At 65.8% G+C, this 57671-nt stretch carries 50 protein-coding genes (2 of these 50 cut by a window edge); 32 read left to right on the plus strand and 18 right to left on the minus strand.

All coding sequences use genetic code 11. The features are described from left to right. A protein-coding gene (locus tag U5768_RS08385; RefSeq protein WP_322029901.1) for a hypothetical protein crosses the window boundary here: on the minus strand, window positions 1-33 show its 5' end (the start). It extends 651 nt beyond the left edge of the window; the window shows 33 of its 684 coding nt (coding positions 1-33); the start codon lies at window positions 31-33; its stop codon lies beyond the left edge, outside the window. Between the two features lie 597 nt (window positions 34-630). On the opposite strand from U5768_RS08385, the gene U5768_RS08390 reads away from it, so the two are divergent. Then, complete coding sequence (locus U5768_RS08390; RefSeq protein WP_322029902.1) at window positions 631-3183, plus strand: penicillin-binding protein 1A; 2553 nt, start codon at window positions 631-633, stop codon at window positions 3181-3183. Between the two features lie 272 nt (window positions 3184-3455). Here the strand turns inward: U5768_RS08390 and U5768_RS08395 are convergent, their stop codons facing one another. From U5768_RS08395 to U5768_RS08415, 5 genes are all read right to left on the minus strand, one after another. Beyond that, complete coding sequence (locus U5768_RS08395; protein WP_322029903.1) at window positions 3456-3878, minus strand: hypothetical protein; 423 nt, start codon at window positions 3876-3878, stop codon at window positions 3456-3458. Between the two features lie 236 nt (window positions 3879-4114). Next, window positions 4115-4735: a 2-hydroxychromene-2-carboxylate isomerase gene (locus U5768_RS08400; RefSeq protein ID WP_322029904.1), complete on the minus strand. Its 621-nt coding sequence runs from the start codon at window positions 4733-4735 to the stop codon at window positions 4115-4117. A gap of 86 nt (window positions 4736-4821) precedes the next feature. Then, a complete protein-coding gene (locus tag U5768_RS08405) occupies window positions 4822-6417 on the minus strand; it encodes an efflux transporter outer membrane subunit (RefSeq protein WP_322029905.1) in 1596 nt (531 codons plus the stop codon). After that, a complete protein-coding gene (locus U5768_RS08410) occupies window positions 6414-9551 on the minus strand; it encodes an efflux RND transporter permease subunit (protein ID WP_322030070.1) in 3138 nt (1045 codons plus the stop codon). The genes U5768_RS08405 and U5768_RS08410 overlap by 4 nt, the downstream gene beginning before the upstream one ends. A 5-nt stretch (window positions 9552-9556) precedes the next feature. Next, window positions 9557-10702, minus strand: coding sequence for an efflux RND transporter periplasmic adaptor subunit (locus tag U5768_RS08415; RefSeq protein WP_322029906.1), 1146 nt, complete (start codon window positions 10700-10702; stop codon window positions 9557-9559). 274 nt (window positions 10703-10976) lie between these two features. On the opposite strand from U5768_RS08415, the gene U5768_RS08420 reads away from it, so the two are divergent. Continuing rightward, window positions 10977-11594, plus strand: coding sequence for a TetR/AcrR family transcriptional regulator (locus U5768_RS08420; RefSeq protein ID WP_322029907.1), 618 nt, complete (start codon window positions 10977-10979; stop codon window positions 11592-11594). A 34-nt stretch (window positions 11595-11628) separates the two neighbouring features. Here the strand turns inward: U5768_RS08420 and U5768_RS08425 are convergent, their stop codons facing one another. From U5768_RS08425 to U5768_RS08450, 6 genes are all read right to left on the minus strand, one after another. Next, on the minus strand, window positions 11629-11859 hold the full coding sequence (locus U5768_RS08425; protein WP_322029908.1) for a DUF2795 domain-containing protein: 231 nt from the start codon (window positions 11857-11859) through the stop codon (window positions 11629-11631). A 233-nt stretch (window positions 11860-12092) separates the two neighbouring features. Beyond that, on the minus strand, window positions 12093-12365 hold the full coding sequence (locus tag U5768_RS08430) for a hypothetical protein (RefSeq protein WP_322029909.1): 273 nt from the start codon (window positions 12363-12365) through the stop codon (window positions 12093-12095). A 247-nt stretch (window positions 12366-12612) separates the two neighbouring features. Then, window positions 12613-13968 (minus strand): C45 family peptidase, encoded by a 1356-nt coding sequence (locus tag U5768_RS08435; protein WP_322029910.1) that lies wholly within the window; start codon window positions 13966-13968, stop codon window positions 12613-12615. A 139-nt stretch (window positions 13969-14107) separates the two neighbouring features. Then, the gene (locus U5768_RS08440) at window positions 14108-15853 is read right to left on the minus strand and encodes a ClcB-like voltage-gated chloride channel protein (RefSeq protein WP_322029911.1); all 1746 of its coding nucleotides are present in this window, start codon (window positions 15851-15853) and stop codon (window positions 14108-14110) included. 140 nt (window positions 15854-15993) lie between these two features. Continuing rightward, on the minus strand, window positions 15994-16728 hold the full coding sequence (locus U5768_RS08445) for a glutathione S-transferase (RefSeq protein WP_322029912.1): 735 nt from the start codon (window positions 16726-16728) through the stop codon (window positions 15994-15996). 255 nt (window positions 16729-16983) lie between these two features. Beyond that, window positions 16984-18060: a YeiH family protein gene (locus tag U5768_RS08450; RefSeq protein ID WP_322029913.1), complete on the minus strand. Its 1077-nt coding sequence runs from the start codon at window positions 18058-18060 to the stop codon at window positions 16984-16986. Between the two features lie 156 nt (window positions 18061-18216). Between U5768_RS08450 and U5768_RS08455 the strand changes: the two genes are divergently transcribed. The 8 genes from U5768_RS08455 (at window position 18217) to U5768_RS08490 (ending at window position 25885) form a co-directional block, all read left to right on the plus strand. Further along, window positions 18217-19149 (plus strand): LysR family transcriptional regulator, encoded by a 933-nt coding sequence (locus U5768_RS08455; RefSeq protein ID WP_322029914.1) that lies wholly within the window; start codon window positions 18217-18219, stop codon window positions 19147-19149. Between the two features lie 156 nt (window positions 19150-19305). Continuing rightward, window positions 19306-20103 (plus strand): TIM barrel protein, encoded by a 798-nt coding sequence (locus U5768_RS08460; RefSeq protein WP_322029915.1) that lies wholly within the window; start codon window positions 19306-19308, stop codon window positions 20101-20103. 31 nt (window positions 20104-20134) lie between these two features. Then, window positions 20135-21103 carry a sugar kinase gene (locus U5768_RS08465; protein ID WP_322029916.1) on the plus strand — a complete coding sequence of 323 codons (969 nt, stop codon included), beginning with the start codon at window positions 20135-20137 and terminating at the stop codon, window positions 21101-21103. 124 nt (window positions 21104-21227) lie between these two features. Then, window positions 21228-22511, plus strand: coding sequence for an MFS transporter (locus U5768_RS08470; protein WP_322029917.1), 1284 nt, complete (start codon window positions 21228-21230; stop codon window positions 22509-22511). 21 nt (window positions 22512-22532) lie between these two features. Beyond that, on the plus strand, window positions 22533-23498 hold the full coding sequence (locus U5768_RS08475; protein WP_322029918.1) for a D-glycerate dehydrogenase: 966 nt from the start codon (window positions 22533-22535) through the stop codon (window positions 23496-23498). Then, complete coding sequence (locus tag U5768_RS08480) at window positions 23495-24577, plus strand: substrate-binding domain-containing protein (RefSeq protein WP_322029919.1); 1083 nt, start codon at window positions 23495-23497, stop codon at window positions 24575-24577. The genes U5768_RS08475 and U5768_RS08480 overlap by 4 nt, the downstream gene beginning before the upstream one ends. A gap of 99 nt (window positions 24578-24676) precedes the next feature. Then, the gene (locus U5768_RS08485) at window positions 24677-25486 is read left to right on the plus strand and encodes a YhfC family intramembrane metalloprotease (protein ID WP_322029920.1); all 810 of its coding nucleotides are present in this window, start codon (window positions 24677-24679) and stop codon (window positions 25484-25486) included. Window positions 25487-25519: 33 nt separating this feature from the next. Further along, the gene (locus tag U5768_RS08490; RefSeq protein ID WP_322029921.1) at window positions 25520-25885 is read left to right on the plus strand and encodes a DUF3022 domain-containing protein; all 366 of its coding nucleotides are present in this window, start codon (window positions 25520-25522) and stop codon (window positions 25883-25885) included. Window positions 25886-25901: 16 nt separating this feature from the next. Here U5768_RS08490 and U5768_RS08495 read toward each other — a convergent pair whose 3' ends face one another. Both U5768_RS08495 and U5768_RS08500 read right to left on the minus strand, forming a co-directional pair. Further along, the gene (locus U5768_RS08495) at window positions 25902-26336 is read right to left on the minus strand and encodes a PGDYG domain-containing protein (RefSeq protein ID WP_322029922.1); all 435 of its coding nucleotides are present in this window, start codon (window positions 26334-26336) and stop codon (window positions 25902-25904) included. 160 nt (window positions 26337-26496) lie between these two features. Further along, entirely contained in the window at window positions 26497-27039 is a 543-nt protein-coding gene (locus tag U5768_RS08500; protein ID WP_322029923.1) for a Spy/CpxP family protein refolding chaperone, read from the minus strand. Window positions 27040-27264: 225 nt separating this feature from the next. Between U5768_RS08500 and U5768_RS08505 the strand changes: the two genes are divergently transcribed. Both U5768_RS08505 and U5768_RS08510 read left to right on the plus strand, forming a co-directional pair. Next, window positions 27265-27729, plus strand: coding sequence for an Lrp/AsnC family transcriptional regulator (locus U5768_RS08505; RefSeq protein ID WP_322029924.1), 465 nt, complete (start codon window positions 27265-27267; stop codon window positions 27727-27729). 184 nt (window positions 27730-27913) lie between these two features. Continuing rightward, on the plus strand, window positions 27914-29017 hold the full coding sequence (locus U5768_RS08510) for a saccharopine dehydrogenase family protein (protein ID WP_322029925.1): 1104 nt from the start codon (window positions 27914-27916) through the stop codon (window positions 29015-29017). Window positions 29018-29043: 26 nt separating this feature from the next. Here the strand turns inward: U5768_RS08510 and U5768_RS08515 are convergent, their stop codons facing one another. Beyond that, complete coding sequence (locus tag U5768_RS08515; protein ID WP_322029926.1) at window positions 29044-29637, minus strand: ATP-binding protein; 594 nt, start codon at window positions 29635-29637, stop codon at window positions 29044-29046. After that, window positions 29634-29813, minus strand: a complete 180-nt coding sequence (gene cydX / locus U5768_RS08520) for a cytochrome bd-I oxidase subunit CydX (protein ID WP_322029927.1) — start codon at window positions 29811-29813, stop codon at window positions 29634-29636. The genes U5768_RS08515 and cydX overlap by 4 nt, the downstream gene beginning before the upstream one ends. 164 nt (window positions 29814-29977) lie before the next feature. Between cydX and U5768_RS08525 the strand changes: the two genes are divergently transcribed. The 20 genes from U5768_RS08525 (at window position 29978) to U5768_RS08620 (ending at window position 56690) form a co-directional block, all read left to right on the plus strand. After that, a complete protein-coding gene (locus U5768_RS08525) occupies window positions 29978-30448 on the plus strand; it encodes a hypothetical protein (protein WP_322029928.1) in 471 nt (156 codons plus the stop codon). A 212-nt stretch (window positions 30449-30660) separates the two neighbouring features. Further along, window positions 30661-31638 (plus strand): magnesium/cobalt transporter CorA, encoded by a 978-nt coding sequence (corA, locus tag U5768_RS08530; RefSeq protein ID WP_322029929.1) that lies wholly within the window; start codon window positions 30661-30663, stop codon window positions 31636-31638. Window positions 31639-31809: 171 nt separating this feature from the next. After that, the gene (locus U5768_RS08535; protein ID WP_322029930.1) at window positions 31810-32772 is read left to right on the plus strand and encodes a sugar ABC transporter substrate-binding protein; all 963 of its coding nucleotides are present in this window, start codon (window positions 31810-31812) and stop codon (window positions 32770-32772) included. A 278-nt stretch (window positions 32773-33050) separates the two neighbouring features. Beyond that, complete coding sequence (locus U5768_RS08540; RefSeq protein WP_322029931.1) at window positions 33051-34772, plus strand: sugar ABC transporter ATP-binding protein; 1722 nt, start codon at window positions 33051-33053, stop codon at window positions 34770-34772. Next, window positions 34769-35869 carry an ABC transporter permease gene (locus tag U5768_RS08545; protein ID WP_322029932.1) on the plus strand — a complete coding sequence of 367 codons (1101 nt, stop codon included), beginning with the start codon at window positions 34769-34771 and terminating at the stop codon, window positions 35867-35869. The genes U5768_RS08540 and U5768_RS08545 overlap by 4 nt, the downstream gene beginning before the upstream one ends. Before the next feature lie 137 nt (window positions 35870-36006). Then, window positions 36007-37044, plus strand: a complete 1038-nt coding sequence (locus tag U5768_RS08550; RefSeq protein ID WP_322029933.1) for a LacI family DNA-binding transcriptional regulator — start codon at window positions 36007-36009, stop codon at window positions 37042-37044. Between the two features lie 52 nt (window positions 37045-37096). Next, window positions 37097-38038, plus strand: coding sequence for a ribokinase (gene rbsK, locus U5768_RS08555; protein WP_322029934.1), 942 nt, complete (start codon window positions 37097-37099; stop codon window positions 38036-38038). A gap of 194 nt (window positions 38039-38232) precedes the next feature. Continuing rightward, window positions 38233-39972 carry a methyl-accepting chemotaxis protein gene (locus tag U5768_RS08560; RefSeq protein ID WP_322030071.1) on the plus strand — a complete coding sequence of 580 codons (1740 nt, stop codon included), beginning with the start codon at window positions 38233-38235 and terminating at the stop codon, window positions 39970-39972. A 404-nt stretch (window positions 39973-40376) separates the two neighbouring features. Next, window positions 40377-41138, plus strand: coding sequence for a hydratase (locus U5768_RS08565; protein WP_322029935.1), 762 nt, complete (start codon window positions 40377-40379; stop codon window positions 41136-41138). A 715-nt stretch (window positions 41139-41853) separates the two neighbouring features. Next, complete coding sequence (locus tag U5768_RS08570) at window positions 41854-43776, plus strand: PrkA family serine protein kinase (protein ID WP_069265701.1); 1923 nt, start codon at window positions 41854-41856, stop codon at window positions 43774-43776. Between the two features lie 175 nt (window positions 43777-43951). Beyond that, window positions 43952-45220, plus strand: coding sequence for a YeaH/YhbH family protein (locus U5768_RS08575; protein WP_322029936.1), 1269 nt, complete (start codon window positions 43952-43954; stop codon window positions 45218-45220). Next, the gene (locus tag U5768_RS08580; protein WP_322029937.1) at window positions 45217-46941 is read left to right on the plus strand and encodes a SpoVR family protein; all 1725 of its coding nucleotides are present in this window, start codon (window positions 45217-45219) and stop codon (window positions 46939-46941) included. Before U5768_RS08575 ends, U5768_RS08580 begins: the two co-directional genes overlap by 4 nt. Window positions 46942-47137: 196 nt before the next feature. Further along, window positions 47138-48814, plus strand: a complete 1677-nt coding sequence (locus U5768_RS08585) for a SulP family inorganic anion transporter (protein ID WP_322029938.1) — start codon at window positions 47138-47140, stop codon at window positions 48812-48814. 208 nt (window positions 48815-49022) lie between these two features. After that, the gene (locus U5768_RS08590) at window positions 49023-50426 is read left to right on the plus strand and encodes a GH1 family beta-glucosidase (protein ID WP_322029939.1); all 1404 of its coding nucleotides are present in this window, start codon (window positions 49023-49025) and stop codon (window positions 50424-50426) included. Window positions 50427-50572: 146 nt separating this feature from the next. After that, window positions 50573-51811 (plus strand): ABC transporter substrate-binding protein, encoded by a 1239-nt coding sequence (locus U5768_RS08595; RefSeq protein WP_322029940.1) that lies wholly within the window; start codon window positions 50573-50575, stop codon window positions 51809-51811. A gap of 8 nt (window positions 51812-51819) precedes the next feature. Then, window positions 51820-52764, plus strand: coding sequence for a sugar ABC transporter permease (locus tag U5768_RS08600; protein WP_322029941.1), 945 nt, complete (start codon window positions 51820-51822; stop codon window positions 52762-52764). Continuing rightward, a complete protein-coding gene (locus U5768_RS08605; RefSeq protein WP_322029942.1) occupies window positions 52761-53690 on the plus strand; it encodes a carbohydrate ABC transporter permease in 930 nt (309 codons plus the stop codon). Before U5768_RS08600 ends, U5768_RS08605 begins: the two co-directional genes overlap by 4 nt. Window positions 53691-53699: 9 nt before the next feature. Then, window positions 53700-54797: an ABC transporter ATP-binding protein gene (locus tag U5768_RS08610; RefSeq protein ID WP_322029943.1), complete on the plus strand. Its 1098-nt coding sequence runs from the start codon at window positions 53700-53702 to the stop codon at window positions 54795-54797. A gap of 35 nt (window positions 54798-54832) precedes the next feature. After that, the gene (locus U5768_RS08615; protein WP_322029944.1) at window positions 54833-55840 is read left to right on the plus strand and encodes a substrate-binding domain-containing protein; all 1008 of its coding nucleotides are present in this window, start codon (window positions 54833-54835) and stop codon (window positions 55838-55840) included. 94 nt (window positions 55841-55934) lie between these two features. Beyond that, complete coding sequence (locus U5768_RS08620; RefSeq protein WP_322029945.1) at window positions 55935-56690, plus strand: IclR family transcriptional regulator; 756 nt, start codon at window positions 55935-55937, stop codon at window positions 56688-56690. A gap of 15 nt (window positions 56691-56705) precedes the next feature. Here the strand turns inward: U5768_RS08620 and U5768_RS08625 are convergent, their stop codons facing one another. Together U5768_RS08625 and U5768_RS08630 are read right to left on the minus strand one after the other, a co-directional pair. Further along, window positions 56706-57542, minus strand: a complete 837-nt coding sequence (locus U5768_RS08625; RefSeq protein ID WP_322029946.1) for a citryl-CoA lyase — start codon at window positions 57540-57542, stop codon at window positions 56706-56708. 3 nt (window positions 57543-57545) lie between these two features. Continuing rightward, window positions 57546-57671, minus strand: the end of a protein-coding gene (locus tag U5768_RS08630) for a CoA transferase (protein WP_322029947.1). 1071 nt of this gene lie beyond the right edge of the window; the window shows 126 of its 1197 coding nt (coding positions 1072-1197); its start codon lies off the right edge, out of view; its stop codon occupies window positions 57546-57548.

Consider the following 57671-nt stretch of genomic DNA (forward strand, 5'->3'; position numbering starts at 1 on the left):
GAAGACGACGATGCGTTCGCTGGGCTTGTTCATGATCGACGGGCCGCTGGGCCGGCTTCGTATAACGTCGGTTTTCCCGCTGCGCCACAGCTATTTGTAAGAATGAAGGCGAGCTTGCGTAGGCGCAATCAGGGGCGTGTAGCAGATCATTCATCATAAGACGAGTGCGCCGATGCGCAATCGAAAGGTGCGCGAATAGGCGGCGCTCGCTTTGCAACATTTCTTTCCTTACTGCGAATTCAATAATTTTTCCGCGTGAATTAAGGCTCGAAGGCGAAACTTTTCGCGCATAAAGCTGTGATCCGCGCAAGGGCGCGTCTGTCGCATAAAAAATCGGGCAGGAAGCGTTTCCCAAGAAACTCTTACAAAAAAAGCGCGACCCGGCGCCCGCGATTTCTTTAGAATGCGCTGTTACATTTCGCGAATGGCGCCCGAACGGGCGTTTATTTGTGTGTGGCGTGCGGTAGTGCGCGCCGCGCGGCCGGACGGGGGCGTTGCCGGTCGCGCCGCGTCGCCGGGTTTGAGCCGGCGACGTCGTATGCCGCATTGGCGCCATGACGCCGTGGTCGAGATCCATGCGCGCGAGTTGCGCGCAGTTGGCGCGCGCGAGACGCGCCCATCATTCCAGTCATGCCTATCATCAAACGACCGCCTTCACCGCAGTACCCGAACGAAGATCGGGAACCCTCCTTCAACAGCGGGCGCCAGCCGCCTCGCCGCCCTGAATCGGGCGGCGGCTCGGGTCGTGGATCCGGCGGCGGCTCCGGCAACAACGGGCCGCGCGACGGCAGCCCGAAGCGGCGCTCCATCGGCACGACGCTCGCGTTCTGGTTCGTCGGGCTCGTCGGTGCGCTCTGCGTGGTCGGCGCGCTAGTCGTGGGCTACGCGCTCGTCGTGATGGAACCGCAACTGCCTTCGCTCGACGCGCTCACCCACTATCAGCCCAAGGTGCCGCTGCGCATCTATACCGCCGATCACGTGCTGATCGGCGAGTTCGGCGAAGAGCGTCGTCAGCTCGTGCGCTTCCAGGATATTCCTGACATCCAGAAGAAGGCCGTGCTCGCCATCGAGGACTACCGGTTCTACGAGCACGGCGGCGTGGATTTCGTCGGCATCCTGCGCGCGGGCGTGGCGGACATCATGCACGGCGGCGCGTCGCAGGGCGCGAGCACGATCACGATGCAGGTCGCGCGCAACTTCTTCCTGTCGAGCGAGAAGACCTACACGCGCAAGATCTACGAGATGCTGCTCGCCTACAAGATCGAGCGCGCGCTCACCAAGGACCAGATTCTCGAGCTGTACATGAACCAGATTTATCTGGGGCAGCGCGCCTATGGCTTTTCGGCGGCGGCGCGCGTGTACTTCGGCAAGGATCTGAAGGACATCACGCTCGCGCAGGCCGCGATGCTCGCAGGCCTGCCGAAGGCGCCGTCGGCGTATAACCCGATCGTCAACCCGCACCGCGCGAAGATCCGCCAGGAGTACATCCTCAAGCGCATGCTCGACCTCGGCTACATCACGCAGGCGCAGTACGACGAAGCGCTCAAGGAGCCGCCGCAGACGAAGACGGCCGGCACCGAGTACAGCGTGCATGCCGAATACGTCGCGGAAATGGTGCGCCAGATGATGTATGCGCAGTACAAGGACGAGACCTACACGCGCGGCCTCACGGTCACGACGACGATCGACTCCGCCGACCAGGACGCCGCCTACGCGGCCGTGCGCAAGGGCGTGATGGACTACGAGCGCCGCCACGGCTATCGCGGACCGGAAGGCTTCGTGCAACTGCCCGCCGACGGCGACGACCGCGAGCAGGCCATCGAAGACGCACTTACCGATCACCCCGACAACGGCGACCTCGTCTCGGCGGTCGTGACCGACGCGGGTCCGAAGTCGGTGACGGCGCAACAGCTCGACGGGACGTCGGTGACGGTGACGGGCGAGGGCCTGCGCTTCGTGGCGGCGGCGCTTTCGCCGCGCGCGTCGCAGGCGCTGCACATTCGCGTGGGTTCCATCGTGCGCCTGATGCAGGACGCCAAGGGCAACTGGCAGATCACGCAGTTGCCGCAGGTGGAAGGCGCGCTCGTTTCGCTCACGCCGCAGGACGGCGCGATCCGCGCGCTGATCGGCGGCTTCGACTTCAACAAGAACAAGTTCAACCACATCACGCAGGCGTGGCGCCAGCCGGGTTCGAGCTTCAAGCCGTTCATCTATTCGGCTTCGCTCGAAAAGGGCCTCGGGCCGGCGACGATCATCAACGACGCGCCGTTGTACTTCCCGCCCAGCACGCCCGGCGGTGATGCGTGGGAGCCCAAGGACGACGACCAGCCTGAAGGTCCGATGTCGATGCGCCTCGCGCTGCAGAAGTCGAAGAACCTCGTGTCGATCCGCATCCTCTCGTACATCGGCACGAAGTACGCGCAGGACTACGTGACGCAGCGCTTCGGCTTCGATCCGGACAAGACGCCGCCGTACCTGCCGATGGCGCTCGGTGCGGGCCTCGTCACGCCGTTGCAGTCGGCGGGCGCGTACAGCGTGTTCGCGAACGGCGGTTATCGCATCAACCCGTATCTGATCGCCGAAGTCGACGACGCGCGCGGCCAGCCGATCCTGCGCGCGCAGCCGCTCGTGGCGGGCCAGAATGCGCCGCAAACGCTCTCGCCGCGCAACGCATTCGTGATGAACAGCCTGCTGCACTCGGTGGCGACGGCGGGAACGGGCGCGGGCACCAACGTGCTCCATCGCAATGACCTGCAGGGCAAGACCGGCACGACCAACGACGCCAAGGACGGCTGGTTCGCGGGTTATCAGCGCACGCTGGTCGCCGTGGCGTGGATGGGTTACGACCAGCCGAAGAGCCTCGGCAGCCGCGAATTCGGCGCGCAGCTTGCACTGCCGATCTGGGTGGAGTACATGCAGCGTGCGCTGCGCGGCGTGCCGCAGGAAGAGCCGGCGATGCCCGCGGGCCTCACGACGATCAACGACGAACTGTTCTTCTCGGACATGACGCCGGGCAACGGCTTCGTGGCGAGCATCGGTCTGGATTCGGCGAATCCCGCTGGTGCCGCGAGCGATGCGAGCGGCGCGACCGGCAGCATGGGTCCGGGCGGAATGACGCCGCCGAGCGTCACCACGACGGAGAAGAAGCAGATCATGGATCTGTTCGAATCGAACAAGCCTTGAGTCTGGGTTGTTGAGTTCTGCAGGATAAACACGGCGCGTCGGCAACGGCGCGCCGTGTTTTGTTTGGTGAGCAGAATTTCCTTGTGGGCCAAGGAGTTGGTCGAGCTTTCCAGGGCTTTTCCACAGGGCTACCCACTAAATCTGTGGGTAACTCCCGCGCTGACTTTTCCACAGTTTTTGTTGAAGCCCCTGTTCATAACCCTGGGATATCGAAGCTAACTGCCTGATGCCAAAGCCTTTGTGCGCTGGCAACCCGCGTGAGGCATCGTGCATCAAAACACGTTGTCGTAACGCAGTCCGAACGTTTGGCTGTGCGAACCGCGCGAATACGTGACGGCCCAGTGCGCGAGCCACGCGCCGGTGAGTGCGCCGAGTGCGTCGGCGAAGAGATCCTTGTAGGAGAACCCATCGGTTCGGCAGGTGCCGTCGAGCGTTTCCTTAAGAAGTCCCGGCACCGTGCCGATCAGCGTGCCATACACGACGGGGTGGTCCGTGTCGCGTGTGAGCCAGCCGCCGAGCGCGCCGAACGGCGCCGACACCGCGAAGTGCTCGAGCTTGTCGGTGCCGGTCCAGCTATCGCCGGTTTGCAGGCGAAAGCCGCCGCGCGAACCCTCGCAGTCCAGGCCAGCATGGGCGGCGGTACTGGAAATAATTAATAGTGCGAAGCAAATGCCTCGTTTTACTGGATGCCCCATGGTCGTGATCTCTCAGGTTGTCGTGCGTCGCGCCTTCGTCACGGCCCGCTTGCTGTTCGAATGACGCTGCTCCCTCTCCGATGAGGTTGCACTTCCAGATATGTAGGAATGCGAATGATTGTGTGGAAGTGCAGTCAGAAAATCCTGACTCGCATTACGGCGCAGTGTATCAGCTCTGTCTCGAAAATCAGGGTCAGAAATTCCTGACAGAATGACGGTGCGAACGGGGGAGAAGGCTAGGTGAGGTGCTGGTTCTCAGGCACGCCGAGCGCCGCTTCGATGGCGTCTTCGAGCCGGTCGTTACCCCAGAACATCTCGGCTCCGGCAAAAAACGTCGGCGCGCCGAAGATGCCGAGATCGCGAGCCGCCTGGGTCCGCTCGCGCACCCGCAACCGGTTCGCATCGCTAGCGCATTCGTCGATGAGCCTCTGCGCCGGCAGCCCCAGCGCAGTGAGCATCTCTGTGACCGCCGCGGGCGAATCGACCTCGCGGTCGTCGCCATAGTTGCGTGCCATGACGGCGCGGCACCAGGCGGGTAGCCAGGGCTCATCGGCGGCCAGCACGGCGATGCGTGTCGCGAGTACGGCGCGGCGGGGAAACTCGGTGGGCTGCTGCCACGGCAGCGCGTATTTGCGGCACTGCCGGCGCATGTCCTGCCATACGTAAGCGCCTTTTTCCTTCTGCACGACGAAGGGCGGACCTTCCCAGCCGAGTGCGTCGAGAATGGGGCCGAGGAGGAAGGGTCGCCACTGCACGTCCACGCCTTTCCGCGCTGCGAGCGCTTCGATGCGCATCACGCTCAGATAGCTGTAGTTGCTGGCGAGGTCGAACCAGAAGTCGAGCGAAGGGCGGGGCATGGTGTCGTCTCCCTGAAGCGGCTGCGCCGTCTCGTATGGCGCACCGCCGATTATGCTACTCCCGCGCCCGCGGAAAGCCGCGAACGCTACTCGCCCTGCGTGCCTGCGCCCGTGTTAGTTGCGGGCGCAACGACAGCGGCGGTGCTCGCGGCGTGCCCGTTGCCGAGCGTGGCCGGATTGACCGGCGGATTGCCCATCGCCTGGAAGAGGGCGGCCGTATCGGCGAGCCGCGTGCCGCGATAGCGGATTTCGTCGAGCCGCGCGTTGCGCCATTGCTGCTCGCTTTGGCGCACCGCGTACCACGGCACGGCGCCCAGCCGGTAACGCGCGTTGGTGTCATCAAAGACGCCCTGCGCGGTGCGCGCCGAGGTGCTTGCCGCATCGAGGGCCTGGGCGTCGTGTTCGAGCGCCGCGAGACGATCGGCGACATCCTGGAACGCCGTGAGCACCGTTTGCCTGTACGTGTCGTTGGCCGCCGCGTACGACTGCAGTGCGGCGCGCCGCTGCGCGAGGAGCGCGCCGCCGTGGAAGATCGGCTGCGAAAGCGATGCGCCGATCGCCCACAGCGCGCCCGCGCCCGACGTGACGACGGGCCAGCTAAAGCCGCCCTGGCCGAGCGCGGCCGACAGCGTGATGCTCGGGTACATCTGCGCGGTCGCGGCGCCGACACCGGCTGCGGCGGCCTTGAGCGTAGCTTCGGCGGCTTCGATGTCGGGACGGGTTCTCAGGAGTTCTGAAGGAATGACCACCGGCACCTGGGCGGGAAGCGTCAGGCTGACGAGATCGAGGTCGGGCGGCGCCTGGTCGGGCGTGCGGCCAACCAGCACGGCGAGCGCATGGCGCTGCGCGGCCCATTGCTGGCGCAGCCCCGGCAGATTCGCCGCGAGCGACGCCGCGCTCTGCTGTGCGCTGAGCAGATCGGTGCGCGAGGCGGAGCCGAGCGCGTAGCGCTTTTGCACGTCGTCGGCTTGGGCGTTGGCGAGCGCAATCAGCTGCTCGGTCGTGTCGATCTGCGCATGCAGCGTCGCCGCGCCGAGCGCGCTCGCCACGATATTCGCCGCGAGTGCGCGCTGCGCGGCCTCGAACTGAAATGCCTGCACGTTCACACGCGAGGCGAGCGCCGCGTTGTTCAGGCGCGTGGCGCCGAACACGTCGAAGGTATAGCGAACGTCGATCAAGCCCGCAAATAGCGCGTATTGCAACTGGTCGATGCCGAACTGCGGAATCGCCGGCGTCTGCTGGCGTTGGGCGATGCCAAGGGCATCCACGGTCGGCAGGAGCGAACTGCCGATCTGGCCGCGCAACTGCTCGCGCGCCGCTTGCAGGTTATGGTCGGCGGCGGCGAGATTCGGACTGTTGGCGAGACCCTCGTTCACGAGCGCATCGAGTGCGTCGGAGCCGTAGAGCGTCCACCATTGCGGCACCGGTTCCGCGCCCGTCACGAACTGCTGCGCGACGCCCTGGGCGGGGACGGTCTGCGCCGGTTGCTCCTGCGCGCCGTAGTGCTCGGGCTGCGGCATGACGGGCGGCTCGCCCGTCGGTCCCATCGCGCAGCCTGCGAGCGCGAATGCGAATGCGACGGATGCGACGGCGAGCGTCCGGAGCGCAAGCGGTGAGCGTATTGCGCGAAAACGCGCCGCTTTGCGCGCGCCCGACGCCGAAGTCAAGGAAACGATCTTCATGATGCCTGCTCCGGCTTGTTGCCCGTCTCGTCAGTCTCGCTGCTGCGCACGCGGAACGCGGCGGCGTAGGCCGCGGGCAGGAAGAACAGCGTGAGCACGGTCGCAATCGTAATGCCGCCCATGAGCGCCGTGGCCATCGGCCCGAAGAAGTTCGAGCGCAAAAGCGGAATGAGTGCGAGCACGGCGGCCGCGGCGGTCAGCATGATCGGCCGGAAGCGGCGTACCGTTGCGCCCACCACGGCGTCGAAACGCTTGTGTCCCGCACGAATGTCCGTTTCGATCTGATCCACAAGAATCACCGAGTTGCGCATGATGATCCCGAACATCGCGATCACGCCGAGCATGGCCACGAAGCCGAACGGCTGCCGGAACAGGAGCAGGGCGATCACCACGCCGATCAGCCCGAGCGGAGCGGTCAGCACCACCATCAGCACGCGCGTGAGGCTTTGCAACTGGATCATGAGCAGCGTGAGCACGGCAATGGCGAGCACCGGCAACTGCGCGAAGATCGACGCCTGACCCTTCGCGCTTTCCTCCACGGAGCCGCCCACTTCGATGTGGTAGCCGGGCGGCAGCGCGCGCTTGATCGACTCCAGCTTGCGGTCGAGCGCGTGGGTGACGTCGATGCCTTGCGCGCCCGCGCGCACGTCGGACTGCACGGTGATGGTGGGCTGCCGGTCGCGCGACCAGATAACGCCGTACTCCAGATCGTTGGCCAGATGCCCGAGCGCGCCGAGCGGCACCGCGCCGTTGGGCGTGGGCATCGCGAGCGTGAGCAGGCGGGCGGGATCGACACGTTCGGCGGCGGGCGAGCGCAGATCGACGCTGATGAGCTTGTCGCGCTCGCGAAACTGCGTGACGGTGTAGCCCGAGTAGGTCATCTGCAGGAAGTTGGCGATGTCCTGCGACGAAACATTGAGTGCGCGCGCCTTTTGCTGGTCGATCTGGAAATGCAGCGAGCGTCCCGCGGGCTCGTCCCAGTCGAAATTGACGTTGTCGGTGCGCGGATCGTCGCGCATGGTCGCCGCGACCTTGTTGGCGATGTCGCGCACGGTCGGGATGTCGTCGCCGCTCACGCGGAACTGCACGGGATAACCGACGGGCGGTCCGTTTTCGAGGCGCGAGAGGCGCGTGCGAATAGCCGGGAACTGGTCGCGTAGCATCGGTTCGAGCCAGCTTGCGAGTTTCTCGCGATCCTCGACCGACTTCGTCGTGATCACGAACTGCGCGAAGTTGGGCTGCTGCAACTGCTGGTCGAGCGGCAGATAGAAACGCGGCGCGCCGGTGCCGACGAAATCGATGAAATGATCGATCTCGGGGCGGCCCTTGATCGCCGCCTCGAGGCGCTTCGTCTGGCGCAGCGTCGCATCGATCGAGGCGCTTTCGGGCAGCCGCACGTCCACGAGCAGTTCGGGCCGGTCGGAACTCGGAAAGAACTGCTGCGGCACGAGACTGAAGCACGCGAGCGCGGCCACGAAAAGCGCGATGGTCAGGACGAGCACGACGGCATGGCGTTCGATGCACCAGCCGATCCAGCCGCGCAGGCGCCGATAGAAACGCGTGTCGTAAATCTCGTGTTCGTGGTCCTCGCCATGGGCCGCATCCGGATCGGGCTTGCGCTCCGGCAGCAGCCGGTAGCCGAGCAACGGAATCAGCACGACGGCTGCGAACCACGAGGCGATCAGCGCGATCGCGGACACCTGAAAGATCGAGCGCGTGTACTCGCCGGTGCTCGACCTCGCGAGCACGATCGGCAGGAAGCCCGACACGGTGACGAGCGTGCCGGTGAGCATCGGGAACGCGGTGCTGGTGTATGCGAACGCGGCGGCGCGCGTGCGGTTCCAGCCCTGCGCGAGCTTCACGGCCATCATCTCGACGGAAATGATGGCGTCGTCCACGAGCAGGCCGAGCGCGAGCACCAGCGTGCCGAGCGAGACCTTGTGCAGACCGATGCCGAAGAGATACATCGCAAGCGAGGTGACGGCGAGCACGATCGGAATGGTGATGACCACCACCATGCCCGTGCGCACGCCGAGCGAGACGAGGCTCACGAGCAGCACGATGCCCACGGCCTCGGCCACGGCTTCGACGAAGTCGTCCACCGAGCGCGCGACGGCGTCGGGCATGCTCGACACTTCCACGAGCTTCAGCCCGGCAGGAAGTTGCGCGCGCAACTGTTCGACGCGCGCATCGAGCGCCTTGCCAAGGCGAATCACGTCGCCGCCCGGCTGCATCGTGAGGCCGATGCCAAGGACTGCCTGGTTCTGGAAGCGCATCTGCGTGGCGAGCGGCTCGTCGTAGCCGCGCCGGATCGTCGCGATGTCGCCCAGACGAAACGTGCGGTCGTTCACGCGAATCAGCGTATCGGCGAGCGCCTTGAGGTCCTCGAACTGGCCGCTCGGGCGCACGAACACACGGTCGTCGGCGGTCGTGAGCGTGCCCGCCGCCGAGACGCTGTTCTGCGCGCCGATCACCTGGCCTAGCTGCGTGGGCGAAATGCCGAGGCGCGTGAGCTGCGTGTTCGGAATCTCGATGTAGATGCGCTGCTGCGGATCGCCGAAATAATCGACCTTGCCGACGTCGGGCACGCGCAGCAGTTGCTCGCGCAACTTGTCCGCGTAGTCGTGCAGTTGCGCGGGCGAAAAGCCGTCGCCTTCCAGCGCGTAGATGTTGGTGTAGACGTCGCCGAATTCGTCGTTGAAGAACGGCCCCTGTACGCCCTGGGGCAGCGTGTACGCAATGTCGCCGACCTTCTTGCGAACCTGATACCAGGTCTCGCGCACTTCGCTCACGGGCGCGGAATCCTTCATCGTGAAGAACACAAGCGATTCGCCTGGCCGCGAGTAGCTGCGCAGAAAGTCGATATAAGGCGTTTCCTGCAGCTTGCGGCCGATGCGGGTGGTCACCTGGTCCTCCACCTCGCGCGCGCTGGCGCCAGGCCAGAAGGTCTGGATGACCATCACGCGGAACGTGAACGGCGGGTCTTCCGACTGCGCGAGCCGCGTATAGGCGAGCGCGCCGAAGATCGTTGCCAGCGCGACGAGAAAGGTGACGAGCGCGCGATGCCGAAGCGCCCACGCCGAAAGATTGAAGCGGCCCTCTTCGTGATCGGCGCCCGGACCCGGGCCGGTCATCTGGGTCATGACGCGAAGTCCTCGGGATGCAGCGGCGCGACCGGGCGCACCTGCTCGCCCGCGTGGACCGTATGCACGCCTTGCAGCACGATGCGCTCGCCGTCCTGCAGACCGCCCGCCACGGTGATGGTGCGCGCGTCGTAGCGCGCGACGCTCACGCGGCGCAGTTGCAGCACGTTGTCGGGCGCGTGCACGACCCAGATCGCGGGCGCCTCGCCGTCGTGGAAGAGCGCGGTGGCCGGCACGGTGAAAGCGGGCGGCGCGTTCGCCTGGTTCGGGGCCGCGAACGCCACGGTGGCGGTCATGCCCAGGCGCACGTTGGCATCGGGATGTTCGAGCGTGAGCCTCGCGCGCCACGTACGGCTTTGCGGGTCGGCAGCGGCGGCGAGTTCGCGCAGACGCGCCGTGTAGTGGCGGCCGGGCAGGGCGCCGAGCGTGACCTGCGCGGTGTCGCCGGTGCGCAGCGCGGCCACGGCGCCCTCGGGCAGGTCGCACACCACGTCGATCTCGCCGGTCCACGCGAGCTGGTAGACGGCCTGGCCGGCCTGCACGTTCTGGCCGGTATCGGCGTTTTCGGCGGTGATGACGCCCGCGTGATCGGCGACGATCTGCGTATAGCGCAACTGGTTCCTGGCCAGCGCGAGCTGCTGCTGCGCCTGCGCCTGCTGGGCCGCGGCCGATGCGTAGGCATCCTGCGTCTGTTCGAGTTGGGCGCGGGCGATGAGATTGGCCGCCGACTGGGCCGTATCGCGGTCGAGTTGCTGCTTCGCGAACACGAGACGATGCTGCGCGGCGTCGAACTGCGCCTGCGCGCTCGCCGCGTTCTTTTCGAAATCAGCCGGATCGAGCCGCGCAAGCGTCTGGCCGGGCTTGACGTTGTCGCCAAGTCGCACGTTGCGCTCGATGATCTTGCCGTTCACGCGAAACGAAAGCGGCGTGGCGTTGCGAGCCTCGATCTCGCCAGGATAGGCGGCGCTCACGCCGCCGCCGTCGGGATGCACAGTCATCGAAACGACGGGGCGCGGTGGCGGCGCCGCTTCCTTCTGCTTGCCGCACGCACCCAGCGCCGCAAGCGCCGCAACGCCGAGTGCGAGCACGACCTTCGCGGCGCGCCGGCCTGGCGCCCTGGATTTTCCGATACCACTGCGCATCCTGCTCGATGCGCCACGACCGCAACGATTCACTTGGACCTCGCTTGGACCTCGACATGCCTTTCGCGCACGCAGACCGCAAATACCGCCTGACTGGTTGCGCCGCCATTTGAGTCGCGGGGAGTCGCGGGCGCAAGCGCGAGCCGCGCACCCGTCCCGGACCCGGGATGATGAGCCGGATTCTAATACAACCTTGTATCTGGATGCGAAACTGAATCCGAGGAATGATTCAGTGCTAGACTCGCTTTCATCCACGACACATAACGACGTCCCCATGAAGCGCATTCGACTCACCCGCGAGCAAAGCCGCGATCAGACGCGCGAGCGCCTGCTCGACGCCGCGCAGGCCCTGTTCATGAAAAAGGGGTTCGTGGGGGCGAGCGTGGAGGATATCGCGCACATGGCCGGGTACACGCGCGGCGCGTTCTACTCGAATTTTTCCGGCAAGTCGGACCTGCTGGTGGAATTGCTGCGGCGCGATCACGAAGCCATGCAGACCGACTTGCGCGCCATCTTCGCAACCGAAGTGTCCCGCGAGCAGATGGAGGCGCGCGTGCTCACCTATTACAGCCGCATGCCGCAAGACAACAAGGTTTTCCTGCTGTGGGTGGAAGCCAAACTGCTGGCCGCGCGCGACGCGCGCTTTCGCACGCGCTTTAACGCCTTCATGACGGAGAAGCGCCAGAGTCTCGCCGTGTATATCGAGGAATTCGCGGCGCGCGTGGGCACCCCCATGCCGCTCGATCCCGAATTGCTCGCGGTCGGGCTGATGGGGTTGTGCGACGGGATGCAATTTCTCTCCACGGCCGATCCGCAGCATGTCACGCCGCCCGTCGTCGAAACCGTGTTGGGAACCTTTTTCGCGCGAGTCGTGTTCGGCCGCGCCGCCTGAGTGCGGCGCGCACGAGGCCCACGGCCGGCGCGCTTCAGGCGCCGAGGCCAGGGCCGTAGTTACTGCCGATCAGCCGCGTAACGGACGCGACGTCCTGATAGTCCTGCTCCGGCAGGCCGTCGAGAATGGCCAGCACTTCGTTGCTGGCCCCGGCCTCGCGCGCGGCATCGACGAGTTCGTCCTTGTTGGCGGGCCAGGGCACGTCGCGCAGGACATCGGCGAATTGCAGGTCGATGGGTTCGTCGGGAATGCGAGAGGCTGACATGCTTGGCGTCCTTTGCGCGAGCGGCCGGCATGGGGGGCCCGCGTCGTCGTCTCGTTCGTTATGCGGAATTTGCGGAATTTGTTCAGATTTTGCCCGCGCTTCGGATCCATCTGCATGGCATCGCAGCGCTAGCGTCGCGCCTCAAGCATACACAATCCGCCACGCGCGCCTTCGCGGCGTGCGCACGCGCTACTCATTCGCCGCATGTTCGCCACCCGTGCCGGTTAGCCTCGTCAGGTCTGTTCGTGCAGGTCGGGGCTTAATGTCTTGTCGATGCGATGCGACCTGGGCAACGTCAGGTACTCCCAGCGCTGCCGGCCGTTCGCCGTCACAGGCACATCGGGGGCGGGCGGCGCTACAGGGGCGTCGTAGGCGTGGGACTGTGCACTTGCGAGCGGAATGTGCGCGCTGGCCTGGGCGAGCGGCGAGTCTTGCGCGGTGCGTACCGGAGCGGCGAAGCAGGATGCCGACAACAGCACGGTGGTCATCAGTGTCGAGGTTTTCATCGCTCGACCTCCTTTCTCATGCGGCCCAAAGGTCGCAGCAAGCGCCGTACCGCGTTCGCCATGTGGGGTGGCGAAGCAGGCAGCCGCGCCAGCCGGGGCGGCCAGGCGCGCCGCTACGCAAGGGCGCAACGAGCCGCCGGAACGGCCCATGTGCGCGACGCGCATACGGAAATACCATGATGGCAGGAAATACGCCGGCGCGTCTCGAACACGCGTGCTTTTTTTGGGGCGATGCCGCTATGCGTGACTATCGGGACGCCCGGCGCAGCGCCTCCAGGCGTACCCACGGCCAAGATGGACGGTCGCGCATATAGCCGTTGAGCCAGTTCCATTGCGGGTGGCGCTGCATGAACGCCTGCGCGTCGAACGGGCGGCCGCACGGATGACCCCAGCGCGCCCAGAACGACAGATCGCGCGCCATGTCGCTGTCGACCACCTTGCCGTCGTTCGCGCCCCACGGGTTGAACGGCCCATGGTCCGCGCCGCCGAAGCGCGCGTCGTCGAGTTCGAGATGGCCGCAGATCGTGCGCGAGCAAGGGTTGTCGCTACGTTCGAGGTAGACGTCGTGATGGTCCGCGATCATCGCCTTGGCGAGTTCGGCGTCGATCGCGCCGCGATGCTCCTGCGCGAGCTGCATGAAGCGCAGGCGTCGCGCCCCGTTGCGGCGCACATCGGTGTAATCGTCGGCCTCGCCGGCGCATTCCTGATTGCGGATCTTGAGGTCGGTGGCCGTGTTGAAGCCGCTATAGAAGCCGTCTTTCGTGCTCTCGAAGCCCGCGTGCTGGAGGCCCAGTTCATAGCGCGCGATCTCGCCCGTTTTGGCGTCGCCGAGGAGCCAGCTATTCACGTAACCCGCATTGTTCGCCTGCGCGAACATTTCGCACCACTGCGCAATGCTCGACGCATACTGCGTCGCCCGGCGCGAGCGATAGAACTCGGGAGCGCCGTTCGCCCGGTAGCCGACGAAGTTCGAGATGGTCGTCTCCGTCACCATCAGGCCCGCGTCGTTGATCCAGAAGTCGGTGAGGCTCGAGATGCAGCCGGGCAACCCCTGCATGAGGATGCGGTGGCCCGCGTCGGGCACGATATCGAACACGATGTTGAAGGCGTCGCCGGCCGCGTAACGGTCCCACGAGTTATGCGCCATGACGATGCGTCCGTCGCGCGTCGCGCTGCCCGTGGCGATGAACGCGCTGCAATGGTGGCCGCGCCGCCCGCGCCATGGACGCACCACATGCCCTTGTTGCGCTTGCTGCGCTGCCACATGAACGGGCCACCAGCTTTGCAGCAGGTCCATATAGCCGTTCCACGCGAGCACTTCGGCGAATTTGAGACCCGCGCCGTCGGCGATGCCCTGAATTTCGTCGGCGAATTCGGTGTCGAGGCGCGGCGCGAACTGCGCAATCGCGGCGTTGACGAAGGTGTCGAAGTCCTCGCCGGTGTCCCATTTCGCGAGGTAGCGCGCGGTGCGGATCGCGTTGCGGATTTCGTTGGCGAGCAGCTTGCCGTGCTGCTCGCCGCGGTCGTAAGGCTCGCCCTGCAGATGCACGAATATCCAGCCCGCGTGATCGCGGCGTACGGCTTCGGGTGAGGGGTCGCTCATCTTCGCTCCGGTCGTCCCAGCGTCGATTTTCGCGGCCGCCTCCGCGCGTCGGTGCGCGGGCCGCGTGGCGCTTGCCCCTGAATTCTAGAAAATCCGCTGCGCTTTGCCACGCGCCTCACACGCCACGCGCGGGCGAAACCTAGCGCTCGGCGTTCATGCGCTGATAGGCATCGAGGAGCGAAGTTTTGTACACCACGCCCGCGAGCGTCGGCTCGCGCGTGCTTTCGACCACGGGCAGGCGCTCGCCCTGAAACGACATGAAGTGCTGCAGGCCCACGGCGAGCGGCATGTCGGGCGTGAGCACGTCGAAGGTCGGCTTCAGATAGTCGCGGGCGTGCCTGTTCGACGTATCGCGCTTTTGCAGCAGGTCCGAGGTGATGTCGGCCAGCGCGACCGCGCCGAGAAAGCGCCCCGTCTCGTCGGTCACGTAGAGGTACTTCACCGGATATTCGAGGAACACGCGCGTCATTTCCTGCACCGTGGCGCTTTCCAGCACCACGGTCTGCGCGGGGCGCACCAGCTCGCGCATCTGCGTCATGCGCAGGCGCATGCGCGCGGCTTCCTCGCGGTTGCGATGCAGCGTGATCTCGTACATCGACGCCTTGCCGATCGCGCGCGCGACGAAATACGCCACCACGCACGAAAGCATGAGCGGCAGGACCACCTGGTAGCTCAGCGTCATCTCGAAGATCATCAGGATCGCCATGAGCGGCGCCTGGGTCGCGCCCGCGAGGAACGCGCCCATGCCCACGACCGCGTAGGCATACGACGCGGAGGTGCTGTCGGGCCAGATCGCGTGCATGCCCTGGCCGAACAGGCAGCCGAGCACGGCGCCCATGAAGAGCGTAGGCGTGAACACGCCGCCCACGGCGCCCGAGCCGACCGTCGCCGCCGTGGCAATGAGCTTGAAAACGAGCACCGTGGCGAGCGCGGTCCACGTCCAGGGCGAATGCAGGATGGAGTTCACGACGCTATAGCCGTTGCCCCACACCTCGGGCGTCCACACCGAGAGGATGCCGACCACGAGACCGCCCAGCGCGAGCCGCACGGGCAGTGGCGCGTTGAGCCGGCCGAAGCATTTTTTCGCGGTGTCCATCATCACGAGAAATTGCGGGGCGAGCGCGCCGCACAGCAGGCCGAGCGCCACGAACAGCAGCACCTCGACGCCCGTCACGGCGGGAAACACCGGCATCTCGTACGGCGGTTTGTAGCCAGCGAACTCGCGCATCGTGATGTTGGCGACCACGGACGAAACGACGATCGGCCCGAAGCTCTCCATGACAATGGAGCCGAGCACGATCTCGGTCACGAAGAAGGCGCCCGCGATGGGCGCGTTGTACGCCGAGGTGATACCGGCCGCCGCGCCGCACGCGACGAGCAGGCGCAGCCGTGACGGATCGAAGTGGACCCAGCGGCCGATCAGCGACGCGGCGAGCGCGGCCAGTTGCACCATCGGGCCCTCGCGGCCGATCGAGCCGCCGCTCGCGATGGTGAAAAGCGACGACAGGCTGCGCCAGATGCTCGTGCCCACGGGCATGACGCCTTCGCCGATCGCCACGGCCTCGATGTAGTCGGCGTGCATCGCCTTGCTGCCGGTGCTGGGCGTCTTGCGCCGCGCGAGCAGCAGCAGGCATCCCGCGATGAAGCCGCCCACGGTCGGCATCCAGATGCGCCGGTGCCACGGCAGATGGCGCGCCATTTCGACGAGACTGCCGTCGCTGCCCGTGAAAAGCATCTGCACGTGCGCGATGCCCTCGCGAAAGATCACGGTCGCAAACGCGCCCGCCACGCCGACGATGACCGACCAGATCAGCATCGTGTGGGCGTCGGACAGGCGAAAGAGGTCGCGGGCGCGGGTGCGCAGTTTCAGCAGGAATGACAGCACGGCGGGCGGGTCAGGTTACGGGTGAAAGAAAGCCGCACGTGCGCGGGGCGCGACGTGCGGCGGGAAGCACAACGGGTAACGCTGGCAACTGCGGCTGGGCAACTGCGCGGCGGCGGCCCTCACGCACGGCCCGCTCGCATTCAGTGCGCGGCCCGGTCGAGTTCGGGGTAGTGCCGGAAGATGCCCGTTTCGTTGAATGGCAGCCGCCGCTCCGAGTCGAGATAGGCGGCGATGTTCGGCCGCTTCGCCACGGCGTCGTGCAGCGCGACGACGTGCGGATAGTGATCCGCGAAATGCTTCGTCGCTTTCGGAAACGCGTAGCGCAGCCCCTCGACGATCTGAAACATCGAAAGATCGACATAGGTGAGCGCGTTGCCGACCATGTGACGCGGGCCGTCCGGATTCTGCGCGAGCACGCGCTCGAAATAGCCCATGAATTTCGGAATGCGATGCTTGATGAAATCCGCCGAGCGCGTCTTCGCGGCGTCCTTCTGGTCTTCGTAGTAGAGGCCGCTTGCGATCGGATGATGCGTGTCGTGCGCCTCGGTCACGAGGTCCGCGATCGTGAGCTGCAGGCCGTTCGCGACGATGCGCAAGCCCTCGTCGCGCGGGGCGAGCTTGAGCTTCGGGCCCAGATAGAAAAGGATGTTGGCCGTTTGCGACACGATGAGGTCGCCGTCCTTGAGAAAGGGCGGGGCGTACGGCGGATAGGGCTCGTCGCCCTCCAGCTCGCCCATCATCGCGCCGATGCCAAGGCCGTCCTTCTTCTCGCCGCGCGCGACGTCCACGTAACGGGCCTGCGCTTCTTCCAGCGCGAGCCGCACGAATTCGCCCCGGCCCTGCAAACCGTCCCAGTAATAAAGCTCGTATGCCATCGGTCGTCCCCTTGCGTTCGTGGCCGTGCTCGCCACGGCCTGCGCGGCCGCTGTCCACGCACCGGACAGCAGCGCACAGTATGGCTCGCAACCGTCGCGCCCGGTTCGCGCGTGGCACGCGTTCGCGAGATGGCGCAAGGCTGCCGCGCGCAAAAACGCAACAAGCCCCGCGGCGGGCGGGGCGAGCGGGGCCGGTGGCCAAAAGCGCCGGCACAGGGGGGATGGGGTCGGGGCGCGCGGCCCCCGGGCGAGGGGTCATCCGAACAGACGCTGCACGCCCCAGGTGATCGCGAGGCCGCCGCCCACCAGCCACAGGTAGATGATGAAACCGGCGGTCAGCGCGCGCGGACCGGCCTGGCGGATCTGCGAGACGCGCGTCTCGATGCCGAGCGCCGTCATTGCCATGGTCAGCGCGAAGGTGTCGAGCGTGTTGATGGTGTGGGTGGCCGTATCGGGCAGCACGTGGAGCGAATTCACGACGACGAGCGCGAGGAAGCCGAGCGCGAACCAGGGCACCGCGAGCTTGCGCGCGCCGCCGTGGCTGGCGTGGCCGTCGCCGTTTGCCTTGCTGCGCGCCGAGCGGTTGAGCCACACGCCGAGCACGAGCAGCACCGGCACGAGGAGCATCACGCGCGTCATCTTGACGATGGTGGCGATGTGCGTGGCCTCCGGGCTCACGTTGCTCGCCGCGCCGACGACCTGCGCGACTTCGTGAATCGTGCCGCCGAAAAAGAGCCCGGCGCCGAGCGTATCCAGATGCAGCCAGCCCGCGCGGAACAGCACCGGGTAGAGGAACATCGAAAGCGTGCCGAACAGCACGACACTGCCCACGGCCATGGCGCTCTTGTGCGGCTTCGATTGCAGCGTGGATTCGAAGGCGAGCACGGCGGCCGCGCCGCAGATGGCGCTGCCCGCCGCCGTGAGAATGGCGGTGTCGCGGTCGAGCTTCAGCACCTTCATGCCGACCCAGGTGCCGATGACCAGCGTGCTGACGACGATCACGATCGATTCGACGAGCCCGGGCACGCCGACCTGGGCGATTTCCTGGAGGCTTACGCGCAGGCCGAAGAACGCCACGGCGATGCGCAGCAGCTTGCGCGCCGAGAAGTTCACGCCGGCGGCCCAGCTTTCCGGCATGCCGTCGCGCAGTGCATTGCCGTAGATCGCGCCCGCAACGATGCCCACGATCAGCGGGCTCATGCCGAGCCCGGCGATGGCGGGCAGCGATGCGATGCTGGTGACGGCTGCCGCGAAGAGCGCGACGAACAGCACGCCGTTGAGCTGCCCCCGGGTGGACGGCAACGCGTGCGCGAGACTGCTGGGTGTGGACATGACGGCCTCTCTACCGGGTGCGTATCGGGCGACCCGGTCGAATAATGGGGTAGCGAACAACTCGCTATCGAATGGCCTAATCCTAATTTAGGTATATCGATATGAAAAATCGTGATTTGTGACGTAATATATAGGACAACACGATGATTTTCCACAATGACCCCGGAACAACTGATAACTTTCGCCGCCGTCGCCGAGCATCTCAACATCAGCCGAGCGGCGCTGGCGCTGCATTTGTCGCAGCCGGCCGTTTCGGGCCAGTTGCGGCTGCTGCAGGAGGAAATCGGCGAGCCGCTTTATCAGCGTGACGGCCGCGGGGTGCGCCTCACGCCCACGGGCGAACAGCTCGCGGGCTATGCGGCGCGCCTGCGCGACACCTGGCGCGACGCGCTCACCTACCGCGACGCATTGCGCGGCCTCGAACGCGGCACGCTGCGCATCGGCGCGACCACCACGCCCGCGAGCTACCGGCTGCCGTACCTGGTGGCGCAATTCCACGCGCGTTATCCGCAGGTCAAGCTCGAAACGTCGAGCGGCAATACGACGGATGTCGTGGGCATGCTGGGAACGGTCGATATCGCGCTGATCGAAGGGCCCGTGGGCGAGCAGTTGCCGCCCGACACGGCCGTGCATCCGTGGCACGAGGACGAAATCGTCGCCATCGTGCCGCGCGCCCACGCGCTGGCGTCGCAACCCGACGACGCGAAAGGAGTGCCCGCCGCGCCCGCGCCCGCCATCACGGTGGAAACGCTCGCGCAATGGCCGCTCGTGCTGCGCGAGGACGGTTCGGGCGTGCGCCAGGTGGTCGAGCGCGCGTTCGCGCGTGCGGGCGTTCCCATGCGCGTCGCGCTGGAAATCGCCGGCGTGGAAGGCGTGAAGGAGGCGGTGCGCGCGGGTATGGGTATCGGCTTCGTCTCGGCCATGTCGATGCGCCACGAAAACGGCGCCTTGCGGCAGATCAGTCTTGGCCCCCAACCGCTTGCGCGGCGGTTCTCCATTCTTGTGCCGCACGCGGGCGCCGCCTCGCGCGTCGCGCAGCGCTTTCTGGAACTGTGTCTGGCCGAAGTTCGGGCGCCCGAGTCACCTTGATCGCCCGACCCAGGGCAATCCAGAATGGCGGCCCGGGCGGCTAGCGCGCACTATCCGCCCTAATCAAGCGGCGCGCAGGCGCTTTTTTTCGGACGGGATTTGGAACCGGTTCCAAAAAAATAGACCGCACGACGGCAGGCACCAGGAAGAAAGGCAATGGCGGAAGTAGCAATCGTGGCGAGCGCGTTCGGCGCGCAGGCAATCTGGCGTGACGGTCACGCGGCGTGGAGCCGGCCTGCGCGGCGCGCGGGCGCGCAGGCGTTCGAAGTGCGGCGCGAGCTGATGCACGATGCCGACGCGCAGCCCGATGCGCTGCGCGCGCTCGGGACGGCGCTAGCGGGCGAGGGATTGTGGCGCGTCTGGTCCACGCCGGACGCGCTGTATGACGAGAACGGCGCGCTCGACGAGGCGGCGCTTCGCACCGCGGTCGCCGCTGGCCGGGCGCTCGGCGCGCGGTTCGTGAAGCTGCAACTCGGCGGTTTCGCAGGCGATGCTCACGCGGCGCGCCTTGCGGCGCTGCTCGAAGCACTGCGCGCACGCACAGGCGACACCGGTGAAGCAGGCGACGGCCCGCGCGTCGTCGTCGAGAATGGCCAGCTCGAACAGGGCGGCAAGCTCGGCCAGTTCACCGGTCTCTTCAACGCGCTGCGCGCGGGCGGCGCGCCGGGCGTGATCGGCATGACCTTCGACATCGGCAACTGGCAATGGCCGGGCGAGCCGCCGCTGCTGGCCGCCGCCGCGCTCGCGCCGTTTGTCGAATACATCCACTGCAAGGCCGTAGTGGGCGAGGGCGCGCGCCGCTTCGCCGCCGCGCCGCACGACGACGACGCCCTGTGCCGCGCCGCGCTCGCGTTGCTGCCAACCCACGTGCCGCGCGGCATCGAGTTTCCGTTCGACCCGGCGCGCGTGGACCGCGACGCCGCGCATTACGTCGAGTGGCTCGCGGCCGCTTGAGCCCCCAAACGATTCGTCAGGAACGCATCTCATGTCTGAAGCACTCGATGTCATCACTTACGGCGAGGCAATGGCGATGTTCGTCGCCACCGAGCCGGGTCCGCTCGCGCAGGTCGCGCACTTCACCAAACGCGCGGCGGGCGCGGAACTCAATGTCGCGACCGGCCTCGCGCGCCTCGGTTTCAAGGTAGGCTGGATGAGCCGCGTGGGCGACGATTCGTTCGGCCAGTTCGTGCGCGGCGTGCTTGCGCACGAGGGCATCGACGCGCGCTGCGTGAGCACCGACACGCGTTTTTCGACCGGCTTCCAGCTCAAGTCGAAAAACGACGACGGCAGCGATCCCGCCGTCGAATATTTCCGCCGCGGGTCGGCCGCGAGCAAGCTATCGGCGTGCGACTATCGGGCCGACTATGTGCTCGGCGCGCGCCATCTGCACCTGAGCGGCGTGGCGCCGGCGATCTCGTCGTCCTCGCGCGAACTGGCGTTCAAGCTCGCGCACGAGATGCGCGCCGCGGGCCGCACGATCTCGTTCGACCCGAACCTGCGCCCGACGCTCTGGGGCTCGCAAGCCGAGATGGTCGGCACGCTCAACGAACTCGCGAGCTTCGCCGACTGGGTGCTGCCGGGCGTAGGCGAAGGCCGCGTGCTGACGGGATCGGACGATCCCGAAGCCATCGCGCAGTTTTACCTTTCGCGCGGCGCGCGCGGCGTGATCGTCAAGCTGGGCGCCGAGGGCGCGTACTACGCTACCGCCGAAGGCGAGCAGGGCCGCGTGGCGGCGCAGCGCGTGGAACGCGTGGTCGATACCGTGGGCGCCGGCGACGGCTTCGCCGTGGGCGTGGTGAGCGCATTGCTCGAAGGGCGCGCGCTTGCAGCGGCGGTGGCTCGCGGCAACCGCATCGGCGCGCTGGCCGTGCAGGTGATCGGCGACTCGGAAGGATTGCCGACGCGCGCGCAGCTCGACGCGCTCGAAGGCGCGCAAACGCAGGCCGTTGCGTAGCGGGCCAGGCAGGGACAAACACGGACCAAGCGGCGCGCGGCAGATTCGCAAGCGGCGCGCCGAATGAGATGAGACCAGAGGGCGGCCCTGTCAGGTGCCGAGCCCCATTCAACTGGAGACACCGATGACCTCAACCTCGCTCGCACCGCGCCGCTGGTGGGCAATCATGCCGATCGTGTTCATCACGTACAGCCTGGCCTACCTCGACCGCGCCAACTACGGCTTCGCCTCGGCGGCGGGCATCAATCGCGATCTCGGCATCAGTCCGGGGCTGTCCTCGCTGATCGGCGCGCTGTTCTTCCTCGGCTACTTCTTCTTCCAGTTGCCGGGCGCCATGTACGCCGAGCGGCGCAGCGTGCGCACGCTCGTGTTCGCAAGCCTCGTGCTGTGGGGCGGCTGTGCCGCGCTCACGGGTGTGGTCACGAACATTCCGTCGCTCATGGCGATCCGGTTCGTGCTCGGCGTGGTCGAAGCGGCCGTGATGCCCGCCATGCTCATCTTCATCAGCAACTGGTTCACGAAGTCCGAGCGCTCGCGCGCCAACACGTTCCTGATCCTCGGCAATCCCGTTACGGTGCTGTGGATGTCGGTCGTTTCGGGCTATCTCGTGCATGCGTTCGGCTGGCGACACATGTTCATCGCGGAAGGCGTGCCGGCGGTCGTGTGGGCAGTGTGCTGGTGGTTCCTCGTGCGCGACAAGCCCGCGCAGGTGAGCTGGCTCTCCGACGACGAAAAGCGCGCGCTCGACGCCGCGATGCGCGCCGAACAGGCCGCCATCAAGCCGGTGCGCAACTACGCCGAGGCGTTTCGCACGCCCGCCGTGATGCTGCTCTCGGCACAGTACTTCTGCTGGAGCATCGGCGTGTACGGTTTCGTGCTGTGGCTGCCGTCGATCGTGAAGAGCGGCTCGTCGCTCGGCATGGTCGAAACGGGCTGGCTCTCCGCCGTGCCTTACCTCGCGGCGACCATCGCGATGCTCGCCGCGTCGTGGGCCTCGGACAAGCTCGATAATCGCCGCGCGTTCGTGTGGCCGTTCCTGCTGGTCGGCGCGCTTGCGTTCGCGCTCTCCTACGCGCTCGGCTCGACGCACTTCTGGATTTCCTATTCGCTGCTCGTGGTGGCGGGCGCCGCGATGTACGCGCCATACGGCCCGTTCTTCGCGATCGTGCCCGAACTGCTGCCGAAGAACGTGGCCGGCGGCGCGATGGCGCTCATCAACAGCATGGGCGCGCTCGGTTCGTTCGTCGGGTCGTACGTGGTCGGCTATCTGAATGGCGCGACGGGCTCGCCTGCGGCATCCTATGCGTTCATGAGCGCGGCGCTCCTCGTTTCGGTGGGCCTCACGCTCGCCGTCAGGCCGCAGCGCGTCGCCGCCGGCGGTTATGCTTCGCCGGTTCACGGAAAATAACGTCTCTTGCCAGGCGCACTTATGAAGCCAAAAATCGTTGTCTACAAAGCCTTGCCCGCCGATGTCGCCGACTACCTGCGCGAGCACGCCGAAGTCGTCGAGGTCGATGCCGACCAGCCCGGCGCGCTCGCCGCCGCGCTAAAAGACGCCGACGGCGCGATCGGCGCGAGCGTGAAGATCGAACCGGCGATGCTGGACGGTTCGCGCGTGAAGGCGCTCTCCACAATCTCCGTGGGCTACGACCAGTTCGACGTGCCCGACCTCACGAAACGCGGCATCGTGCTCGCCCATACGCCCGACGTGCTGACCGAATCCACGGCCGACACGGTGTTCTCGCTCATCCTCGCGAGCGCGCGCCGCGTGGTCGATCTGGCCGACTGGGTGAAAGCGGGGCACTGGAAGGGCAGCATCGGCCCAGCGCAATTCGGCGTGGACGTGCAGGGTAAAACGCTCGGCATCGTGGGACTCGGGCGCATTGGCGGTGCCGTTGCGCGCCGCGCGGCGCTCGGCTTCAACATGAATGTGCTCTACACGAATCGCAGTCCGAACGAAACCGCCGAACGCCACTACGGCGCGCGCCGCGTCGCACTCGACGAACTGCTCGCAAGCTCCGACTTCGTGTGCCTCCAGGTGCCGCTCACCGACGCCACGCGTCACCTGATCGGCGCCGAGCAACTGAAGAAGATGAAGAAGAGCGCGATTCTCATCAACGCCTCGCGCGGCGCAACGGTGGACGAGCCGGCGCTGATCGCGGCGCTCGAAGCGGGCACGATCCACGGCGCGGGCCTCGACGTGTTCGAGCGCGAGCCGATCGATCCGGCCTCGCCGCTGCTGCGCATGCCGAACGTGGTGGCGTTGCCGCACATCGGCTCGGCCACGCACGAAACGCGTCACGCGATGGCGCGCTGCGCGGCGGAAAACCTCGTCGCCGCGCTCGCGGGCACGCTCGACGCGAACGTCGTCAACCGCGAAGTCCTAACGCGATGACCGTGGCTGCGGACGGCGCGCAAGACAACGCGGAAAAGGGCGCCGCGGCCACGGCGCCGCACCGCGCGACCATCAGCGACGTGGCGCGCGAAGCCGGCACCGGCAAGACGAGCATTTCGCGTTATCTGAACGGCGAACTGGGCGTGCTGTCGCCGGATCTGCGCGCGCGCATCGAAGCGGCGATCGAGCGGCTCGACTATCGCCCCAACCAGATGGCGCGAGGGCTCAAGCGTGGGCGCAACCGTCTGCTCGGCCTGCTGCTCGCCGATCTCGCCAATCCCTATTCGGTGGAGATCCTTCAAGGCGTGGAGGAGGCGTGTCACGCGCTCGGTTATATGCCGCTCATTTGCCACGCGGCGAACGAAATCGACATGGAGCGGCGCTATCTGCAACTGCTCACCACGTATCGCGTGGAAGGCGTGATCGTCAACGCGCTCGGCGTGCGCGAAACGATGCTGAAGCCAGTGGGCAGCGGCGGCATTCCGGCGGTGCTGATCGACCGTACCGTCGACGGACTCGACGCGGACATGGTCGGCCTCGACAACGCGGCGGCCGTGCGCCTCGGCACGGAGCATCTGCTCGCGCGCGGCTACGACGACATCGTGTTCGTCGTGCAGCCGTTCGAGCACGTGAGTTCGCGGCGCGAGCGCGAAGCGGCGTTTCGCGAGTCGCTGCAGGCGACGAAGGGCGCGGCGCGCGGCCTCACGCACGTGCTCGATCTTCACGACGAAGCGGCCGTGCAGACTGCGCTTGCAGCGCTCGACGCCCACGTGGCCCAGGCGCTCGCGCGCGGTGCGCGGTGCGCGCTGTTCGCGGCCAACGCGCCGGTGGCGCTGCGCCTTGCCTTGCATCTGAAAGCGGCGCTTGGCGCGCAGTGGCAGCAGCGCGTCGCGCTCGTCGCGATCGACGATCCGGAGTGGGCCGAGCTGGCCGGCATCACGACGATCCGCCAGCCCACGCGCGAGATCGGCTATCGCGCGGTGGAGTTTTTGCACGAGCGCATAGAAGGGGCGGCGCCCAGGGCGCGCGCGGCGGCGTTCGAGGGCGAGCTGGTGGTGAGGGCTTCGACGCTGGGGTGAAGCGCAACTACGCGTCCCGGCCTGCGCGCAACCCCCAATATCTGCGATGATTCGGGCTGCGGCGCGCGTGCATGCGTGCCGACCGTCATAAGGAAGCCCATGTCCGTAGCCCCGATCACGCTCGTCTGCCTCTCGCTCGCGACGCTGTTCGTCGCCCTCTTGCCCGTATCGCTCTACCGACGGCTGCGCGTGCCGTTCGCGCTCGACTGGCGCGATACGATCGCGGGCGTCGCCATCTTCGCGTTTTTCGCGACCGTGATCGAGCGCGCCGTCAACGACTACATGCTGCACGGGAACGCCGCCGCCGCGCAGGTGCTTTCGAATCCCGCTTTCTTCGTGCTGTACGGCGCGCTCGCCGCGGGCGTATGCGAAGAGGTCGGGCGCTATATCGCCATGCGGATCATCGCGCGCCGCGGCCCGCGCAAGCCCGACACCCCCGCGGACAGCGCGGCGTTCGGCTACGGCATCGGCCATGCGGGCGCGGAAGCGTGGTTCGTCGGCGTGCTCGTGCAAGTGCAATGGATCGTGTTCGCGGTGCTCGCGAATCGCGGCGATCTCGACGAGCATCTCTCCAATCTCACGATGGATTCGGTCTTGCGCGTGCATCTGATTCTCGGTAGCCTCTCGCCGCTTTTCGCGGGCGTGTTCGCGCTCGAACGCACAGCCGCATTCGTGTTTCAGATCGGGCTGTCGGTGCTGATGTGGCGCGGCGTGCGCGCCGGGTGGAAGGGGATTTTGCCGCTCGCTATCCTCGCGCACGCGCTCATCGACGTGCCCGCCGCGATGTATCAGGCGAGTCTCCTGCCGCTCGTGGCCGTGGACGCGTTGTATACGGTGGCGGCCGTGGTGGTCGCCGTCGTGCTTTTCAGAACGTGCCGCCCGCAGCGGCGCGTTGCGCGCGCGGCGTGACTGCGCGCGTCTCACTTCTTTTTTGTGGCGTCAATGGAAGCCTATCTGTTTGAATGCGCGAGCCCCGATTTCGACGCGCTCGCCCGCGTGATCGCCGACATCTTTCCCGAGCAGACGCGCTTCGCCGAAGAGCCGGACGAGAGCGGCACGCCGCAACTGGTCGTGCACTGGGTGGCGATGCGCTTCGGCTCGAAGGCGCGCCGCATGGCGCTTACGGTCGCAATCGCGCCGGCTGCGCTCGCACGCTATCGCGCGTTGCCGCCGCGCATGCGCGCTCGCAGCTTCGCCGTGCTGCGCGCCTACGTGGAGGCGACGATCGAATCGCTCGAGGAACAGCACGCGAAGGGCGAAGAGGTGCCGCGCGAGGTGACGATCGCGCTGGACGAGGAATTTGCGTAAAGCGTTTGCGTGAAGCTCAGTCGAGGAGCGTGTAGACCTTGGCGAAGCGCGTGGCCTGCACGACGCCATAGTCGCCCGGCGCGTACTGCATGACCCAGTCGCCGGCCACGCCGCCCAGCCGGTCGCCGCCCGCCGAACGCACGAGCGTGAACGGTTCGTCCATGCGCTTCGCGAGCACCACGACCTGTCGATTGCGATACGCACCGGGCTCGCCGTGGGCGAGGGCGTCGCTGGCCGGAAGGTACTTCGCATCGAACCGGTCGCGCGACACGACCCAGCGATCGCCGGTCGAACCGGTGATGATCGCGTCGCCCGCCGCATAGCGGTTCGGGCCTTCGAGGCTCATCAGTTCACCGGCGAGCGCGGCAAACTCGACGCTCACGGTTTCGTCCTTGACGACGCGCTGTGCGGCAGGGTCGACACGCAGGTCGAGTTGGGTCAGTTCAATCATGGCGGCAGCAGCGGACCTGCTTTACAAAAAAATCGGGTTCCAAAGAAACGACGGCCGGGCGAAATTGCCCGACCGTCGCGTGGTCCGCAAGGGTACCCTGGATCGGGGCGCCGCGCACCCATGAGAGCGCGGCCCCAACGCGGGATGCCCTGACTGCCGCTTACTGCGCGGCGGGCGTGCTGGCCGCTTCGGCGTCGCTTGCCGCCGCGCCTGCGGACGGCTTCGCCTTACCCTTGTGCTTTCTCATCGGCTTGCCCGGCTGGCCGTGCTCGCTGCCGTGACGGAAGGTCTGGTCGGCGAGCTTCTTCTGTTCGGGCGAGAGGCTCGTGTAGAGCGGCTCGAATGCCGCGACGAGCTTTTGCATGTCTTCGGCGTGCGCCTGCGAGATTTGCGCGTACTGCTTCATGTCGTCGAGCGCGTTGCGGGTGCTTTCGCCTTCCACGCGCTGCTTGTAGAGGTCGGCCATGGTCTGGCCGTTGTCGCGCATGACGTCGGCGAACGCCTTCCACTGCGGCTCTTGCTCGGGCGTGATCTTGAGCTGCGTATGCAGCCACGTGATGCGCTCTTCGACACGCTGCTGATGCTGCGCGGCGCGCACGTCGGCGCTCGATGCGGCCGAGGCCGCGGTGGCCGGAGCGGCGCCTTGCGCGAATGCGCCGCTCATCGAGAGCGAGGCGGCAAGGATGACGAAAGCTTTCTTCATTGTGACTCCTTGAATCATTTCGTAGCGGGTAGCACGGCCAGAATGGCGGCAGCCGTTATTAGTACCACGTTCTCGCTTCGCGCCGCCCCGGCTGCGACACTTGCTTACAAACGAAACGCGTCGAAATACCTGTCGCGCATGGCGCACGCATCGTGGCGGCCGCCCGGCGCGCCGGCCGCGCGCGATAATGACGCCGTTCAGACTTCTCAAAGAGACCGCCGCCCGATGAGACCTCCGCGCCTCGATCAACTCGACGACCTCGACCGCAGCCTGGTCGCGCTGCTGCAGGAAAACGCACGCGAAAGCGTCGCGAATCTCGCCCGGCGCCTGGGCGTCGCGCGCACGACCGTGCTGGCGCGCATCGAGCGCCTGGAGCGCACGCAGGTCATCGCGGGCTACGGCGTGCGTCTCGGCCAGGATGTGCTCGACGCGAGCCTGCAGGCGTGGGTCGGGCTCATCATCGCGCCGCGTCATGGTCCCGACGTGCAAAAGCGTCTCGGCAAGATGCCCGAAGTGCAGTTGCTGTGCGCCGTGAGCGGCGAGTACGACTACGTGGCGTGGCTGCGCGCCGCTTCGCCCGACCGTCTCAACGACCTGCTCGACCAGATCGGCGGCATGCCGGGCGTCGAGCGCACGACCACTTCGATCGTGCTCGCGCGCAAGGTCGATCGCGGTTCCGTGACGGGCTGACGGGGGGGCATTCTCCGTCGAAACGGACCGTTTTCGTCATTCTGACGAAATGTGTCGTCACAATGACGAAAACAACGGTCGAATCGCATCGTTTTGCGTCTATGAACCGTTTTTGCGTCTCCCTAGACTGTGTTTGAGCGGGCGCTGCCCATCCCCAAGCATAGAAAACCAAAGGAGATGACCCATGAAAGTTGCGATTGCAGGCGCCGGCCTGATCGGCCACACCATTGCCCACATGCTGCGCGAGAGCGGCGACTACGAAGTGGCCGCCTTCGACCGCGACGCGAAGGCGCTCGAACCGCTCGCGGCGCAGGGCATTCCCACCATGCGTGTCGATTCCGGCGACGCTGCCGCGCTGCGCGGCGCGCTCGAAGGCTACGACGTGCTCATCAACGCGCTGCCGTATTACCTGGCGGTGAACGTCGCCTCGGCGGCGAAGGGCGCGGGCGTCCATTATTTCGATCTGACCGAGGACGTGCGCGCGACCCACGCGATCCGCGCGCTGGCCGAAGGCGCCGATCATGTTTTCATGCCGCAGTGCGGTCTCGCGCCGGGCTTCATCGGCATTGCCGCGCATGCGCTCGCGAGCCGCTTTACCGAGATCCGCGACGTCAAGATGCGCGTGGGCGCGCTGCCGCAATTCCCCACCAACGCGCTCAAGTACAACCTCACGTGGAGCGTGGACGGTCTCATCAACGAGTATTGCCAGCCGTGCGAAGCGATTCGCGAAGGCCGCACGCAGTGGGTGCAGCCGCTCGAAGGCCTGGAGCATTTTTCGCTCGACGGCGTGGAGTACGAGGCCTTCAATACCTCGGGCGGTCTGGGCACGCTTTGCGAGACGCTCTCCGGCAAGGTCGAGTCGCTCGACTACAAGTCGGTGCGTTACCCCGGCCATCGCACGCTCATGCAGTTTCTGCTCGAAGACCTGCGCCTTGCGAGCGATCGCGACACGCTCAAGTCCATCATGCGCCGCTCGGTGCCCGCCACGGAGCAGGATGTCGTGCTGATCTTCATGACCGTTACCGGCATGCGCGACGGCAAGCTCGTGCAGGAAGTGTTCACGCGCAAGATTTTCGCGAAGACGGTGTGCGGCGTGCCCATGAGCGCGATCCAGATCACCACGGCCGGCGCGATGTGCGCGGTGCTCGACCTGTTCCGCGAAAAGCGCCTGCCGCAAGCCGGGTTCGTGCGCCAGGAGCAGGTGTCGCTGGAGCAGTTCCTTGCCAACCGCTTTGGCCAGGTGTACGAAGGCGCGACGCTCGACAGCCGCGCGAAGGTGGCGGCCTGAAGTGGCGGCCTGAAGCGTCCTGAGTTTCAGGCCGATGAAGCTGCCGACACGATGCGCTGTAGCAGCGCGTCGTAGTCGGCGGTGGCGGGCGCGGTGTTGTCGAAGCGCAGAACGCCGTCGAGCTGCGCGCCCGACGGCATGAAGCGCCGCTGCCGGTATTCGTCCCAGTGAGCGAGCTTGTAGGCGTCGATGGGATGGGCGCGCGCGACGATGCGCGCGTGCGCCGTTTCCTCGCTCGTATGCACCCACACCACGGTGAGCCCGACCTCCTGGCCGACGCCAAGCCACGCGCGGTCGAACAGCTTGCGCTCGCGCACTTCGCGCGACAGCGGCCCGATCACGAGCGCGCTCACGCCAAGCTCGAGATTTTCGCGGGCGGTGTCGATGAGCCCACGGTATTCGGGGTCGCGCAAATGCTGGAGGAAGAGCGGGCTGTCGCGATCGTACGGATCGTGCGTGAGCGCGTCCATCGCGGCCGCGCTATAGCCGCCGTAGAGCGTGTCCTTGTCCAGCAGGCAGAACGGTTCGCCCGTCTTGCGGGCGAGCGGGGCGAACAGCCGTTTGGCGAGCGAAGTCTTGCCCGCACCGGCGTGGCCGCAGAAAAACACCAGTCTTGTCACGGGCGGCGCGTGTCGCCGCGGTGGATATCACCGTCAGCCGGGGGGGCGTTGTCCGGGCCGGCCTGTTCGGGGCCGTGGCCGTTCAGGAATTTGCCGTTGGCGTCGAGCCACATCACGTTGATGATGCCAAAGCCGAGCGCCACGCCGATGCCGAGGATCCACGAGAAGTACCACATGGCCGCTGCCTCCCCCTTGTGCCGGTTTGCGATGGCTGCGCGCGCTGCCGCGCATTCCCCGAAGCATATAACAACGATGATCGACCTGCCGCGCGCCGCGTATATGATGGGCGCGAACCAGAAGTCAGGTCGGGTACGGCAGAGACAAGAAGGGGAAAACGCCCATGCCGCTTGCAACGCTGCTTGCAACACTGTTCGCACCATCACGCAGGCCGATGGCGGGTATCGCCGCCGCGGTAGCGGTGGCCACCGCACTCGCGCTGGGCGGCTGCGCCGAGGACCACCCGCCGCCCATGCCATTCAGGCCCGTGCCGGCCGAGCGCATCCTGAAGCCCGGCTACACGGAGCCCGGCGAGGGTCTCGTGGCCGTGGACGTGCGCCGCGAGCGCGCCCGCAACGTCATCGTCAAGTTTCGCGACGCGCCCGTCTACGTCGACGGCGAGCGCGTCACCGACCTCATGGACGGCGAGCACGTCACGTTCTACCTCAAACCCGGCGTACATCGCATCGCCGTGAGCACGCAGTTCGATCCTGTAATCGAGCTGCGTTTCCTCGTGGACCCGCGCTACACCAACCGCGCGAGCGTCACATTCGACAAGAATGACCGCATCGGCATTCGCCGCGTCGCGCAGTAGGGCCGAGCCGCGCAGTAGGTCGTATACGCAGGCGCAGCAGGCACGGGCAGTGCGGTCAGGCGCGCGTTCGGTCCTCGCCGGCCCTGCCAGGCAGGCGCGAGCCGTTCGGAAATCCCGTCCAGGCGTCGCAGGGCGGCGGAACCCCTTAAACTTGGCATCCGTTGCAACTCGAAGCGGCGCGGGCGCGACCCGCCGCCCGGAAGAAAAGGAACATGCTAATCAACTGCGTCGCGTATCAAGGCGGCAAGAAACTGGCCGACGTCTCCGTCGAGGCGATCAGCGATTATCTGGCGAAGCCCGAGTGTTTCGTCTGGGTCGCGCTCAAGGACCCCGACGCCGGTGAAATGGCGGCGATGAAGGAGGAATTCGGCCTCCATGCGCTCGCCATCGAAGACGTCATGAATGGCAACCAGCGGCCGAAAATCGAGGAATACGGCGACACGCTCTTTTGCGTGCTGCACACGCTTGAACTCGACGACGACGGCGAAGTCATCACGGGTCAGGTGAACGTCTTCGCCGGCCCCAATTTCGTGCTTTCAGTGCGCCACCGCGCGCAGCAGGGCTTCAGCGACGTGCGCGCGCGCTGCGAGCGCGAGCCCGAATTGCTGCGCGAAGGCTCCGGCTTCGTGCTTTACGCGCTGATGGACAGCGTGGTCGACCGCTACGCGCCCGTGCTCGAAACGCTCTCCGGCGAAATCGAGGAGCTGGAGGACCGCATCTTCGACAAGCACGATCTCGCGGGCTCGCGGGCGATCATCGAGGATCTCTATTCGCTCAAGCGCCGCCTCGTGATCATCGCGCATCACGTCACGCCGCTCGTCGATCCCGTGGGCAAACTCGTGGGCGGCCGCATTCCGCAGATCTGCGTGGGCATGCAGGCCTATTACCGCGATGTCTACGATCACCTGCAGCGCGTGTCCACCATGATCGACGCGCGCCGCGAAATGATCGTCACGGCCATCCAGGTGAACCTCGGCATGATCTCGCTCGCCGAGAACGAGGTGACCAAGCGGCTCGGTTCGTTCGCCGCGCTTTTCGCCGTGCCGACGATGATCGCCGGTATCTACGGCATGAACTTCGAGCATATTCCCGAGCTGCATTTCAAGTTCGGCTACCAGATTTGCCTCGCCGCCATGCTCGTGCTCGACCTCTTCCTCTTTTTCCTCTTTCGTCGAATCAACTGGCTCTGAGGCGCGCGCCCGGTCGAGCGTCGGGTTGCTGCGCTGCCGCATCACACCCCGGATTTGTCAACAAAGTTGACACCATCAAGCGCCTGCGCCGAGAATGGCCCGGCAGAAAACGTTTGCGCATAAACAGAAAGCAGGGCCCAGCCGGGCCCGACAAACCGGAGACTTCCCGAAATGAACTCCCGCATTCGCCGCCGCATCCTTCTCGCCGCCAGCGCGCTCGCCACGACGGCCGTGACCGGCGCCTTGCCGCTCGCGGCTCGCGCACAGGCGCCTCACAAGCCGAAAGTCGCGCTCGTCATGAAGTCGCTCGCCAACGAGTTCTTCCTCACCATGGAGACCGGCGCGAAGGACTATCAGAAGCACAACGCCGACCAGTTCGATCTCATCACCAACGGCATCAAGAACGAGACCGACACCGCCGCGCAAATCCAGATCGTCGAGCAGATGATCGTCTCGAAGGTCGACGCCATCGTGCTCGCGCCCGCCGACTCCAAGGCGCTCGTTCCGGTCGTGAAGAAGGCCGTGGATGCGGGCATCATCGTCGTGAACATCGACAACAAGCTCGACGCCGACGTGCTCAAGTCCAAGGACCTGAACGTGCCGTTCGTCGGCCCGGACAACCGCAAGGGCGCCCGGCTCGTCGGCGACTATCTCGCCAAACGCCTGAAGTCGGGCGATCAGGTGGGCATTGTCGAGGGCGTGTCCACGACGACCAACGCCCAGCAGCGCACCGCGGGCTTCAAGGACGCGATGGACGCCGTGGGCGCGAAAATCGTCTCGACGCAGTCGGGCGAATGGGAGATCGACAAGGGCAACGCCGTGGCCGCCGCCATGCTCAACGAGTACCCCGACATCAAGGCGCTCCTGTGCGGCAACGACAACATGGCGATTGGCGCCGTCTCGGCCGTGCGTGCGGCGGGCAAGCAGGGCAAGGTGTACGTGGTCGGCTACGACAACATCGGCGCCATCAAGCCGATGCTCAAGGACGGCCGCGTGCTCGCCACCGCCGACCAGTACGCGGCGAAGCAGGCGGTATTCGGCATCGACACCGCCCTGAAGGCGCTCAAGGAGCACAAGAAGCAGTCGGAGCTGTCGGGCATCGTCGAAACGCCCGTGGTGCTCGTCACGAAGTAACGGCACGACGCTCGCGGCGGTATTGGTTCACTTAGGGCCTGTTCACGCTAATCACAGGCCCTAATTCAATAAACGCTCAAGAATTCCGCCGCGCCGCCGTTATTTGTACCGGGATGGCCGCATGGGCGGCCATCTTTTGCCGGGCGGCGAATCGCGGCCCGGCGCGCCGTCCGACGCCGCCCTGCCGGAGCGCGCCGCGGCGGCGCGGACCCGCGGTATCCGGGCCACGCTCCTCGCCGGTCGAACCCGGCGGCGCGGCTCGCGACTACAGGATCGTGATGGATGCAAATGTCCCCGACGTAGCGTCACCTGCGCCCGCCGTGCTTACGGTGACGGGCGTCGGGAAGACCTACGAGCAGCCGGTGCTCGCCGACGTCAGCCTCGCGCTGCACGCCGGCGAAGTGCTTGCGCTCACGGGGGAAAACGGCGCGGGCAAGAGCACGCTCTCGAAGATCGTGAGCGGCCTCGCCGCGCCGAGCGCGGGCAGCATGACGCTGATGGGCCGCCCCTACGCTCCGGCGAGCCGCCGCGAAGCCGAGGCGCTCGGCGTGCGCATGGTCATGCAGGAGCTGAACCTGCTGCCCACGCTCACGGTGGCGGAGAATCTCTTTCTGAACCGCCTGCCGCAGTCGGGGCCGCTGCGGTTCGGCTGGATCGATCGCAAGCGCCTGCGCGCGAACGCGCGCGCCGCGATGGCGCAGGTCGGGCTCGATGCGATCGATCCCGACACGCCCGTGGGGGAGCTTGGCATCGGGCATCAGCAACTCGTGGAGATCGCGCGCAACCTGATCGGCAGCGCCGACGGCGACGCGCGTGCCGACGCAACAGGCCGCAGCGACATGCGCGTGCTGATCCTCGACGAGCCCACGGCCATGCTCACGGCGCGCGAGGTCGAACTGCTGTTCGAGCAGATCGCGCGGCTGAAGGCGCGCGGCGTGGCGCTCGTGTACATCTCGCACCGGCTCGAGGAACTCGAGCGCGTGGCGCAGCGCGTCGCGGTGCTGCGCGACGGCAAGCTGGTGCGCGTGGACGCCATGGCGAACCTCACGCCCGAGCGCATCGTCGCGCTGATGGTGGGGCGCGAGCTTGGCGAGCGCATCGATCTGGGGCAGCGGCGCATCGGCGCGCCGCTTTTGAAGGTGGAAGGGCTCACGCGTGCGAAGGCCGTGCGCGACGTGTCGTTCGACGTGCGAGCAGGCGAGATTTTTGGCGTGTCGGGGCTGATCGGCGCGGGTAGAACGGAACTGATGCGGCTCATCTACGGCGCCGACCGCATGGAGCGCGGCACCGTGGCGCTCGCGCCCACGCCGGGCGCGGCGCCGCAGCCGGTGCAGATCGCTTCGCCCGCCGACGCGGTACGGCTTGGCATCGCGCTCATCACCGAGGACCGCAAGGGCGAAGGGCTGCTGTTGCCCCAGCCGCTCGCCGCGAACGTGACGCTCGGCAACGTGGGCGCGGTGTCGCGCTACGGCCTCGTGGACGCCGCGCGCGAGAACACGCTGGCGCGCACGCAGATCGACGCGCTGCGCATCCGCACGTCGGGGCCCGCGCAAACGGTGGGCGACCTTTCGGGCGGCAACCAGCAGAAGGTCGTGATCGGCCGCTGGCTCGCGCGCGACATCACGCAGCCGATGCGCGTCGTGCTGTTCGACGAGCCCACGCGCGGCATCGACGTGGGCGCGAAATTCGACATCTATGCGCTGATGGGCGCGCTCGCGCGCGAAGGCCGGGCGCTCGTGGTGGTGTCGAGCGACCTGCGCGAGCTGATGTTGATCTGCGACCGCATCGGCGTGATGTCGGCGGGAAAGATGACGGCCGTTTATGGTCGCGACGAATGGAGTCAGGACAAGCTGCTGGCCGCCGCGTTCGCGGGACTGCGCGCCGAGGATGCGCTCGTCGCCGACGCCGCCGATCTGCCCGGGATGGACGACGCGCCGGGACACGTCGCGACGCGAACGGCGCAGGAACGAAACGACGACCCACGAGGGAACGCTTCATGACGAACGACCCGTTGCGCGGGCAACCGTCGCCTCAAGGCGACGAAACCGGTGGGCGAACCAGTTCGGCCAAAATCGCGCAGGCCGCCGTGCGGGATTCGGCGCCCGGTTCGGCGCCGCCCGCCGGGCAGGCGAGCGCAAAGCCCGCGGGAACGCGCTTTGGCTTTTCGAACTACCTGGGCCTCGCGCTCGCGCTGATCGCGATGATCGTGCTGTTCTCGCTGCTGAGTTCGCACTTCCTCACGTACGATACCTTCAGCACGATCGCCAACCAGATTCCTGATCTCGTCGTGATGGCCGTGGGCATGACCTTCGTGCTGATCATCGCGGGCATCGATCTTTCGGTGGGCTCGGTGCTCGCGCTCGGCGCGTCGGTGGTGAGCGTGGCGTCGCTCAAGTGGGGCTGGGGCGCGTTGCCCGCGGCGCTGCTCGGTCTCGTCGCCGCGGCCGCCACGGGCACGCTCACGGGCGCGGTGACGGTGGGCTGGCGCATCCCGTCGTTCATCGTTTCGCTCGGCGTGCTCGAAGCGGCGCGCGGGCTGGCGTACCAGATGACGAATTCGCGCACCGCGTATATCGGCGACGCGTTCGACTTCCTCTCGAACCCGATCGCCTTCGGCATTTCGCCGGCGTTCCTGATCGCGGTGGCGGTAATGGTGATCGCGCAGCTCACGCTCACGCGCACGGTATTCGGACGCTATCTGATTGGTATCGGTACCAACGAGGAGGCGGTGCGGTTGGCGGGGGTCGATCCGCGGCCGTACAAGGTGATCGTATTCGCGCTGATGGGCGCGCTTTCGGGGCTCGCGGCGCTCTTTCAGATCTCGCGCCTCGAAGCCGCCGATCCGAATGCAGGCGTGGGGCTGGAACTGCAGGTGATCGCGGCCGTGGTGATCGGCGGCACGAGTCTGATGGGTGGCCGCGGCTCGGTCATCAGCACGTTCTTCGGTGTGCTGATCATTTCGGTGCTGGCAGCGGGACTCGCGCAGATCGGCGCGAACGAGCCGACCAAGCGCATCATCACCGGCGCGGTGATCGTCGTGGCGGTCGTGCTCGATACGTATCGCAGCAGGCGAAGCAGTCGAAACAGCAGGACATAACAACTTTTCGAGGGCGCGGTCCGCAATGCAGCGCGGGCCGGCGGAAATGACCGGGGAAGCGACGCCAGACCAGCCTGCAACGGGCGCGCGCAAAGCCGGCAGCAACAGGGCAGCAAAAAAGCAGGAGCAACATACATATGGCGACGATCAAGGATGTGGCCGCCGTGGCGGGGGTGTCTTTCACCACGGTGTCGCATGTGGTGAACAATTCGCGTCCGGTGTCGGCGGACGTGAGGGCCAAGGTCGAGCGCGCGATCCGCGACCTGAACTACGTGCCGTCGGCGGTGGCGCGCTCGCTCAAGGCGCGCGCGACGGCAACCGTGGGCCTGCTCGTGCCGAACGGCACGAACCCGTATTTCGCGGAGCTTGCGCGCGGCGTCGAGGACGCCTGCGCGCGCAAGGGCTACTGCGTGTTCTTCTGCAACTCGGACGACGATCCGGCCAAGCAGCGCAGCTATCTGCGCGTGCTGCAGGAAAAGCGCATCGACGGCCTCATCGTCGCTTCGGCCGGCGACGACGCGGTGCTGGCCTCGACGCTCGCCGACGCGCGCGAGCCGATCGTCGTCATCGACCGCAACATCGAGGGGCTCGACGCCGATCTGGTACAGATCGACCACGAGCGCGGCGCGTGGCTGGCCACGCGGCATTTGCTCGAACTCGGGCACTCGCGTATTGGCTGCATTACCGGCCCCGTCACGACCGCGGTGAGCGCGATGCGCATGCACGGCTTCCTGCGCGCCATGTCCGAGCGGGGCGTCGAGATCGCGCCGGGTGCGATCGTCGAAAGCGATTTTTCCGGCGCGGGCGGCTACCGCGCGGCGGCGCAACTGTTCGACAGCGTGCGGCCCACCGCGATCTTCGCCGGCAACGACATGATGGGCATCGGCGCGTTGCGCGCGGCCGCCGAGCGCGGGTTGCGCGTGCCGGGCGACTGTTCGATCATCGGCTTCGACGATATCGAGCTTGGCAACTTCACGTGGCCCGCGCTCTCGACCGTGGGCCAGCCGGCGCGCGCGCTCGGCGACATGGCCGCGCTCACGCTGATCGAGCGCATTGCGAGCGCGCGCGAGGAAGGCGCCACGTCGCGGCGCCGCGTGATGCCGCCCACGCTCTTCGCCCGCGAATCGACCGGGCCGTGGGTGGGCGCGGAAGAATACGCGCCGCTTGCGGCCTGAGGCAAGGGGCAGGAAGGCCGCATCCCGCGCGCAAGCCACCCGAGGAGGCATCGTGACGAGTGACGCAGCAAGGACGACCGGCGCACGCGCTCGCGTGGCCGTGGTCGGCAGCCTGAATATGGATCTTGTCGCGCGTGCGCCGCGCCTGCCGGCGCCCGGCGAGACGCTTGCGGGGAGTGCGTTCGCCCAGGTGGCCGGGGGCAAGGGCGGCAACCAGGCGGTGGCCGCGGCGCGCCTGGGCGCGCAGGTGGCGATGGTCGGCCGCGTGGGCGCCGACAGCAACGGCGAAGTACTGCGCGCGGGATTAATGGCGGAAGGCATCGACTGCGCCGCGCTCGAAACGTCGCCGGGCGCGCCGACCGGCGTGGCGCTCATCATCGTCGATGATGCGAGCCAGAACGCCATCGTCATCGTGGCCGGCAGCAACGGCGAAGTCACGCCGCAGACGATCGCGCGCCACGAGGCCGCGCTCGCGCAGGCCGACGTCGTGGTCTGCCAGCTCGAAACGCCGCCGGACGCCGTGCTGGCCGCGCTCTCCACCGCGCGGCGGCTCGGCAAGATCACCATCCTCAATCCGGCGCCCGCCACCGGGCCGCTGCCCGCGCCGTGGCTTCCCTTCATCGACTACCTTGTGCCGAACGAACTGGAGGCCGCGACGCTGTCCGGCTTGCCTGCGAGCACGCCCGAAGAGGCGGCGCGCGCGGCGCTGGCGCTGCGCGAGGCGGCCGCGCGCAACGTGCTGGTCACGCTCGGTGCGCAGGGCGTATGTGCGCTGCTCGACGGTGCCGCGCCCGTTCATCTTGGCGCGCCGCGCGTGAACGCCGTGGACACGACCGCCGCCGGCGACACCTTCATCGGCGCGCTGGCCGCGCGCCTGGCCGCGGGTGCGGCTGCGCTCGAAGCCATCGCTTTCGCGCTGCGCGCGGCGTCGGTTTCCGTGACGCGCGCGGGCGCGCAACCTTCCATCCCGACGCGCGCCGAACTCGCAGATTGAGCCGGCCTGGAAGCCGTTGCTGCGACATCCGGCAACCCGCCCGCCCATGCGTTCCGCGCATGAGTGTATTTCTCTAATACTTCATACCATATACACATTTCAAGACCGTGAAAGTCCGTGCCGTAAACGCCTGTTAGAGCGGCAACTCTATGTCGGGCATCGGGCCCGACGACACTACAAGCGTTGGGGGAGACATGGGCAAGGGCATCAGTATCAAGGCGCGCATTGGTATCACAATGGGCTTTCTGGCGATGTTGATCGTTGCGATCAGCGCAGTCGGATTGCTGGGTCTCACCCGTTCGAACGACGCGTATCGAGAGACCTTCACCGACCAGATGCCCAGTTCGCACGCGGTCAATCTCGCTGAAATCTACGCGGCGCGCGAGCGTCTCGCGCTCGACCGGGCCGCCTTCGAACAGGGCACGGCGGACGCCGCCGCGACCGTCGATCGCGCGCATATGCTGCGCGGCGTATCGGACGACTTCTGGAAGAAGTACATGGCGTTGCCGCGCGGCAGCGAGGAGGCGCGCCTCGCTCAAGACGTCTCGGCGCGGCGCGACGCCCTGCATCAGATCGCGGACCAGTTCATGACGACAATCCAGTCGGGCGACCAGGCGAAGGTCGTGGCGGGCGCCAAGGCGCTCAAGGAGGCTTACGACGGCCTGTCGAAGGCCGACGCCGTGCTCGACAAGTTCCAGATGGCGCAAGCGCAGCAGGGTTTCGACGATGCGCAGGCCGCGTTCTCGCAACTGCGCATCGCGTGCATCGCCGCGCTGCTGATCGGTATTGGGGCAGCGGCGTATTCGTTCTTCTCGCTGCGCCGCGCCATTGCGGAGCCGCTCGGCGAGGCGCTCGGCGCTTTTCATGCGATCGCCGCGGGCGATCTGCGCCGGCCCGTGGTCGTGCGGCGTAACGACGAAATGGGAGAACTGCTCGGCGGCGTCGCGCAGATGCAGCGCAGCCTCACCGAAACGGTGCGCTCGGTGCGCTCCGGCACCGAATCGATCGCCACGGCCACGCGCGAGATCGCGGCCGGCAACCTCGACCTTTCGTCGCGCACTGAAGAGCAGGCTTCGGCGCTCCAGGAGACCGCGTCGAGCATGGAACAGCTCACCGGCACCGTGAAACAGAACGCCGACAACGCCCGCCAGGCCAGCGCGCTCGCCGCCAACGCCTCGGAAATCGCCAGCAAGGGCAGTTCGGTCGTCAATCAGGTGGTCGGTACGATGGGCGACATCAACGACAGTTCCGCCAGGATCGCCGACATCATCACGATCATCGAGGGCATTGCGTTCCAAACCAATATCCTCGCGCTCAACGCGGCCGTCGAAGCGGCGCGCGCGGGCGAAGAGGGGCGCGGCTTCGCCGTGGTGGCGGGCGAGGTGCGCAGCCTCGCGCAACGCTCGTCGGCGGCGGCCAAGGAAATCAAGGGGCTTATCGATACTTCGGTCGAGCGCGTGCAGGCCGGGTCGGCGCTCGTCGACGAGGCGGGGCGCACGATGACCGAAATCATCGCCGCCGTGCAGCGCGTGACCGACATCATGGGCGAGATCGCAGCCGCTTCCCAGGAGCAGTCGGGCGGCATCGACCAGGTGGCGCGCGCGGTCACGCAAATGGACGAGGTGACCCAGCAGAACGCGGCGCTCGTCGAGGAGGCGGCGGCCGCGGCGCAGTCCCTGGAGGATCAGGCGGGACGCCTGCGCGAGGCCGTCGCGGTGTTCAGCCTCGACGACGCGGCGGCCGCGCCAGCGCAGGTGCAGCCGGTGCGGGCGGCTTCCGTGCCGCGTTCGGTCGCGCGCCCGGCTCCTGCGGCCAAGCGCGCGCCGCGTAGCGCATCGGCCCAACCGGCCGCGCGGTCGGCGGCAGCATCGAGCGCACCGTTGGGCGCGGTGGCAGCGGGCGCGGGTTCGAACGGCGACTGGGAAACCTTCTGAACTTCCAAAGCCGGCCATATCAATCGCGGGTGACCTTTCCGCTATCGAGAGCCAGCCGCTGCCTTGCAGCGGCTTTTTTACGCCGGCTTTTTACGCCCTTCGACCCCGATGTGTGGCCCGCCCATGCGCCGCGCGGCCGCCGTTACGGTACATTGTCAGCCGTGTCATCCGCGCGGCCCGGTCGCCGCGCTACACTTCGGCGCCCGGCGGCGCTCGCGAGTGGCATGGCGTTGCGCCGGACGCTTCGGCGGCGCGCCCATACGCCACGCGCGGACCGCACGGGGTGGCGCCGCAGGCAGGCAGGGAGGGCACACGCTGCCCGCCAGAACAGCCAGTACAGCCAGAACGAATTGCGCCGGCATCGAGCGCCGGCGCCGCACGACAGCACAAACAAGGAAACAGACATGACGCATGACGATCTCGCGCAACGCCTCGTGAATGCGCGCCGGCATCATCATCTGATCGAAACCCTGGAGCCCGAGAGCGTGCCGCCGGACGCGGCCACGGCCTACGCGATCCAGCAGGCGGTGCTCGCGGGGCTCGAGACGACCACGGGCGGCTGGAAGGTGGGCGCGCGCGCGCCGGGCGGCCCCGCCTCCGGTGCGCCGATTCCCGCGCCGCTCGTGCATGCCTCGCCGGCGCGCTTCGAGCGCCGCCACTTCTTTCGCGTGCTGGTGGAGCTGGAGATCGCGTTTCGTTTTTCGGAGCCGATCGTCCCGCGCGCCGAAGCGTATGCGCGCGACGAAGTGCTTGCGCACGTCGGCCAGGTACTGCCGGCCATCGAGATCGTCGATAGCCGTTTCGCGCAGTGGCCCAACATCGCGCCGCTCGCCCAACTCGCCGATGCGCAGAACAATGGCGCGCTCGTGACCGGCCATGCGCTACCGTACGCCGCGCTTGCCCGCGTGCTCGATTTCGTCGCCCCCGAACTGGAACTGACGTTCGACGGCGCCTCGCTCGTGCCGGAAGCCCCCGGCAACCCCGCCGGCGACCCGCGCGAACTGCTCGTCTGGTTCGTCAATCATTGCGCGGCGATGGGCATCACGATCGAACCCGAATGGACCATCACGACCGGCACCTATGTCGGCGCGCACCGTATCGATACACCGGGCCTCCTGCACGGTCACATCGACGGGTTGGGGGAGGTCGAAGTCGAATTCGTCTAGTTCGACACGATGCGCGCGCTGTAACAATCGCACGTGTCGCACAGGGTCTACCGAAGGGCCGCCGCGCGCATCGCACGGCGGCTTTATTTTTTTGTGCGCATGGCAGGGCGTATCGGTGTAAACCTGGCAACCTGTCACGCGTGTCATTTTCATCGCGCGCGTGCGCGTCGTCCCAACGCAGCGGGAAAACCACTACTGGCAGAAGGGCCTGACGATGGGCCTGACGATGGGGCCTGTTGATGCCGGATCGCATACGCACAGGAATGCGCGGCAAGTCACCGACAGTGGCGAAATCGACGCGTAAAACAGGAAAAAATCGCAGTGACGCGTGCTCACAACAAATGCGTGGCGGTGACGCAATGCGAGCGCCATGTGGGCTCGCAAACACATCGTAACAAGTGAATGTGCACCGGCCCCGCGCTGATGCGTTTGAGAAAGAAGCGCTGGATTGCGGCGATGGCGCGGCCCGGAAGTTTGGGCACACGATATGAGAGGGAGCGCGACCCGGTCTGAAATTTGCACCACGAGGGAAGATCATTGTAAGTCGTTGTCCGGTGCGCTCCAAGCGCTCAATAATGCTTAGCTTTTGAGCCCACATCCGGCGCGATTTAACGATGCGAAAAATTTCAAAAGGGTTTAGGATGAATTTGAGCGATGTCGTTTCCGAATAGCGCGCCGCGCACGACATCGGTCCAGATCTTGGCGAGGAGGTAGCATGGATATCTACAGCAGCTTCGCGACCCGCTTCGAAAAAACGCGAGAGGAAGAGTTCTCGCTTGAGGAGTATCTCGCGCTCTGCAAAGAAGATCCCAATGCGTATGCCACCGCTGGCGAACGCATGCTGACGGCAATCGGCGAACCCGAACAGATCGACACCCGCAACGATCCGCGCCTGTCGCGCATCTTTGCGAATAAGGTCATCAAGGTGTATCCCGCATTCCGCGAGTTCTATGGCATGGAAGACGTGATCGAGCAGGTCGTCGCGTACTTCCGCCATGCGGCGCAAGGACTCGAAGAAAAGAAGCAGATTCTCTATCTGCTCGGTCCGGTGGGCGGCGGCAAGTCCTCCATCGCCGAGCGTCTGAAGCAGCTCATGGAGCGCGTGCCGTTCTATTCGATCAAGGGCTCGCCCGTGAACGAATCTCCGCTCGGGCTTTTCGACTACGACGAAGACGGTCCGATCCTCGAAGAGCAATACGGCATTCCGCGCCGTTACCTGCGCAGCATTCTGAGCCCGTGGGCCGTGAAACGCCTGCACGAATACAACGGCGACATCCGCAAGTTCCGCGTGGTGCGCCGCTTCCCCTCCATCCTGCGCCAGATCGGCATTGCGAAGACCGAACCGGGCGACGAGAACAATCAGGACATCTCATCGCTCGTCGGCAAGGTGGACATTCGCAAGCTCGAGCAATATGCGCAGGACGACGCAGACGCGTACAGCTACTCCGGCGGCCTGTGTCTCGCGAATCAGGGCTTGCTCGAATTCGTCGAAATGTTCAAGGCGCCGATCAAGGTGCTGCACCCGCTGCTCACGGCGACCCAGGAAGGCAACTTCAAGGGCACCGAAGGATTCGGGGCGATACCGTTCAACGGCATCATCCTCGCGCACTCGAACGAATCGGAGTGGAAGGCGTTCCGCAACAATCGCAACAACGAGGCACTGCTCGACCGTATCTTCGTGGTGAAGGTGCCCTATTGCCTGCGCTACTCGGAAGAGATGAAGATCTACGAGAAGCTGTTGCGCAATTCGTCGCTGGCCGAAGCCGTATGCGCGCCGGGCACGCTCAAGATGATGGCGCAGATGTCGGTGCTCACGCGCTTGCAGGAGCCTGAAAACTCCAGTCTTTTCTCGAAGATGCAGGTGTACGACGGCGAAAACCTCAAGGATACCGATCCAAAAGCGAAGTCGTATCAGGAGTACCGCGACTTTGCGGGCGTCGACGAAGGGATGAACGGAGTCTCCACGCGTTTCGCGTTCAAGATTCTGTCGCGCGTGTTCAATTTCGATTCGACCGAAGTGGCCGCGAATCCGGTGCACCTCATGTACGTGCTCGAACAGCAGATCGAGCGCGAGCAATTCCCGCCGGAGACCGAGCAGAAGTACCTGTCGTTCGTGAAGGACGTGCTGGCTTCGCGTTACGCGGAATTTATCGGCAAGGAGATTCAGACTGCTTACCTCGAGTCGTATTCCGAGTACGGGCAGAACATCTTCGACCGCTATGTCACGTACGCCGACTTCTGGATTCAGGACCAGGAGTTCCGCGATCACGACACGGGCGAGAGCTTCGACCGCGCGGCGTTGAACGCGGAACTGGAGAAGATCGAAAAGCCCGCTGGCATCAGCAATCCTAAGGACTTCCGCAACGAGATCGTGAATTTCGTGCTGCGCGCGCGTGCGGCCAATGCCGGCAAGAACCCGGCGTGGATCAGCTACGAGAAGCTGCGCGTGGTGATCGAAAAGAAAATGTTTTCGAACACGGAAGAACTTTTGCCGGTCATCTCGTTCAATGCGAAAGGATCGGCGGAAGAGCAGCGCAAGCACGAAGACTTCGTCAACCGCATGGTGGCGAAGGGCTATACGCCGAAGCAGGTCCGGTTGCTCTGCGACTGGTATCTGCGGGTGCGCAAGTCGTCGTGAACGAAGAGGCTTTACTGTCCGGGCGCGCCGTCGCAGTGTTGCGGCGGCGCAAGCGGACCCCCGGCGGGGCGCAGGCGGCGTGGCCATGAGCGGGTGAACGCGGCACGCACGATGGCAGACGCGGCAATGAACACTGCGCACCTCGCCCATTTGCAACTGGAGCGGGAGACTGGATGTGCTTCATCAAATCATCGACCGCAGGCTGGCCGGAAAGAACAAAAGCATTGCCAATCGCGAGCGCTTTTTGCGCCGTGTGAAAAACTATATTCGTCACGCCGTTTCGGAAGCGGTGCGTGACCGCAGCATCAAGGACATACAAAGCAACCAGAGCATCACCATTCCGCGCAAGGACATTGCGGAGCCGTCGTTCCGGCACGGCCCGGGCGGCAAGCGCGAAATGGTTCACCCCGGCAACGAGGACTACATTCGCGGCGACCGCATTCCGCGTCCGCAGGGCGGCGGAGGCGGTGGCGGCAGCCAGGCGAGCAACGAGGGCGAAGGTCAGGATGACTTCGTATTCGAACTCTCGCGCGAAGAATTCATGCAGTACTTCTTCGACGACCTCGAACTGCCGCGCCTCGTCAAAACCCACCTCATGGCCGTGCCCACGTGGAAAAGCATCCGCGCGGGCTGGGCCGCCGAAGGCACGCCGAACAACATCGACGTCGTACGTTCGCTGCGCAGCGCGCTGGGCCGTCGCATCGCGCTCGGCGCACCGCTCGTCAACGAGCTGCACGAACTCGAAGAGCAACTCGAAGGGCTCAAGGCCGACCCGGCCGACCGGCGCCAGGAGATCGCGTTGCTCGAAGAGCAGATTCATCATCTGCGCGGGCGCATCTGGCGCATTCCGTTCATCGACCCGTTCGACCTGCGTTACGTGAACCGTGTGAAGCAGCCGCAGCCGTCGAGCCAGGCGGTGATGTTCTGCCTCATGGATGTCTCGGGTTCAATGGACGAGCAGCGCAAGGATTTGTCCAAGCGCTTCTTCATCCTCCTGTACCTGTTCCTCAAGCGCAATTACGAAAAGATCGAAGTGGTGTTCATTCGCCACCACACGCGCGCCGAGGAAGTGGACGAGGACACCTTCTTTCATTCCACCGAAAGCGGCGGCACCGTCGTGTCGAGCGCGCTGGAGCTAATGAAAAAAGTGATCGAGGACCGTTATTCGCCGAGCGACTGGAATATCTACGGCGCACAGGCTTCGGACGGCGACAACTGGACTGACGATTCGCCCAAGTGCCGCAAGATTCTCGCGGATGACATCCTGACTCAGGTGCGCTATTTTGCGTATATTCAAGTCACGCCGGAGGAGCAGAACCTCTGGCTTGAATACGCGCAACTCGCACTCACGGAGCCGCATCTGGCGATGAAAAAAGTCGACACCGCGGCGGATATCTATCCGGTGTTCCGGGAGCTTTTTGAAAAGCAGGTGGAGCACTCATGACGACACGCCACCTGCACAACGAGGCGCGCGGCTATCAGCCGGAGCGCCAGAAGACGAGCGGCCACGAAAAAGGGCATCATGGCGAACACGATGAGGAGCGCAAGCCCGGTCATCGCGACGACGCCGCAGCGCCCGAGCCCGCCGCGGGGGCTGCTCGCCACAAGGAGCATGGGCTCGCCCAGCAAAGGGAAGTGCAAATGAACGTAGCCGACAAACGGCCGTTGCCGTGCCCCTCCGACTGGACCTTCGAACTCATCGAGGAGTACGACACACATATCTCGCATGTTGCAGCGCAATACGAACTGGACGTGTACCCGATCCAGCTCGAATTGATCAGCGCCGAGCAGATGATGGACGCCTACGCGTCCGTCGGCATGCCGGTGAACTATCGCCACTGGTCGTTCGGCAAGCATTTTCTCTCCACCGAAAAGAGCTATCGCCGCGGCCAGATGGGCCTCGCATACGAGATCGTCATCAACTCCAACCCCTGCATCGCGTATCTCATGGAAGAGAACACCATGACGATGCAGGCGCTCGTGATCGCGCACGCCGCGTACGGGCACAACTCGTTTTTCAAGGGAAACTATCTGTTCCGGTTGTGGACGGATGCGCACGCCATCGTCGACTACCTCGTGTATGCGAAGAATTACATCGCCGAATGCGAGGAGCGGTTCGGTCTGGACCGCGTGGAAGAATTGCTCGACTCGTGCCACGCGCTCATGAACTACGGCGTGGACCGCTATAAACGGCCCCAAAAGCTTTCGCTCGAACGCGAAGCGGCGCTGCGCAGGGAACGCGAGGCTTATCTGCAGTCCCAGGTAAATGAACTGTGGCGCACGCTGCCCAAGCAGCAAATGCCGGTTGCCGAGGAAATCGACGAGCGCTTTCCGCCGGAGCCGCAGGAAAACCTGCTGTACTTCGCCGAAAAGAACTCGCCGCTGCTCGAACCGTGGGAGCGCGAAGTCATTCGCATCGTGCGCAAGATCGGGCAATATTTTTATCCGCAGCGGCAAACCCAGGTCATGAACGAAGGCTGGGCCACGTTCTGGCATTACACGCTGCTCAACACGCTGTATGCGCAGGGCAAGCTCGAAGACGGCTTCATGATGGAGTTCCTGCATTCGCACAGCAACGTGATCTATCAGCCGCCGGTGACGAAGCCGTATTACAGCGGCATCAATCCGTATGCGCTCGGGTTTTCGATGATGAGCGACATTCGCCGCATCTGCGAGAACCCCACGGAAGAGGATCGCAAGTGGTTCCCCGAACTGGCCGGCAGTCCGTGGCTCAAGGCGCTGCACTACGCCATGCGCAACTTCAAGGACGAGAGCTTCGTGGCGCAGTATTTGTCGCCGCATCTGATCCGCGAGATGCGGCTTTTCTCGGTGCTCGACGACGACATGCGCGACGCGCTCGAAGTTTCGGCCATCCACGACGAAAGCGGCTATCAATACGTGCGCCAGGCGCTCTCGCGTCAGTACGACATGCATCACCGCGAGCCGAATATCCAGGTGTGGTCCGTGAACACGCGCGGCGATCGCAGCCTCACGCTGCGTCACTTCATGAGCGACAACCGCCATCTTTCGGGCGATACCGACGAAGTGCTGCGCCACATGGCGCGCCTCTGGCAATTCGACGTGTTCCTCGAAAGCGTGGATGAAAACGGCACGGTCCGAAAACGCTACGAATGCCGTTATATGCCGCCGCCGATTCGGGTATAGCCATCTCGCTGCGTCATGGGACTGGGCGTATCGATCATGAGGCCAGCCTGCGGGCTGGCCTCTTTCTTTGATGCGCGCGCAACGACGTTGCAATCGGGCGCGTACCGGAACGTCCGCGCGCGCTAACATACTGCGCCAGTGAACCCGCTGCATAAAAAACACCGCACGTAGAGGCGGATTTCGAAAGGAAGGCGTAATGGCGTTTGAACTCTTTCGCGGCGTGCGGCCGCTTTCTCGCATCTCTGCGCTGCGCGACGCGATCGCCGGCGTGCAGCTTGCATCGATGAACGTGCCGCAATTGCTGGGTTACGCGCGCATCGCGGGCATGCCTGCCGTAACCGGTCTTTATACGGGCTTTCTGCCGCTCATTGCGTTCGCGCTTTTTGGCGCATCGCGTCACCTCGTGGTTGCCGCCGATTCCGCCACCGCCACCATTTTCGCGAGCCGGCTCACGACCATGGCGGCGCCGTCGAGCGCCGAATATGTTGCGCTCGCGGGCATGACCGCCTTGCTCACGGCCGTGATGTTGTTGATCGCACGCGTGTTTCGCCTCGGCTTTCTCGCGGACTTTCTGTCACGCACCGTGCTCGCGGGTTTTCTCACGGGCGTCGGCATCCAGGTGGGCGTGGCGATGCTTGGCGACATGCTCGGCATTGCGGTCAGCTCGCGCCGCACAGTCCTGCAGATCAAGCAGATCGTCACGCAGTTGGGCGCGATTCACTGGACGACGCTCGCCATTGCCGTGGTGGTCGTGGCGGCGATTCTGGTCTTCAAGAAGTTCCGGCCGCGCTGGCCCGTGCCGCTCATCGCCGTGGCGGGCAGCATCGCGGCGAGCGCCGCGCTTGACTTCGCGGGCCACGGCATTTCGGTGATCGGGCCCGTGGAGGGCGGCTTGCCGCGCGTGAGTTTTCCCGCCGTGGGCTGGTTCCAGATGATCGATCTGCTGCAGGTGGCGGCGTCGTGCTTTGTCATCATCGTTGCGCAAAGCGCCGCCACGAGCCGCGCATTTGCCGAGCGCTACGGCGAGCGCACCGACGAGGACGCCAATCTGCTCGGCCTCGCGGCGGCCAACGCGGCGGCTTCGCTGAGCGGCGCATTCGTCGTGAACGGCAGCCTCACGCAGACCGCCATGGCCGATCAGGCCGGCGCGCGCAGCCAGTTCGCGCAACTCGTGTTTGCCGGCGTCGTGCTCGTGGTGCTGCTGTTTTTCAGCCGCCTGCTGCAATATCTGCCGCATTGCGTGCTGGCCGCGATTGTCTTCACGATCGCCGTGGGACTCGTGAACATTCGCCAGTTGATCGATATTCGCCGCGAGAGTCCCGGCGAATTCCGGCTTGCGGTGACGACGGCGCTCGCCGTTGTCGTGATCGGCGTGGAGAACGGCATCCTCATCGCCATCGGGCTCTCGTTGTTGCGCCATGTGCGCCATAGCTACCGGCCGCACACCATGGTGCTCGTGCCGAACGAGGAGGGGCACTGGCTGCCGGAACCCGCGCAAGCGGGCCAGCTCACGGCGCCTGGGCTCATCGTGTACCGCTTCGGCGCGGACCTGTTCTACGCGAACGACCATATGTTCGTCGACGAGCTGCGCATGCTGGTCGACCGGTCGCCGTCGCCCGTGCACTGCGTAGTCGTGGATGCGGGGGCGATTACCGACCTCGATTATTCAGCCGGGCGCGCTGTGATCGAACTTTGTTCGGAACTCGCGGAGCGCGGCATCAAGGTGATTTTCGGACGCGTGAACCGCTACCTGCTTTCGGACATGGATCGGCATGGCATCACGGCCGTCGTGGGGCGTGCGAACATCTTCGGGACCCTGCACGAAGCACTCGCGGCGGTGCGTCCCGACCTGGAATCGCGCTCCGATGCTTGACGTTCGTGTAGCCATGCTACAAACGAAAAGCCTCTGTAGTTTAAAAAACAGGTGAAGCAGCTACATAAAAATGTCGAGACAAACCCTGATTGCCCGTTGGATTTAGCCACTGCTATTGTGCGGATCAAGCGCTGTGGAAGCGCTTCCACTCCAACCCGATCCGGCTACCCAGCACGCATAGGCCGGTGATTCCCGCGCAGGAGTTTTCGTGAATCAGGACACCGCATTGCCAGATTCCGCCGCCGCAGTTGCCGACGATCCCTTCACTCCGCCCGCCGGTTCCGCGCTGTGGCGCAGCGACTTCCTTCTTGGCGCGGCCACGGCTGCGTATCAGATCGAAGGCGCCATCCACGAGGACGGCCGCCTGCCGTCGATCTGGGACACCTTCAGCGCCACGCCCGGCAAGGTGCTCGCCGGCGACACGGGCGCCGTGGCCTGCGACCACTATCACCGCTGGGAGGCCGACCTCGATCTGCTCGAAAGCCTGAATTTCGAGGCTTATCGTTTTTCGATTGCATGGCCGCGCGTAATGGACGAAGCGGGGAGGCCCAATGCCAAGGGCATCGCGTTCTACAAGCGGTTGCTGGAGCGCCTGAAGCAGAAGGGCGTGCGCACCTTCGCCACGCTCTACCACTGGGACTTGCCGCAGCATCTCGAAGATCGCGGCGGCTGGCTCAACCGCGACACCGCCTACCGCTTCGCCGACTACGCGGACCTCATGAGCCGCGAATTGTCCGGCCTCGTCGACTCATGGATGACGCTCAACGAGCCGTGGTGCTCGGCGTACCTCGGCTACGGCAGCGGGCATCATGCGCCGGGCCTCGCGAACGCCCGCTATCCCACCCAGGCCATGCATCATCTGCTGCTCGGCCATGGCCTCGCGACCGGCGTGCTGCGTGCGAACGATCCGGGCTCGACCAAGGGGATCGTCGCGAACGTGGGGCGCGGTACGCCCGATTCGTCGTCGCCGGAAGACGTGCGCGCCGCGCGCCGCTTCGAAGTGCAGCACAACGCATGGATTCTCGATCCGCTGCTCAAGGGCGCCTATCCGGAGGAGCTGTTCGAACTGTGGCCGGGCACCGAGCCGCTCGTGCTCGAAGGCGACATGAAGACGATTGCGGCGCCGCTCGATTTCCTCGGCATCAACTACTACTTCCGTACCAACGTGAAGAGCGACGGTGCACACGGTTTCGTCGAAGTGCCGCTGAAGGACGTGGAGCGCACGCAGATGGGTTGGGAAGTTCACCCCGACGGTCTGCGCGACCTGCTGATCGGCTTTGAGCGCGACTATGAGAACCTGCCGCCCATCTATATCACCGAGAACGGCATGGCTTCGGACGACCGCGTGAGCGACGGCGAAGTGAACGACACGCAGCGCATCTCGTTCCTCAAGCGCCACCTGGCCGCCGTGGACGCCGCGATCAAGGCGGGCGTGGACGTGCGCGGCTATTTCGTCTGGTCGCTGCTCGACAACTTCGAATGGGCGTTCGGCTATGAGCGGCGCTTCGGCGTCGTGCACGTCGATTACGACACGCAGGTTCGCACGCCCAAGCGCAGCGCCGAACTCATCGCGCATTTCATCGCGCAGCGGCGCGCGCTCGAAGGCGCGTGACCAGATTTCCGGGCAAGGGCAACAACTAGCGTGACAACCACGGCATGGCATGCGACGCTCGGGCATGCCGCATGACGCGCCGTGGCCGCGAAACTTCCAACCCATAAGCTTTTGCAGACCACGCCGGTGAAACCGGAGGAGACGCAATGAAGCACAACACACCCGTTCTGCGCGGCATCGTCGCCGCTCTTGCGCTGGCCGGCGCGCTCGCGGCCAACGCCGCGGAACCCCTCAAGGCCAACGTGATTCACTGGTGGACGTCGGGCGGCGAATCGGCCGCGATCAAGCAGTTCGCGCTCGCCTACGATCAGGCGGGTGGCAAGTGGGTGGACAACGCGATCGCCGGCGCGGACCAGGCGCGCGCGACGGCCATCAACCGCATCGTGGGCGGCGATCCGCCCACCGCTGCCCAGTTCAATACGTCCAAGCAGTTTCACGATCTCATTGACCAGGGACTCCTGAACAATGTCGATGCGGTCGCAACGAAGGAAAACTGGAGCGGCACGTTCCCCGAATCGATCATCACTGCGATCAAGGTGAAAGGGCACTATTACGCGGCGCCCGTGAACATTCACATGCAGGACTGGTTCTTCTATTCGAAGCCCGCGTTCGCCAAGGCCGGGATCAAGGGTGAGCCGCAGAACTTCGACGAACTCTTCGCCGATCTGGACAAGCTCAAGGCAGCCGGCCTGATTCCGCTCGCGCTGGGCGGCCAGGCGTGGCAGGAAAAGATCACCTTCGACGCGATCTTCGCCGACATGGACCGCGATCTCTACATGAAGGTCTATCGCGACCGCGATGCGAAGGCGGTGAATTCGCCCGCGTTCCGCAACGTGCTCGCAACCTTCAAGCGGTTGCATAATTACGTCGATCCGGGCTCGCCGGGCCGCAACTGGAACGACGCCACGGCGCTCGTGATTTCCGGCAAGGCGGGCATGCAGATCATGGGCGACTGGGCCAAGGGCGAGTTTTCGGCCGCGAACCAGGTGGCGGGCAAGGACTTCGGTTGCTTCCCCGGCTTTCCGAAGTCGCCGTACATGATCGCCGGCGACGTGTTCGTGTTCCCGAAGACCGACAACCCCGAACAGGTGAAAGCGCAGCAACTGCTCGCCACGGTGATGACGTCGCCTGCCGCGCAGGTCGCGTTCAACCAGAAGAAGGGCTCGATTCCGATTCGCCAGGACGTGGATACCTCGGGCTTCGACATCTGCGCGAAGGAGGGCATGACGATCATGAAGGACAAGTCGCGCCAACTGCCGAATCCGGAAATGCTGATTCCGCCTGATGTCCAGGGCGCGCTCCAGGACGTCATCACGAACTTCTGGAACAAGAACCAGTCTGCGGAAGACGCGCAGAAGGCCTTTGCCACGGCCATCCAGAGCTGAGCGCAATCATGTACGCCGCCAAGCTGCAACCGGCCAAACGTCAAGCGGGGCAAGCGCGCAGCGCGCGCCCCGTGCGACGGCGGCTCTCGCTCGCCGCCTGGATCGCGCTCGCGCCGATGGTGGCGACGGTCCTGTTCGCGTACCTCGGCACCATGCTATTTACGGCGCGCGTGTCGCTCAGCTTCTCGCGCTCGCTGCCCACCAACACGTTCGCGGGCGCGACGCAGTATGTGCGGCTGTTCCAGAACGATCGCTGGATGGTGTCGTTGCAGAATCTCGTGATCTACGGCGCGTGCTTCATCGTAGCGTGCCTCGTGATCGGGCTGCTGCTCGCGATCTTCATCGACCAGCGCGTCGTGGCGGAAGGCGCGCTGCGCACGGTGTTCCTCTATCCGTATGCGATGTCGTTCGTCGCAACGGGCCTCGTGTGGCAGTGGATTCTCAACCCCGAACTCGGCGTGCAGGCCGTATTGCGGCAAATGGGTTTCGAGCACGCGCGTTTCGACTGGATCGTCACGCAGCGCTTTGCGATCTATACGCTCGTGATCGCCACGGTGTGGCAGGCCTCGGGCCTCGTGATGGCGCTCATGCTCGCGGGCCTGCGCGGCATCGACGACGAGATCTGGAAAGCCGCGCGCCTCGACGGCATTCCGCGCTGGCGCGTGTACGCGAGCATCGTCGTGCCGATGCTCAAGACGTCGCTTTCCACCGCGTTCGTGCTGCTCTTCGTGATGGTCGTGAAGCTCTACGACGCCGTGGTCGCGATGACGCAAGGCGGCCCCGGCACCGCGAGCGAGGTACCCGCAAAGTTCATCATGGATTACCTCTTCAATCGCGCGAACATCGGCCTGGCTTCGGCGGCGTCGATCGTGCTGCTCGCCACCGTGCTCGCCATTCTTGCGCCGTTCTTCTATGCGCGCAGCCGCGCGGCGCTCAAAGGAGACCGCGCATGAGCACGCCTTTGGCCGATTCGCTGCGCCCCGCGCCCGCCCAACCGCGTAGCGCGCGCAAGAAGCGCAAGCCGCGCAGCCGCTTCACGCCCGCGCGGTTTGGCGTGTATGCGTTTCTTTTCACCGCCGCGCTGTTCTTCCTGCTGCCGCTCTACGTGATGCTCGTGACGTCGGTAAAGCCGATGGCCGAGATCCGCCTCGGTCATCTGCTCGCGCTGCCCGGGCATTTCACGCTCGCTCCGTGGCGCGATGCGTGGTTCTCCGCCTGCACGGGTCTCGACTGCGACGGCATTCGCGTGGGCTTCTGGAATTCAGTGCGCATCGTCGTGCCGAGCACGGTCATTTCGATCGCCGTGGGCGCCGTGAATGGCTACGCGCTGTCGTTCTGGCGGCCGCGCGGCGCGGGCGTGCTGTTCGGCATTCTGCTCGCGGGCGCCTTCATTCCCGTGCAGGTAATGGTGTATCCGCTCGTGCGCGTGCTGGCCTTCGTGCATCTCTTCAGTTCGCTGCCGGGCATCGTCGTGATTCACACGATCTTCGGCATGCCGGTCATGACGCTGCTGTTCCGCAACTACTACGCGTCCTTGCCGCAGGAACTGTTCAAGGCCGCCCGCATCGACGGCGGCGGGTTCTGGCGCATCTTCGTGCAGTTGATGCTGCCCATGTCGGTGCCCATCATCGTGGTGGCGATCATCATGCAGGTCACGGGCATCTGGAACGACTACATTCTGGGCCTCGTGTTCGCGGGCACGAAAAACCTGCCGATGACGGTGCAACTGAACAACATCATCAATACGACGACCGGCGAGCGCATCTATAACGTCAACATGGCCGCGACGATCCTCACGTCGGCTGTGCCGCTCGCGATCTACTTCATTTCCGGGCGCTGGTTCGTGCGCGGCATCGCCTCGGGCGCGGTGAAAGGCTAGGAGCAGGGCATGGGCAATCTCACGAACGTTTCCGTACGCAATCTGCGCATCGACCTCGGCGCGAACACCGTAATCGACGAACTCGATCTCGACGTGCGCGCAGGCGAATTTGTCGTGCTGCTCGGGCCTTCGGGCTGCGGCAAGTCCACGTTGCTGCACAGCATCGCGGGCCTCGTCGACGTGACCGACGGCAGCATCGAGATCGGCGGCGAGGACATGACATGGGCCGACCCGAAGGATCGGGGCGTGGCGCTCGTGTTCCAGTCGTACGCGCTCTATCCGACCATGAACGTGGAGCGCAATCTCTCGTTCGCACTCCGTATCAACGGCACGCCGAAGGCGGAGATCGACCGCCGCGTGAAGCGCGCCGCTGACATGCTGCAGCTCGGGCCGCTGCTTTCGCGCAAGCCCGCGCAGCTTTCGGGCGGGCAGCGCCAGCGCGTGGCGATCGGGCGCGCGCTCGTGCGCGAGGCGGACGTGTTCCTGTTCGACGAACCGCTCTCGAATCTCGACGCCAAGTTGCGCACCGAGTTGCGCCGCGAGCTTAAGCAGTTGCACCAGCAACTCGGCGCGACGATGATCTACGTGACGCACGATCAGGTCGAGGCGATGACGCTGGCCACGCGCATGGCGGTGATGAAGGGCGGGGCGATCCAGCAGTTCGGCACGCCGGCTGAAGTCTACGCGCGCCCGGAGAACCTGTTCGTCGCAACCTTTCTCGGCGCGCCCCCGATGAATCTGCTGCGCGGCAGGCTCGAAGCCGACGAAGGCCGCTTGCGCTTTCGCGGCGCAGGCCTCGACGTCGATGTATCGGCTTATGCGTTCAAGGGCGCGCCCGACCCCACGCGCGCGTGCGTGCTCGGCGTGCGCCCGGAAGACGTGCGCGCGGGGGGCGCCGTACGTCCGCACGAAGACGCGCGGGAAGGCCGCTTGACGCTCGTGGAGCCGATGGGCAATCATCGTGTCCTGTGGATCGAGCATCAGGGAGGACAGATCGCCTCGATCGACCAGGACAAGACGCCGCTTGCAAGCGGCTCGGCGGTGCCGTTCTCGATCGACGGTGCGCACGTTTCGCTGTTCGACGAAGAAACGAGCGCGCGGATTTGATGCGCCCAACCGACACAGAAAGAGAGACGAGGAACGTGGCGACCCTGAAAGACGTGGCGGCGCTGGCCGGCGTGGGCCTTTCGACGGCTTCGAGGGCGATATCGGGCAACGGTCCCGTGTCGGCGGAGGCGGCCGCGCGCGTGCAGGCCGCGATCGAACAGCTCAATTTCCGGCCTTCGTCCATTGGCCGGGCGATGGCCACGAAGTCGCTCGGCATCATCGGGATTTTCGTCCCGACGTTTTTCGGCTCGTATTACGGCACCATCCTGAAGGAAACCGACACGCAACTGCGCGCCGTGCGCCGTCACGTGGTGGTGGCCACGGGCTGCGGCGAAGCTTCGCCGCGCGAGCAGGCCATCGAGGCCGTGCGCTTTCTGATCGGCCGCGATTGCGACGGCGTGGTGGTCATCAGCCACGATCTGTACGACGACGACCTGCAGATGCTGCACGCCATGCATCCGCGCATGGCCTTCCTGAACCGCGCATTCGATCAGTTGCCCGAAGCATCATTCTGCGCCGATCACTTTCACGGTGGCGAGATGGCGGCCCGTACGCTCATCGAGCACGGCCATCGCGAGCTTGCGGTGATCGGCGGGCCGTCCACGTCGTCGGACAATGCGGCGCGTCTGCATGGTTTTTTCTCCGAACTGGCGCGCCACGGCATCGAGCGCAGGACCGTACCGCATATCGTTTCCGACTTTTCGCCCGAAGGCGGCTTTATGGCGGCGGGGACGCTTATCGAGCGTAAACAACGCTTCACCGGGCTTTTCTGCGCGAACGATACGATGGCCATGAGTGCGCTCGCGCGCTTGCAGCAGGCAGGATTGCGCGTGCCTCACGACGTTTCGGTCATCGGCTACGACGACGACTATTCGGCGGCCTATATGGCGCCCGCGCTGACCTCGGTGCACATTCCGACTGCCGAGCTGACGCGCAACGCCGTGCGCTGGCTCATGAACCAGTGCTACGGCACGCAGTGGCCGATCGAGCGCACCTTTCCGGTAAGCGTGACATTGCGCGATTCGGTGGCGCGGCCGAAGTAAGACGGCGGATGTGCGGGCGGGCGATCCACCGGATGCGGGAAACGCGCGCGAGATCGCGTAAAATCGGACTCGTTTCTCTCCCGTCTACCTATTCATGCCCCCGCAAGAACCGGCTGCCACGGTCAAGAAGGAAGAGGGCGTCGCCGTCATCGACCGCGCGTGCGCCATCCTGTTCGCGTTTCGCCCGGGCGATAGCGCGCTCACGCTCGCCGAACTCGCGGCACGCACGGGCCTCTACAAAAGCACGTTGCTGCGGCTGGCCGGCGCGCTGATTCAGCATCGTCTGCTGCTGCGCCTCGACGACGGACGCTACCAGCTTGGCGCCGCCACGTTTGCGCTGGGTGCGCTCTATCAACGCGGCCTCAACCTGGGAGACATTCTGCTGCCGCTCATGCGCGAACTGACTGCCTCGAGCGGGGAGAGCGTTTCGTTCTACGTGCGCGACAATGCCGTGCGCGTGTGCCTGCATCGCGTCGATTCACACCATGTGGTGCGCCACCACGTGCGCGAGGGCGACGTGCTGCCGCTCGAAAGCGGCTCGGGCGGGCGCGCGCTGCTCGCGTTCGGCGGCGAGCCGTTCGAGCGCATTCGGCGCGACTTCTACTGCGTATCGATTGGCGAGCGGGACCGCGAGACGGCGGGCGTTTCGATGCCCGTGTTCGGCGTGCACGACACCTTGCGTGGCGTGCTCACGCTCGCAGGGCCGAGTTCGCGCATCGATGCGGCGTTCGTCGAACGCCATCTCGACGCGCTGTTCGATTGCGCGGCACGCGCTACCGATGCGCTCGGCGGCGACTCGCGCGCACTACGCGCCGCCCGGCACGCTGCGCGAACACGTCAGGACGCCTGAGGGAATTAGTCTGGATTACTCCAGATGCCGTTCTGGCGCGCCTGTGTAAGCGTATGGAATCTCGCGCGGCATGGGTCCCTTGTTACGTTCGCCGCGTCCGCGCTGCTCCCACGCATGCGCGAGGATGCCCACCGCGCGCGAAAGGCAGAACACGCCGCGCGCCAGTTCCGGCGCAAACCCCAGCTCCGCGTAAATCACTGCCGTCACGCCGTCGATATTCATCGGCACGGGGCGCTCCTTGCGTTTCTTCAGCAACGCCTCGATGCCGCGCGCAATCGCCGCGTAACGCCCCTTGATCGTGCCGGACGCCATGCGTGCATCGACAAGCGCGAGCAGCCGCCCGGCGCGCGGATCGACGGGATGAAAGCGATGGCCGAAGCCCGGCAGATATTTGCCATGAGCGGCGATGAATTCGTCCACGCCTGCCTCGACCGCGGCTTCGAACGCGCTGCCCGCCACGATGCGCGCGGCGATGTCGGCGTAAAGCTCGACGGCCTGCTGGCCCGCGCCGCCGTGTACATCGTCGAGCGCATTGAGCGCCGAAGCCATGGCGCCGTTGATCGGCAAGCCGCAGCTCGTGGCCATGCGCGAGATCGCGATCGAGGGCGCATGCGGCCCGTGATCGACCGAGGCCACGAGCGCGGCTTCGAGCAGCGTGGCCTCTTCGTCGCCGGGCAACTCGCCGCGCAGCATCAACCAGATCATCTGCGGAAAGCTCACGTTGCCGATCAATTCCTGGATCGGGTAGCCGCGCACCTTGATCGAGCCCGGATGGATGTCCGTGATCGAAGTGCTCCAGTAGTCGGCACACAGGGCCGCGAGATCGGGCGTGGCGGTATTCGTCGTCGGCATGGTTCAGATCACTCCGTCCTGGTGCAAGGCGTCGATTTCGGCGGCCTTGTAGCCGAGTTGTGCAAGTGTTTCGCGCGTGTGCGCGCCAAGCGGCGGGGCGGGTGTGAGTGGCGCGGCGTCGGCATCGGC

It is taken from the genome of Paraburkholderia sp. J76, from assembly GCF_905220295.1.
In the GTDB taxonomy this organism is placed as follows: domain Bacteria; phylum Pseudomonadota; class Gammaproteobacteria; order Burkholderiales; family Burkholderiaceae; genus Paraburkholderia.

Bases quoted from the DNA above. Each gene is read 5' to 3' on its own strand.
- U5768_RS08545 (WP_322029932.1), top strand. From the start codon at position 34,769: ATGACGAACGACCCGTTGCGCGGGCAACCGTCGCCTCAAGGCGACGAA.
- U5768_RS08535 (WP_322029930.1), top strand. From the start codon at position 31,810: ATGAACTCCCGCATTCGCCGCCGCATCCTTCTCGCCGCCAGCGCGCTC.
- U5768_RS08420 (WP_322029907.1), top strand. From the start codon at position 10,977: ATGAAGCGCATTCGACTCACCCGCGAGCAAAGCCGCGATCAGACGCGC.
- U5768_RS08415 (WP_322029906.1), bottom strand. From the start codon at position 10,702: ATGCGCAGTGGTATCGGAAAATCCAGGGCGCCAGGCCGGCGCGCCGCG.
- U5768_RS08445 (WP_322029912.1), bottom strand. From the start codon at position 16,728: ATGGCATACGAGCTTTATTACTGGGACGGTTTGCAGGGCCGGGGCGAA.
- U5768_RS08600 (WP_322029941.1), top strand. From the start codon at position 51,820: ATGTACGCCGCCAAGCTGCAACCGGCCAAACGTCAAGCGGGGCAAGCG.
- U5768_RS08610 (WP_322029943.1), top strand. From the start codon at position 53,700: ATGGGCAATCTCACGAACGTTTCCGTACGCAATCTGCGCATCGACCTC.
- U5768_RS08400 (WP_322029904.1), bottom strand. From the start codon at position 4,735: ATGCCCCGCCCTTCGCTCGACTTCTGGTTCGACCTCGCCAGCAACTAC.
- U5768_RS08495 (WP_322029922.1), bottom strand. From the start codon at position 26,336: ATGATTGAACTGACCCAACTCGACCTGCGTGTCGACCCTGCCGCACAG.
- U5768_RS08395 (WP_322029903.1), bottom strand. From the start codon at position 3,878: ATGGGGCATCCAGTAAAACGAGGCATTTGCTTCGCACTATTAATTATT.
- corA (WP_322029929.1), top strand. From the start codon at position 30,661: ATGCTAATCAACTGCGTCGCGTATCAAGGCGGCAAGAAACTGGCCGAC.
- U5768_RS08570 (WP_069265701.1), top strand. From the start codon at position 41,854: ATGGATATCTACAGCAGCTTCGCGACCCGCTTCGAAAAAACGCGAGAG.
- U5768_RS08625 (WP_322029946.1), bottom strand. From the start codon at position 57,542: ATGCCGACGACGAATACCGCCACGCCCGATCTCGCGGCCCTGTGTGCC.
- U5768_RS08595 (WP_322029940.1), top strand. From the start codon at position 50,573: ATGAAGCACAACACACCCGTTCTGCGCGGCATCGTCGCCGCTCTTGCG.
- U5768_RS08585 (WP_322029938.1), top strand. From the start codon at position 47,138: ATGGCGTTTGAACTCTTTCGCGGCGTGCGGCCGCTTTCTCGCATCTCT.
- U5768_RS08620 (WP_322029945.1), top strand. From the start codon at position 55,935: ATGCCCCCGCAAGAACCGGCTGCCACGGTCAAGAAGGAAGAGGGCGTC.
- U5768_RS08470 (WP_322029917.1), top strand. From the start codon at position 21,228: ATGACCTCAACCTCGCTCGCACCGCGCCGCTGGTGGGCAATCATGCCG.
- U5768_RS08565 (WP_322029935.1), top strand. From the start codon at position 40,377: ATGACGCATGACGATCTCGCGCAACGCCTCGTGAATGCGCGCCGGCAT.
- U5768_RS08500 (WP_322029923.1), bottom strand. From the start codon at position 27,039: ATGAAGAAAGCTTTCGTCATCCTTGCCGCCTCGCTCTCGATGAGCGGC.
- cydX (WP_322029927.1), bottom strand. From the start codon at position 29,813: ATGTGGTACTTCTCGTGGATCCTCGGCATCGGCGTGGCGCTCGGCTTT.
- U5768_RS08430 (WP_322029909.1), bottom strand. From the start codon at position 12,365: ATGAAAACCTCGACACTGATGACCACCGTGCTGTTGTCGGCATCCTGC.
- U5768_RS08425 (WP_322029908.1), bottom strand. From the start codon at position 11,859: ATGTCAGCCTCTCGCATTCCCGACGAACCCATCGACCTGCAATTCGCC.
- U5768_RS08510 (WP_322029925.1), top strand. From the start codon at position 27,914: ATGAAAGTTGCGATTGCAGGCGCCGGCCTGATCGGCCACACCATTGCC.
- U5768_RS08450 (WP_322029913.1), bottom strand. From the start codon at position 18,060: ATGTCCACACCCAGCAGTCTCGCGCACGCGTTGCCGTCCACCCGGGGG.
- U5768_RS08540 (WP_322029931.1), top strand. From the start codon at position 33,051: ATGGATGCAAATGTCCCCGACGTAGCGTCACCTGCGCCCGCCGTGCTT.
- U5768_RS08580 (WP_322029937.1), top strand. From the start codon at position 45,217: ATGACGACACGCCACCTGCACAACGAGGCGCGCGGCTATCAGCCGGAG.
- U5768_RS08405 (WP_322029905.1), bottom strand. From the start codon at position 6,417: ATGAAGATCGTTTCCTTGACTTCGGCGTCGGGCGCGCGCAAAGCGGCG.
- U5768_RS08475 (WP_322029918.1), top strand. From the start codon at position 22,533: ATGAAGCCAAAAATCGTTGTCTACAAAGCCTTGCCCGCCGATGTCGCC.
- U5768_RS08505 (WP_322029924.1), top strand. From the start codon at position 27,265: ATGAGACCTCCGCGCCTCGATCAACTCGACGACCTCGACCGCAGCCTG.
- U5768_RS08490 (WP_322029921.1), top strand. From the start codon at position 25,520: ATGGAAGCCTATCTGTTTGAATGCGCGAGCCCCGATTTCGACGCGCTC.
- U5768_RS08410 (WP_322030070.1), bottom strand. From the start codon at position 9,551: ATGACCGGCCCGGGTCCGGGCGCCGATCACGAAGAGGGCCGCTTCAAT.
- U5768_RS08605 (WP_322029942.1), top strand. From the start codon at position 52,761: ATGAGCACGCCTTTGGCCGATTCGCTGCGCCCCGCGCCCGCCCAACCG.
- U5768_RS08455 (WP_322029914.1), top strand. From the start codon at position 18,217: ATGACCCCGGAACAACTGATAACTTTCGCCGCCGTCGCCGAGCATCTC.
- U5768_RS08390 (WP_322029902.1), top strand. From the start codon at position 631: ATGCCTATCATCAAACGACCGCCTTCACCGCAGTACCCGAACGAAGAT.
- U5768_RS08525 (WP_322029928.1), top strand. From the start codon at position 29,978: ATGCCGCTTGCAACGCTGCTTGCAACACTGTTCGCACCATCACGCAGG.
- U5768_RS08435 (WP_322029910.1), bottom strand. From the start codon at position 13,968: ATGAGCGACCCCTCACCCGAAGCCGTACGCCGCGATCACGCGGGCTGG.
- U5768_RS08465 (WP_322029916.1), top strand. From the start codon at position 20,135: ATGTCTGAAGCACTCGATGTCATCACTTACGGCGAGGCAATGGCGATG.
- U5768_RS08560 (WP_322030071.1), top strand. From the start codon at position 38,233: ATGGGCAAGGGCATCAGTATCAAGGCGCGCATTGGTATCACAATGGGC.
- U5768_RS08480 (WP_322029919.1), top strand. From the start codon at position 23,495: ATGACCGTGGCTGCGGACGGCGCGCAAGACAACGCGGAAAAGGGCGCC.
- U5768_RS08460 (WP_322029915.1), top strand. From the start codon at position 19,306: ATGGCGGAAGTAGCAATCGTGGCGAGCGCGTTCGGCGCGCAGGCAATC.
- U5768_RS08550 (WP_322029933.1), top strand. From the start codon at position 36,007: ATGGCGACGATCAAGGATGTGGCCGCCGTGGCGGGGGTGTCTTTCACC.
- U5768_RS08485 (WP_322029920.1), top strand. From the start codon at position 24,677: ATGTCCGTAGCCCCGATCACGCTCGTCTGCCTCTCGCTCGCGACGCTG.